We start from the raw sequence: 54,708 nt of genomic DNA, 5'->3' as shown, positions 1-54,708 counted from the left end.
GTACCTTGCCGGGCACGACGACGGTCTCGTCTTCCTCTGCGTATCGCTCGATGCGACCGAGGTTGACCTCCGCGTACGTGCTGCGAGGCTTTTCGAGGCGGTCCGCGACAGTACTCCAAACGTCGGCGTCCGAACTGCGGGACTCCGACTTCAAGTCAGCGATGAGACTGTTGAGCCTCGGATTCGTCTTGCTCATAGTACTTCCTCCTGATGAGAATTGAAATTGCAGTGCAGGGAGCAGGATTTGAACCTGCGGACTCCTACGAGACAGCGCCCTGAACGCTGCGCCGTTGGCCAAACTTGGCTATCCCTGCACGTAGAACACACGTGCGTCCAGTCGTGGGCACTTCGCCCCGTCTGGGCAACTGTGTGTTGTGGGTGGCACTTGAAACCACTTTCGGTCTGCCATGCCTCCGTCTGTCGAATTCCCGCGGAGTCTGGCGACTCTTCGGGGGAGGCGAGCGCCGTGAAGTGGTTCGAAGTGCCCTGCATGGTTCTATAGCTGTACTGCTTCTTCGAGTTCGAAGGCGCGGTCACCGAGCGAATCGACCGCTTCCGTGACCAGTTCGTCTACCGACAGCGAGCCGTCGGTTTCGACGTGGAACACGAACGCGTTCGAAACGTCGTGGACTTCCAGTTCCTTGTCGGGGAAGCGGTTGGTGAGGTCGTGGTCGAACTCCTCCGTGGGGACGAGTTCGCCGTCGTCCTCGATGACGCCGCGGAGGATTTCGGTCTCCTCCTCGTCGTACTCGTCGCGGTCCCCGACGACCTCCACCTGCTGGAGGTGTCGGTAACTGACGGCCACGCCGCCCTGGTGTTTGGCGTGGTCTTTGCCGTTCGAGAGAACGGCGTCAGCTTCCAACTCGATGCGCTGGTCGTCCTTCAAGTCGATGATGGGGACGTTGTCGTCGGCCGGCTGGACCATCTCGTCGGAACTGACGAGGTCGCCCGAGTAGGCCGTTCCCGGTCCCTCCACGTCGAGGCTGAGCGTCACCGTGTCGCCCTCCTCGAACTCGTCGAGTGGGGTCGTCAACGGCACCAGGCCGAGTCGCAGGCCGATCTGCTCGTCGAACATGACCGACGAATTCTCGACGACACGAATGGTGTCGACCGAGAGCGTCGGTACGTCGGCGATGATGGCTCGGCGGATGCCGTTGGCGAACGCCGGGGTTACGCCCTGCACGAGGAACCGAGACTCTCGGTCCCCGCGTTCGATGAACTCGACGTCGAACTGTTCGGTCATGGTGATGTGTTAGAATCCGCTCTTGCCCTTGGGCGCGCGAGTGCCGTCGTGCGGGATGGGGGTCACGTCTTCGATGCGGCCGATTTCGAGTCCGGCGCGAGCGAGTGCGCGAATCGTCGCCTGCGCACCCGGACCGGGGTTCTGCTGGAGATTGCCGCCGGGACCTCGCACGCGAACGTGGACGCCCTCGACGCCAGCGGCCTTGACCTCTTCCGCGACCGTCTCGGCCATCTGCATGGCCGCGTACGGCGAGGACTCGTCGCGGTTCTGCTTGACGACGGTCCCACCGCTAGACTTCGCGATGGTCTCGGCACCGGTCTGGTCGGTGACCGTGATGATGGTGTTGTTGAACGATGCGTGAACGTGGGCGATGCCCCAGATTTCTTCGTTGTTGTCGCTCATTCGTTACCCTCCGCGCGTTCCGGATGTAGTTCGTCCGCGAGTGGACTGTTCTCGGCGAACTGGACGGTGTCCTGCTCGGCGACGTCGATTTTGGCAGACGGTGCCTGCACGCGGCGACCATCGACCGTGACGTGTCCGTGCGTGACGAACTGTCGAGCCTGCTGTGGCGTGTTGCCGATGCCGTTGCGGTACGCGACCGTCTGGAGACGACGCTCCAGCACGTCGGTCACGTCGAGCAGCAGCACGTCGTCGAGACTGTCGCCGTCGTTGAGGACGCCGATGCGCTTCAGACGGGAAACGAACTCCTCGCCCTCTGCTTCGGTTTCCTCGGCGTCGCCTTGTGCTCGCTGTGCGAGGATGTTTCGGGCTTCACGACGGTAGTCACGAAGCTCACTCTGGGCGCGCCAGAGTTCCTCTTTGTTCTTCAGACCGTAGCGGTCAAGGAGGCTGGCTTCCTCGGAGATACGCTCGCCCTGGAACGGGTGATTCGGCGTCTCGTATGCCTTCGTGTTTTCACCAAGTGCCATTATTCGTCATCCTCCTCTTCCGCGGCCGCTTCTGCGGCCTGCTCTTCTTTGATTTCCTCGACGTTGACGCCGATGGTGCCCTCGGTACGACCCGTCGAACGGGTACGCTGACCGCGGACCTTCTGACCGCGCTTGTGACGGACTCCCTTGTAGGAGTCGATCATCTTCATCCGGTTGATGTCCTGGCGACGAGACATGTTCAGGTCGTTGCCGGTCTCGTGCGTGGACTCGCCGGAGAAGTAGTCGTTGCGGTGGTTAGTAAGCCATTCTGGGACCTCGTCGGCGAAGGTTTCGACGGCCTCGACAACCGAGTCGATTTCGTCGTCTTCGAGCCGACCGAACGTTGCCGTGCGGTCTACACCGGCCTTCTCGGCGACGATGCGGGCCGCTCGGCGACCGATCCCGTTCATCTCGGAGAGGGACCGTTCGACCGACTTCGTCCCATCGAGGTCAGTTTGCCCGATGCGGACGAAGTATCGAAGGTCTTCGTCGTCCTCCTGTGGTTGTTCCGAACTCATGTTTTGCTACGTGGTTGAAAGCGTCGAGGGAGGGATTCGAACCCTCGAGGCTTGACGCCACAGAGTTAGCAACCCTGCGCCGTGGGCCAGACTAGGCTACCTCGACATGCTTGCATTTACTGTCGCCCTCCCGGACTCGGGACACGGCGTCCCTACAGGTGTGCAACTCAACGTACCCGCGGGTAGTATTTAAACGTCACGAAACGGTAGCCTGCGCGTGATTTAGTGCCACCCAGCGACGAGGGAAAACGCAGATTCAGGCTTCGATGTACTTGTCGTTGATTTCCCACTCGCCGTCGTCGCCGCGAATCATGTACTCGCCGTAGTACGGAACCCGGTTTGCGACCGTCTCGCGGAACGTTTCGCGAATCTCGTCTTTCGTCATTTCGCCCATCGAGCGGAGGTCGTCGTTACGGTTCAGACAGCCCTTGAGGTATCCCTCGTGCGTGACGCGCACGCGATGGCAGTTCGCACAGAAGCTTTCGTTCTCGACCGGATCTACGATTTCGACCATGCCACTCTCCGAGGTGTCATCCGCTCCATGGCCATGCCGTTCCGCTTCGAGGCCCTCACTCGCTTCGCTCGTTTGCGTCTCGCTAATCCAATATCGACGCCGACCGTGCATCTCGCGTCGCTCGATGCGGTCGGCTTGCTCTTCGAGCCAGTCGTGGACGCGCTCGATGTCGATGGCCCACTCGGGCTTGCCGGTTAGTTCGGGCATGTACTCGATGAGTTGGAGTTGAAGCCCGTCGTTTTCCGCGACGTGGTCGACCATCTGTGGGACGTAGCCCGCCGTCTTCTCGAAGACGACCATGTTCAGCTTCACGGGGTCGAGTCCAGCGTCCAAAGCGGCTTCGACGCCCTCTATCACCTTGTCGTACGCGCCCGTCTTCGTCACCTCGGCGAACGCCTTCGGGTCGAGTGCGTCTTGGGAGACGTTCACCCGTGATAGGCCCGCCTCGACCAACTCCTCGGCTCTTCCCGGCAAGAACGTCCCATTCGTCGTCAACGAGACCTCCATCTCGTCGGGCGTCCGGCGAATAATCTCCTCCAAGTCGCCCCGAAGCATCGGCTCACCTCCGGTGAATTTCACCTTCTCGACGCCGAACTCGCGGGCGACTTCCAAGAAGCGGACGACTTCGTCGGCAGTCATCTCATCGTCCTGCGGGTCCATCGGTCCCCGCGTGTCCCCCAACCCCTCGTTGTGGCAGTAGACGCAGTCGAAGTTACACCGGTCGGTGAGCGAGACCCGAACGCCGGTGACTTCGCGCCCGAAATCGTCCTCCAGCATGGACCAAACTTTCACCTACGACTTCTTAAACTCGTGGGAGCATAGCACGCTCACGTAACCAAATACGGTTACGTCTGCCTAGGTAGCCGACAAGTTCCGGCTACGCACCGGCCACTCCACCCTTCACAAGTCTTATCGACACGTCCGACCCTACTCGCCAACATGAACGAATCAGAGGTACGCGACCTACTCCGAGAGGTCGAGGACCCCGACCTCGGCGAGGACATCGTCTCGCTGAACCTCGTCAACAGCATCGCTGTCGAGGACGAAACCGCTTCTATCTCGCTGGCACTCGGCGCACCGTACTCGCCGCACGAAACGCAGATTGCCAACCAAGTGCGCGAAGTTCTCTCCGAACACGGCCTCGAAGCCGACCTCTCCGCTCGCGTCCCGAGCGACCGCTCGGACGACGAAGAGGTACTCCCGAACGTCAAGAACATCATCGCCGTTGCGTCCGGAAAGGGCGGCGTCGGCAAATCGACCGTCGCGGTCAACATCGCCGCGGGACTCTCGCAACTCGGTGCCCGCGTCGGTCTCTTCGACGCCGACGTGTACGGCCCGAACGTCCCGCGGATGGTAGACGCCGACGAAGTACCGAAGGCGACGAAGGACGAGACGATGATTCCGCCCGAGAAGTTCGGCGTGAAACTGATGAGCATGGCCTTCCTCGTCGGCGAAGACGACCCCGTCATCTGGCGCGGCCCGATGGTCCACAAAGTCCTGACCCAACTCTGGGAAGACGTGGAGTGGGGAAGCCTCGACTACATGGTCGTAGACCTCCCACCGGGAACTGGCGACGCGCAACTCACGCTCCTCCAGAGCGTCCCCGTCACGGGCGCAGTCGTCGTCACGACTCCCCAAGAGGTCGCCATCGACGACGCCCGCAAGGGACTGCGGATGTTCGGCCGCCACGACACCAACGTCCTCGGCATCGCCGAAAACATGGCGACGTTCAAATGCCCCGACTGTGGCTCCGAACACGACATCTTCGGCCGCGGCGGGGGCGCACAGTTCGCCGAGGAGAACGGCATGCCGTTCCTCGGTTCGATTCCTATCGACCCCAGCGTCCGCACCGGCGGCGACGAGGGCAAACCCATCGTCCTGGACGAGGACAGCGACACAGGGAACGCCTTCCGTGTACTGACAGAGAACGTCGCGAACAACACAGGCGTGGTCAAGCGCCGCGAGCAACAGTAGCCATGTCGGATGACGGAAATGCGGACGCGTTCGAACCAGACGTAGACCGCGTGCAGACACTCAGAGAAATCGGCGACGACATCCGCGGCGAGAGTTCCGAGAGCAAGATGGTCGCCGCGATTCTGTATCGTATCAGTGATTTGTACGACCCAAAAGAAGAAACGTCGCCGCGCGACATCTATCTGAATATGCGCGAGATTATCCGGACGAGAGAGTCGTAGCTTAGCGGAGTTTCAGAACGACGAGTGCGGCCCCGACGAAGGCGACAGCAAGATAGGCTATCGGGATGTTCTGAATCTCGTACCCGCCACTCACCTTTTCCCCGAAGCTTTGCCTGACGCTATCGTTTTCGTATTGGTAGTGGTCGTCCATCCAGGTCGGCCGAACCGGGTCGTACGACCGGTCCCACGTGGAAGTGTCCTTTCCTGCCTGCCCTACGAATTCGACTTGGTCGAGTGCGCCGTCCTTGGAAGTGAGGTTGCCAGTGAAGAGCCGTGCCTCGCCTGCTACCTTCGTGCCAGGCTTTTCGTTGAGCTTGACCGTGATTGTTCGCGTGTCTCCCGGGCGAACCGAAGCGGCTCTGTGTCTACCGTCCGTTTCCGTCGTGTGGACGAACAGCTTCGTGCTGTAGATTTGGTCGGATGGATTGACGAGTGTGATGTCTGCGACCGTCGCTGGCTCACCGCGGGTCGTTCCGTTTCGAAGGGTGACATTTTCTATGTGAGTGACGGGGACGTTACCGGTGTTACTCGTGTTGATGTCTCGAGTGAAGTTGAGGTACGTGGTGTTCCCGTAGGTCGAGAATCTAATTGTGTGCTTGTCTTGATTGACGTTGATACCGGACGTGATGTTGATTGTCTTTTTCCCCGTTTCACCCTGGTCTAATCTGAGTCTTGGCTGATAGATTGTTTCACCATCTACTTCGATAGAGTAGCCTGTCGCCACATTTTCGTATTGACTGTTGCTTTGATATTGAATCACAATATTTGACCTATTTTCGTAGTGCTTCACGTGATAGACGATATTATCGCTACTAGTCACTTTGACTGAATTCGCCATATTTCCTCCCGATGTGCCAAAATCTGCAGTTGCTCCTATAGTCATAGACGTAAGCAGTAGTATTGCAATAGTCCCTGTCGTCGATATACTCGAATTCATGATATAGTAGATATTTATTTACCTTGTTTATTTCCTTTGATTCTACTTCCTACAACGAAGATTTTGTGGACACTGACTTTCCTCATCCTCCTGCGTGAGTTTGCTGCGAATCTCGCCTCTTCTCACAGCATCTCCTGATGAGTACCGTTCGGTATTTGATTCGACACGACGCACTGTCGTATCCTGCTTTGCACTGTAGTAGCGCTTGACGAAATCACCGCGAATCGTCGCAGAGGTTTCCACCACATCGCTCGCGTTTTCGTAGTACGATGCTTTGTACCGCCTTGTTCCATTACTCTTGACCAGAATCCATTTTGTCGAAGTAACGGTCTCACCCATCCGCCACTCGTCGGAAAGACTGGCCTGCTTTCTCGCCATCATTTTCCGCCCGGCCTGCTGTCTTGCTTGCCACTCGTACTGCGCTGGTTGGACTAATACGTCACGTCCAACCTGATGACGAGTGACGGTTTCAGTGTAACTGGTCTTCCACTCAACTTCGTATCTCGATTCGTATTCTGCGTTCTCGGTCTTGACACGCCGCGACTGCCCAGTGTAGTCGTGACTCGAATCGAACTTCGAGAGCGCCCAGTACGTGTTTGTCTTAGTAACGTAGTACGTGTACGATTCAGTCGTCGTGTACGTGTACGATTCTACCGTGTAGTAGGTGTACTCTTCTGTCGTGGTGTAACACCCGAATCTGAGACTACAGTGTTCTATCGTGCGAGTGCCCGTGTGTTTGACTCTGTAACTCCGGGTGTGAGTTACGGTTCTCGTTCCCGTCTTTTCGACTCGGTAATCGTACTCGTACTTTCGTTCAGTCTGGTACTCTGCCGGGTCAACGACTACGCGTTTCGTTTGACCAGTGGCTTCACCGTTCCAGACGCTTCCGTCGCGCCACGCAGATTTCATCTGTTGCTCTGGACCGAACCAGTCTGAACTCGTTCGTGTCCGCGTTTTCTGTACTTGGGCAGTTCCTTTATCGTACCAATCCGAGGCCGATTCGAGGAATGCGTTCTTCATCCTCTCGTTCCGGAAGTTCTTCGTCTCGGGTCGATATTCTGCGTCGCTAACCTTCACACGCTTTTCGAGGACGTATTCTGTCTCCTCTCGTTCTTCTTTGACTTGATACCCTTGTCGAAGGTATTGTATCCGCGTCTGTGGAGATTTCGCCACGACCTCGTCCAGTTGTGGCTCTTCTATGGTGTAGGTCAGATTCTCGACTGTGACGTTCGTCCAGTACTCGCCATCCTCCACCAGAACGTCGGGTTCTGGGAAGTCGATTGTCGTTTTCTTCCGCTCGTTTTTCTTGTTGGTGACTGTAATCGACGGTAGTTTACTGCCCGGAGATAGTTCCGATGCCGGAATTTCGATGATACCCACGTATCTACGCGGACTTTCGGTAGCGCCGGAGTGTCCTCGACTCGTCGTGTCTACTTTTCCCCAAGAGACGACTTCCGCTTGAGGATTCGAAACAGAGATTCCCAGTTTGAAGTCCTTCTCATACGTCTTCTTCGAGAAATCAAATGGAATCGTCCGTACTCGAACCTTGACAGTCTCGTTCGGGTAGTGAGGACCCTCCGAAATCACAGACTTCGACACGATGCGGGGTGGTAGATAGGCGAGGAAATCTAGATGATCCGTCGCAGAGCGGTTGTGACCGTCTTCGACGACTAGACTTGCATTCTCGTATGCAGAGAACTTCGCCGTCGAGTTGTCCGAGCGAAGTGGAGTTACTTCGTCGGTCCAGATGAATTTCAGATCAGTTCCATCCGGGTCGAATGAGTCGCTGACGTTGACGACCATCCCGTGTTCGCGGGTGATTATGTTATTGGTCCCATCGTTGACTATCTCCATTCTAATTTCTGGCTTGCTAGGTGTGACTTTAAGAATATCCCAAGCCGAAGACGATACTCGTTTATTTTCGAATTCATAGGATATGGCAGACTCAACATCGTATTCTCCAGGGAATTTCCCGGCCCAATAGCTATCGATTGTGAGCGTATCACTAACTTTGTTATATTCCTTCCCGCTGTAATGGGGTGCGGAGTTTATCTTTTTACTATCTGGATGTTGAGATTTCACTCTAGCCACCACTTTCTCCCTATCCACACCATTCAACTCGATCTTCAACACGTGATGTGCAGCATACCGCTCAGCATCGATGCGTGGGTGATACGAGTCCATTGGTCCGTTTACGAACTCAGACTTGACGATTTCCGGTTTCTTGACGGGTACAATCTTCCGACTCGTTCGAGTCGTTTGACCACGGCTGTCGGTAGCAACTACCGTGACACGGTACTCTTCGCCCGGCAGGAAATCGACCATCGAGAACTCGACGTTCTGTCGTCGGTCCATGTCCAATCGGTGTCGGCCGCGAAGACCACCGAACGAGGTTTCGACGACTCGGCCATCGACCAGCACGCGAACTTCTCGCAAATTCTCGTACTCGTCGAGAGCGGAAACGGCACCCGAAATGGCTCCGTATCGGTCCAGCGAGGTGAACGAGACGTTCGGACGCGGGTCTGCGACGACGGAGGTTTCGCCGTCTGGGAACGTTGCGATGTTCTGTGAGCCGTCGGTGTAGGTAACCACGGCGTAAAGTTCGTGGTCACCGGGCGACCAGGCGCGTGTCAGTTGCGTACCTCCGCCAACGGTTCCAGCGGCGTTCCGCCAGTCGATTGTTCTAATACGCCCCGAACCTGTATCGGTATCGAGCGAGTACGTCCCTCGGAGTGGCCTACTACCTGTAATTGTTCTCTCACCGCTCACGGTGGGTGAGTTTCGACTTGCGATGGTCCGTGGACTCGGACTTGGGGTCGGGTCGGGACTCGGCACCGGCTGCGAGGATTGCACAGACACCTGCACCGAATCGGTTTTGAATTGGCCGTCTACGTCGTACACCGTCGCAGTGACGGTACGCTCCCCCGGTGTCGGAAACAGTTTGTCTACTGTGTCTGTCGGCTGAGTCGCAGCGAGCGAGTGGTTTGCAACTTCGACCCCGCCTATCGTCCAAACGATGTAGTCGAGCGATGCTGACCCGGCATCGAGGTCCACAGTGTACGTCTCAGTGTCGCCCGCAGTCGATTGTGTGGGGCCAGAAAGTTCGATACTTGGTCGTTCTCCCGGTGAAACCTCGACGAAGAGGTGGTCCGAACGACGGTTTCCGTCGTCGTCGGTGACGGTCAGCGTCACTCGATAGGTGCCGACTTCGCTCGGTTCGAACGACGTCCTCGCACAGTCGGCGCAGTCTGGCGAGATGGTCACGTCGTTTGGCGTTCGAATCGTCCAGCGATACGCTTCGATAGCTCCGTCCGGGTCGAGTGACCCAGTCCCGTCGAGTAGTACCGTCGCCCCCTTCGAGACGCTTTGGTCGAGACCTGCGTCCGCGAGGGGACGCTCTCCTGTTGGAGCGGTGAGTCCGCTGACCGCAGTCGTTACGACGAGAAGGGTGAGAACCGCAACTGGAATCCGTGTCCACATCTCTGGCCTGAATTTGTCACGCTTTCCCTTATAAAATTACATAAATTATAGACGGAATGATACGGGATTTTGCGTGCAAAATTCGTCCGTGAGAGACGGGATATGTAGGAGTCGATTTTTCGGATTACTCGCCGAAACCCGTCGTTATCGGCCATCTATCACGAAAGTTGCTTGCTAATCTATAGCAAAGGCTTTACTGCGTGCCTGCCGAACTCACGAACACTAGGCCTAACGGCCGTGAAACTCACATATGACGGATGACGAACTCATCTGGCGAATCGCAGGCGGTTCCGGTGACGGAATCGACTCGACGAGTCAGAACTTCGCAAAGGCCCTCATGCGGTCAGGGCTGAACGTCTTCACGCATCGCCACTATCCGTCGCGTATCCGCGGCGGCCACACGTACGTAGAAATCCGTGCCAGCGACCACGAGGTCAAGTCGCGAGGGGACGGCTACAACTTCCTGCTGGCGCTCGGTGACAGCTTCGCTCGCAACCCCCAAGAGGAAGCCTACTACGGAAACGAAGAGATCAAACCGCTCACGGAGAACTTAGACGAACTCCGCGAGGGCGGGGTCATCGTCTACGACTCCGGACTGCTCGACACCGAGGAAGTCGAGAACTTCGACGAGCGCGTCGAGGAGAACAACTGGAACGTCTACGACCTCGACTTGCGCGGCCTCGCCAAAGAGCACGGTCGCGAAATCATGCGCAACACCGCTGGCGTCGGCGCTACCGCTGCGCTCCTCGGAATGGAACTCGACAAAATCGAGGAACTCATGCAGAACGCCATGAGTGGCGACATCCTCGAAGCGAACCTCGACGTCCTCGAAGACGCCTACGAGTCCGTGCAGTCGGACTACGAGTTCACTCACGACTTGCAGATTCCGACGGGCGAACACGAGGAAGACCAAGTCCTCATCTCTGGGTCGCACGGCATCGCCTACGGTGCCATAGACGAAGGCTGTCGGTTCATCAGCGGCTACCCGATGACGCCGTGGACCGACGTGTTCACAATCATGACTCAGAACCTGCCGGACATGGGCGGCATCTCCGAGCAGGTCGAGGACGAAATCGCCGCCGCGTCGCTCGCCATCGGTGCGAGTCACGCGGGCGCGAAGGCGATGTCCGGTTCGTCTGGTGGTGGCTTCGCGTTGATGTCCGAACCGCTCGGACTCGCCGAGATTACGGAGACACCGTTGGTTTTGGTCGAGTCCATGCGTGCCGGTCCTTCGACCGGGATGCCGACCAAGCCCGAGCAGGGTGACTTGGAGCACGTCCTATACACGAGTCAGGGCGACTCCAACCGCGTCGTGTTCGCACCGGGCGACGCCGCGGAGTGTTACGAACAGACCCGAAAGGCGTTCGAAATCGCCTACAACTACCAGATTCCGGCAATCGTCCTCTACGACCAGAAGCTCTCCGGCGGACACCAGTCCACCGACGAGAGCGTCTTCGACGAGGAGCCGAACCCGGACCTCGGTAGCATCGTGACTGAGGACGACCTTGAAGAAGCTGCCAAGGAAGCCGGTCGGTTCAAGCGCTACATGTACGACTCCGACGACGGCGTCAGCAAGCGCTCGATTCCCGGTCAGAAGGGTGGCAACTTCCTCGCGTCCGGTAACGAACACAACGAAGTCGGTCACATCAGCGAGGACCCCGACAACCGCGTCATCCAGATGGACCGACGGATGGCGAAGCTCGACTCCATCCGCGAGGAGTTGAACGAGAATACGGACCACCAGCCCGTCTACGGGCCGGAGGACGCCCAGTACGGCATTCTCAGCTTCGGTTCCACGAAGGGCGTCGTCGAGGAGACCGTGGACCGTCTCAACGACGACGGCCACTCGGTCAAGGCGATGAACGTCAGCGACCTCATGCCGTTCCCGAAGGGCGAGGTTACTGACTTCCTCGAAGACGTGGACGAAGCACTGGTCGTCGAGATGACGGCGACGGCGCAGTTCCGCCGCCACATCCAGGGCCAACTCGGTCGCTTCGGCGAGAAGTTGTACAGTCTGCTCAAATACGACGGCAACCCGTTCGAACCTGAGGAGGTCGTCTCCGGGTTCGAGTCCCGTATCGAAGGGAGTGCCGACTTGGGCGAGTACAACGTCCGAATCGAATCTGCAACGGGAGACTAATCATGAGTGCATTCAACGCAATCGGCGAAGAACGCGAGATAGACCGCGACGAGTTCACGCCCGAAATCGAACCGCAGGCGACGTGGTGTCCGGGCTGTGGTGACTTCGGTGTCCTGAAGGCACTGAAACAGGCCATGCCCGAAGTTGGGCGCAACCCAGAGGAGACCCTGCTCGTCACGGGTATCGGCTGTTCGGGGAAGCTGTCGAGCTACTTCCGTAGCTACGGCTTCCACTCCATTCACGGCCGTTCGCTGCCCGTGGCTCGCGCCGCGAAGCTCGCCAACCCCGGCCTCGAAGTCGTCGCGGCCGGTGGCGACGGCGACGGCTACGGCATCGGCGGGAACCACTTCATGCACACCGCCCGTGAGAACCACGACATGACCTACATCGTCTTCGACAACGAGATCTTCGGGCTGACGAAGGGACAGACCTCCCCGACCAGTCCGAAGGGACACAAGTCGAAGACTCAGCCTCACGGCAGTGCGAAGAGTCCGATTCGACCGCTGTCGCTCGGACTGACCTCGGGTGCGACCTACGTGGCCCGCACGGCCGCAGTCAACCCGAATCAGGCGAAGGAAATCCTCACGGAGGCGATGGAGCACGACGGGTTCGCGCACATTGACTTCCTGACCCAGTGTCCGACGTGGAACAAGGACGCCAAGCAGTACGTGCCCTACATCGACGTGCAGGACAGCGACGACTACGACTTCGACATCCACAACCGCGGCGAAGCCGCAGAGATGATGCGCGAAGCCGAGGACGCCCTCTACGAGGGTGAAGTTCTGACGGGTCGGTTCTACGTGGACGACGAGCGGCCGTCCTACCAGCAGGAGAAACAGCAGACGGGCGACATGCCCGAGGAACCGCTCGCCGAGCGGTACTTCGACGACGACTACGAGTGGGAACGCTCGTACGACTTGCTCGACCGTCACAAGTAACCCGACCGCATTCGGGCCGATTTTCCGATTTTCTCGTTCGACGAGTGGCTACGTTACTCGCCTTCTTCGTCGCCTCCGTTTTCCCCGTCTTCTCCCTCCTCGCCACCCATCTCACCTTCACCCTCTCCGCCTTCTCCTCCTCCACTTTCCCCACCCTCTTCTCCTCCACTTTCCCCGCCTTCTTCTCCATCGTCACCGCCCTCTTCACCTGCACCTTCGCCACCGGGTAGCCCGCATCCTGCGAGCGTGACCGTTCCGACCGTCCCCATCGCTTGCATCATTCTGCGGCGCGAGTGCTGGTTCGACATACCGAAGGCTACGTCGAGAACGCAGGAAAAGCCACGGGCCACACTGCCCAGGACTGCATACTGCCACCAAAACGCAGGATTCACTGGTGTTCAGTCGGAACTGAAACCATTTTCTCATTCGCAAGGTATTTTTTACTGTACCGTAAATAATCCAGTAATGAGTACGCAATCGACCGAGGACCGGATTCTGTCGGTTCTCGAGGACGACGCGCAGGCTTCGTACGCCGAAATCGCCGAGCGGGCGAACGTCTCGAAGCCCACGGTGCGGAAGTACATCGACAGACTCGAAAGCGAGGGCGTCATCGTCGGGTACTCTGCCGAAATCGATCCGAAGAAACTCTCTAGCAAGAGCATCGCACTCGTGGGCATCGACGTCGCCAGCGAGGAGTACGTCGAGGCGACCCGCGAACTGAAAGAACTGGACGAAATCGAGACGCTGTACACCTCTAGCGGTGACCACATGCTGATGGCGGAAGTTCGGGCGGCCGACGGCGACGCCGTCGGTGAGGTCATCAGCGAGCGTATCATGGACATAGAGGGCGTCACCGCTGCCCATCCATCCTTCCTGCAGGAGCGATTGAAGTAGCAGTAGCCGTTCGTCCAGTCTGTGACCGAGGCGTTTATCGACCCGAAGGGAATATGCGGTAGTATTGCTCGAACTGACGCAGTCAGAATGGCTCCTCGGTGGGTTGGTCTTCTTCCTCGGTACCGCCATCTACGTCATTCTGGCAGTGAATCCGGCTGGAATGTTCGCCGGGAGCGGACTCGGAACGCCGGGGCAGTGGGCCGAAATATTTCTCCTCCAACTCGTCGGGTTCGGTGCCTTCGTCTTCGTGCGGCGACTCCGCGGAAGGGAACGCTAGTTCAGTCCGCCAGTGGGGTCTCTATCGTACTGAGCGCCTGTTGGATGCGCTCGGACGCCGTTTCCAGCCGTTCGGCGCTGTTGGCGTACGAGACGCGGAGACAGTCCTCGGCGTTGGTCCCGAAGTCCGGTCCGGGGGTCATCGCGACACCTGCTTCTTCGAGGAAGAAGTCCGCCGCATCGAAAGCATCCCCCGGTAGGTTGCTCACGTCGATGAGCAGGTAGTACGCGCCGCCCGGCGTGTAGTCCATGCTCAGTCCCCACTCTTCGACGGCGTCCACGAGGTAATCTCGTCGCTCTCGGTACGTGTCGCGCACGTCGTCCAGTCCGTTCGCCGCGGATTCGAGCGCGGCGACCCCTGCCGACTGGACGAAGTTCGGCGCGCAGATGAGGACGTTCTGGGCGATTCGGTTGACGTGTTCGACGTACTCCGGTGGCGCGACCATCCAGCCGAGTCGCCAGCCGGTCATGGCGAATCGCTTGGAGAACCCGTCCAAGACGAACGCGTCGTCGGTGTACTCCAGTATCGTGTGGTCTTCGCCCTCGTAGGTCAGTCCGTGGTACACCTCGTCGGAGATGACCGTCGCGTCCGCGGCGTCGGCGAGCGAGACCAATTCTTCGAGCGTCGAGCCGTCTAGCACCGCGCCCGTCGGGTTGGCGGGCGAGTTCAGAAGCAGGGCTTCTGTCTCGGTCGAAACCGTCCGGGCGAACTCGTTCACGTCCGGGCGGAACCCGTCCGCGGCCGAGAGCGAGACAGTCGAGATTCGACCGCCCGCCTGTCGGACGAAGTTCGGATAGCAGGCGTAGTAGGGGTCCGTGAGGACCACTTCGTCGCCGGGGTCAACCAGCGTGTTGAACGCCAACAGTAGCGCGGGCGACGACCCGGAGGTCACGATGATTCGACTGGGGTCTACGTCCACGCCGTACTGGCGGTCGTAGTACGCCGAAATCGCGCGCCGGAGTTCTGGCTTCCCTTTCGAAGACGTATAGCCCGTCTCGCCTGCTTGGAGCGCTGCGATTGCCGCATCGGTGACTGCTGCCGGTGTGTCGAAGTCCGGTTCGCCTACTTCGAGGTGTACAACGTCGTCCATGCGGTTGGCCCGTTCGAGCACTTCCATCGCGGTGAACGGGGTCGTTCGCTTCGCGCGCTCCGATACCATGTGCATTCAGTACGCGGTTCCGGGCATATAAACGCTCGATGTGACAGGCAATAGTTGCCGTCGCGTGTCGCCCCGACGACGACTGGCCGCTGGCGAGCAGTCGGACTGCCACTGCCACCGGAGTTTTGTCGTCGCTGTCACTACAGTTACGTATGCCCACCTACCAGCGCCACGTCTGGGTAGACGCCCCACTAGACGAGGTGTGGGAGTTTCACTCCCGCGTCGAAGGGTTGGAGGCACTCACGCCCAGTTGGATGAACCTCCGGGTCGAGACGGTGTACGGTCCAGACGGCGAGCGGGACCCCGAACTTCTCGAAGAAGGTGCGGAGGCACACATGTCGCTCCAACCGTTCGGCGTCGGTCCGCGCCAGTCGTGGGTGTCACACGTCACGAAGCGCGAACGCGAGGACGACCACGCCGTCTTCGAAGACGAGATGGCGGACGGCCCGTTCCCGTCGTGGACCCATACCCACCGCTTCTACGCTGAAGACGGTGGAACGGTCGTCTGGGACACCGTCGAGTACGAACTCCCCTTGGTAGGGGGAAAACTCGGCTCGCTCGGATGGGTCGGCTTCGAACCCATGTTTCGGGAGCGGCACAAGCGCACCAAGCGGATTCTGGAGAGCGAGAGCGAAAGTGGCCCGTCGCACTCCGACTCACACGCCGAGGAGCAACGGCCCGAGTAACACCCCCATCAGGTGGACGCGACGCGCGCCGAACTGGGCGGGGACGAGACCGACGAGCGTCGCCACGACGAGAACGACGACGCCGAGCAGTCCCGCGAAGAGCCAACTCAGCGTGCCGAGCAGGAGGAGAATAGCGACCGACAGTTTCGTGTAGTCTATCGACCCGACCACCCGCAGGTATCGGTCGCCGACCAGCAAGACGAGCGCGAAGCCAGCTATTCCGGCGAGTAACGCGCTGGCGAGCAGAAGTGGCAGGTTGACCGGCGCGCCGGTGTCTTCGAGCGCGACCATGACTCCGGTTCGTGGCGTTCCGAGCGCGGCGAGAGCGAACAGCGCGAAAATCGTGTTTGCCGTGTTCACCCCGCTCGTCGCCACGACGAATCCGCGCGCTTCGGTCGAACCGGGGACGAGCGCCAGCGCGACGACCGCCGCGATGGCACCCGAGACGCCCGGAAGGTAGCCGACGATGGCACCGGCGAACGCGCCCGCGAACGCCGTGATAACGACTGTCTTCGGCGTCGAGGCGACGACAGCGTCGTCCTGTCGTGGCACGCCAGCGCCGGAGATGGCTTCAAGCAATATCGGCGCGCCGAACAGTCCGGCAAAGAGGGGTGTGAGCATGCTCCCTGCGTCGAGCGGCGCGGTCGGCACGATGTCGAGAGTGGCGTATCCGAGCGCGGCGCTTCCGGCGAAACCGGCCGCGCCGCCGACTCCCGCCCGGAGCGACCCTTCGGTGAGGAGGAGGAACGCAGTTACCCCACCCAAGACGAGCGAGAGGTGGGCTTTGACGACGGGATACGCAGTCGTCATCACCATCGTGACCGGAACTGCGAGTGGTACCGCGAAACAGACCGCGAGTCCGCTCCCCATCGCGGAGAGTCTGACTGCTTCTCTCCCCCGGCCAGCGATGACGAGTCGATGCGCGGGCAGTGCCGTCGCGGCCATCGCGGCGTCGGGGACGCCGAGCGCGAGCGCCGGGACCACGTCCAGAAACGAGTGGACGACGCCCGCCGCGAGCATCGCCGCGCCGACGAGTCCCGGCGGACCGGGAATCGCAGGTGCCGCGGCGACGAGGAGCAACGCGAGGTTGTTGACGTGCAGTCCCGGTACGAGTCCGCTCAGCGTTCCGAGACAGATGCCACCGACGACGAACGCGACCGCCATCGCCGACGCGTCGAGGGAGAAGGCCAGTTGCGTGCCGAACGCCTGCATCGCCGGGAGTTGGTCCCGGGTTCGGATTTAAACGTTCGTGTCAGTTCAGCGCGCGTAGCGAGACGTCGCCGTTCGTCGTCTCGACTGTCACGTCGTGGATACCGTCGCCGAGCGTCCCACGGATTCGATTCTCTCCCGCTTCGACCGATTCGAGCGGAAGACCGTTGTTCGTCACGTCGCCGTTGGTCGTCCGTGCGAGGACAGTCGCGTCTACGTCCGTAGCGAGTGCGGCCGAAACGTCACCGTTCTTCGAGCGAATCGAAACGTCGCTCCGGACGTTGGCAACTGCGACGTCCACGTCGCCGTTCTCGGTCTCCGCGGACTCGACACCAGTCACTCCGTAGGCACGCACGTCGCCGTTCATCGAGCGAACCGAGACGTAGCCCTCGACGTTTTGGACGATTGCGTCGCCGTTCTTCGATTCGGCAGTATCGACTTCGACGTCCTCCGGAACGTCGATTTCGAGCGAGATGGAGACGCTCCCGAACAGCACGTTCTTCGTCTTCCCGGCGATACGGAGATGTCCATCGTTGCGACTCACGTCGAGTGCCGCCGCGCTGAGTTTGGCCAACCCCGTTGCGGTCTTGACCGCGCGCACCTGCACCGCGTCGCCATCTGTACGATTGACAGTCACGTCGCCGTTGTCGGTTTCAGCACTCAACGTGTCGCCGTCGAACTCGACTTCGCGCGTGACTTGGTCGCGTTTACGACCGGACGTCCCGAGGCCGAGAACGCCCGCGAACACGGCCGACACTCCAACTACGCCCGCACCGAGTAGACTGCGACGAGTGAGTTTGTTCGTCATATCTAACACGTCGGTCGGAAGTAGGTTATACCTCCCGAGCGGTCACCGACCCGGAAAACGAGGAGTAAGTTTTTATACTAGTTGCGCGCGAGCGCCGCCGCTGACCGACTTGCGCGCGAAAGAAATCGAGTTTCGAGTTGCGGAGTTACCCGAAGAGTTCGCCGAGACCTTCGCCGTCTGCCTCGTCGTCGCCGTCGTCCTCTTCTTCCTCTGCTTCGGCCTCTTCCTCTTCGGCTTCGTCGTCGCCGCCTTCGTCGGCACTGCCCTCGACTGCGCCGCCTGCTGCGGCACCGCCAGCGGGAACTGCCGCGGCCTGCTCGACTGCCTCGTCGATATCGACGTCCTCCAGCGCGGCGACGAGCGCCTTGACGCGGGATTCCTCGACATCGACGCCAGCAGCGTCGAGCACGTTGGTGAGGTTCTCTTCGTTGATCTCTTCGCCCGATTCGTTCAGGATGAGCGCAGCGTAAACGTATTCCATTGTTAGTAGTGTGTAAGGTTGTTATCCGAACATCGCACCGAGACCTTCGCCACCGTCGGACCCGTCGTCGTCTTCGTCCTCGTCGGTGTCGTCTTCCTCGGCTTCGGATTCAGTTTCTTCGTCGGTCGATTCGTCTTCCGTTGAACCACTGCCAGCGGCGGGAGCGTCGATGTCACGAAGCTCCTCGGGCAGTGCTTCTTCGTCGTCAATCTGAGCAGCAAGTGCGCGCACTTGGCCGTCGGCCTTGCTCACGAGGTCGTCCGCGAGGTCCGGGCTCTCGACGGACGCCGACAGACCGAGGCTCTTGGCCTCGCCTTCTGCCTTCTGGATGAGCGTCGGCGTGGTCTGGGCGGTCGGGTAGACCGCGTTGACCGAGAGGTTCCGAGCGCGGGCCGCGGCAGCCTCGACGTCTGCGCGGTACTCCTCGACGTCGATGGCCAGTTCGTCGGCCTCGAAGAGGACGCCGTCGGAGTAGACGCCGCTGAGGTCGAGTCCGACCTCTTTGGGTTCCATGCCGAGTTCCGCGAGGACGTTCGCGACGTCCGCGGAGACCTCTTCGCCTTCTTCGACGACGAGGCTGTCCTCGGTGACTTGGATGGAACCGTCCATGATGCGTGCCGCCGCACCGATGCTCTGGAGTTCGCCCACGAACGGACCCGGATCGACACCAGTGTCGCCTTCCGGAATCATGATGTCGTTCGGCGCGACTTCGCCAGCACCGATGGGTGCCGGACTCTTCGACTCTTCGAGCTGTTTGTACAGTCCGAAGGGGTTGTCGTTCGTGCCGATGAGACCCACCTCGCCAGCGACGTACTCGTTCAGCTCTTCGACGCCCGCATCGACTTCGTCGAGCGCGCGCGAGAGGAGCGTGTTCCGGCTGATGCGAAGCTCTGCACTCCCGTGCAGGTTGCGGCGCATCGTCTGAAGCTGGCGAGACGGGATGCCAGCGACGTTGACGATGCCGACGCTGCTGTAGCCGTCGATGAGGTCCACGAGGTCGTCGACCTCTTCGCGCTTCCACTCGGGAATGGTCTCGGTCTTGCGTTCGGCTTCGGCCGACATGTTAGGCTACCTCCTTGGCGGGCCCCATCGTCGTCTTCACGAAGACGCTGTCGATGTTGAGTGGACCCTTCTCCAGGTCGGAGTGAAGTCGGCGAAGGATGACGTCGATGTTGTCGGCGATTTCCTCCGCGTCCATGTCCTCCGCGCCAACGCGGGTGTGGAAGGTGCGCCGGTCGCCACTCCGAAGCTGCACCGTATTCTTCATACGGTTGACAGTCTCGACGACGTCGTCGTCGGGTTGGAGTGGTTCGGGCATCTTCCCTCGGGGGCCGAGAATGGTACCGAGGTAGCGACCGATGTCTTGCATCAGTGCCGCCTCGGCGATGAAGAAGTCGGTTTCGTCGGCGAGGTCCTTCGCGCGGTCGTCGTCGCCTCCGAGGTCTTCGAGTTCGTCGCTGTCGAAGACTTCGTCTGCAACGTCTTCCGCACGAAGTGCCGTCTCGCCTTCCGCGAACACGACGATCTTCGTCTCTTGTCCAGTCCCGGCAGGGAGGACGATACTCTCGTCTACACGGTTCGACGGTTCGTTAAGGTCTAGGTCACGCAAGTTGATAGCGAGGTCCACCGTCTCGCGGAAGTTCCGCTCAGGTCGGTCCTCGAGTGCGCTTGCAACTGCTTGCTCTATTTCCTGATCTGCCATTGTTCACCTCCGTAGTACGCAGGATGCTCCTACGGGTCAGTGAAACAGGCTAAGCCTGTCTCACTCGGAACGGAAGGCCATCCGAAACTTAAACCCGTCGAAGCAGTGGCAGTCTGGCGACCGTTCACGTGGGCGAGCGGGCCGAAAGAACTGGTTTCGGCACGAGAGTCGTTGGCGAGGGTCTCGCCTGCGTGCGCGCGAAGATGTTATCACGAGCTATCACGGGCGTCGTGACTCTTGACTCGGAGAATCGAAGAAAATCGGCGTCGTCAATTACGCTTCGACCAGCACGTCGTCGTACTCGCCGGCGTCGACCTTCTCTTTGAACTCTCGTGCGTCGTCGCCCTCGATGGTGACGCCGAGCGAGGCGCAGGTGCCGACGACTTCCTTCGCGGCGTTCTTCGTGTCGTAGGCGAGCAGGTCCGGGGACTTCTGCTCGGCAATGGTCTTGACTTGTTCGATGGAGATGTCCGCGACGAAGTCCTTCTGGGGCTCGCCGCTACCGGTGTCGAATCCGGCCTCGTCCTTGATGAGCGCGGCCGTCGGCGGGACACCGACTTCGATCTCGTAGCTCCCGTCGTCTTCGACGGTGATGGTCACGGGGACCTCGGTGCCGTCGAAGGCTTCGGTCTGTTCGTTGATGTCGTTGACGACGTCCTGCACGTTGACCGCGGTCGGGCCGAGTTCCGGGCCGAGCGGCGGGCCGGGGTCGGCCTGACCACCGGGTACGAGTACTTCGATTGTATCAGCCATGTCTGTACGAACCCGCGCGGCGGTTTTAAGAGTTATCTTTCCGTCTGCGGCTTGGGAAGTTCTCTCCCCCGAGCAGACCACCAATCCGGTCCTCAAGGCAGACTGACGCCGTGACGGGAGAGGAACTCGGTCGCTTCCTCGATTTCGACCGGACTGCCGATGATGCGAGCCCAATCCTCCGCTGGCTTGAAGATGCTAACTGTAAACTGCGCTTGCAACTCCGCTTCGAGCCCCTCCAACTCGTCGGCGGGGAGAACTATCTGTGTGCTGTCCCGAAACGTGGAGGGGCCGGGCATCGTTTGGGCGTGATTGCTAGGTATTGATTAACGTACCGAAGTCCTGTGTCGCGGAGAGTCGCCCCGCCGAACGAAAGGGTTTTTCGGCGAGCGTAGCCCACTCTCTGGTAATGGGACTGGAGGAGGAAATCGAAGACCTCCGCGAAGAGATAGCGGAGACGCCGTACAACAAGTCTACCGAGGCGCACATCGGTCGGCTGAAGTCGAAACTCGCGGAGAAGAAAGAGAAGCTACGAAACCAGTCCTCCGCGGGCGGCGGGGAAGGCTACGCCGTCGAGAAGACTGGCGACGCCACCGTCGCGTTCGTCGGATTCCCCAGCGTCGGGAAGTCCACACTGCTGAACTCGCTCACCGCCGCCGAGAGCGAGACCGGCGAGTACGAGTTCACCACGCTGAACGTGAATCCGGGGATGCTCCAGTACAACGGCGCAAACATCCAACTGTTAGACGTGCCGGGCCTCATCGAAGGCGCGGCCCACGGACGCGGCGGCGGCCAAGAAGTCCTCTCGGTCGTGCGGGCCGCAGACCTCGTGGTGTTCGTCCTCTCGGTGTTCGAAATCGAGCAGTACGACAAGCTCAAACAGGAGTTGTACGCGAACAAGATTCGACTCGACCAAGGGCCACCGAGCGTCAAGATCGCGAAGAAAGGGAAGGGTGGCATCCGGGTCACCTCCAGCGTGGACTTGGAAATGTCCGAGAACGTCGTGAAGGAAGTCTTGCGCGAGCAGGGCTACGTCAACGCCGACGTGACCATCCGCGAGCAGTTGGACATCGACCGCCTCGTGGACGGCGTGATGGACAACCGGGAGTACCTGCCCTCCATCGTCTCGGTGAACAAGGTGGACCTCATCGAACCGGACTACATCGAGACGGTCAAAGACGACCTGCGCGACCACGACATCGACCCCGAAGAAGCCATCTTCATCTCCGCGGAGGAGGAGAAGGGTCTCGAATCGCTCAAAGAACACATCTGGGAGGCGCTCGGCCTGATGCGAATCTACATGGACAAACCGGGCCGCGGCGTGGACTACGACGAACCGCTCGTGTTGCCCCGCGGTTCGACAATCGAAGACGCCTGCCACCACCTCGGCGGCGACCTAGAACAGCGGTTCCGCTTCGCACGCGTCTCCGGTCCGAGCGCAAAACACGACGAACAGCAGGTCGGCATGGGCCACGAACTCGCCGACGAAGACGTGCTTCGTCTCGTCGTGCGCAAGTGACGATGGGCGACGACGGCGACAGCGTTAGACTGGTGGCTCTTCTTGCGCTCACCGTCGTTCCGTGGACGATTCTCGGCGACGGCAGTCTCGTCTTCCCGTGGGGGTTGGCAATCGTCGATTCCTTGCACGTGACCACCGTCTGGGACTACGTGTTCGTCTACACCGCTGGGCTTCCGCGCCGACTGCTCGCATGGCCGATAGGGTCGCTGCTGTACCTGTTGGCGGTTCTGAGTGCTGGTGTCGGGGTGTTGGTGGGAGAGGGGTACGAGGACAGGCGACTGACCGGTGGCCTCCTCGCGCTCGCGGGCGCGAATCATCTATTATTCGCAGTCGGAATGGCGAACCGCTCACGGTTGACCGTGATTCCGCTCGGAGTAGTGTTGCTGTGGGGCGCGGCGTGGTGGTTCCACTGGCCGGATATTCGACGGATCGTGTAACGTTCGATGGCCGAACTCGCGGTACCGACCATGACATCCCCGTGTCGAGACACTGCATATACCTTCCGTGCCGGGGTGTACGAATCGCGCGAGTATCGAGAGACTCGGATGGAACTTCACAAATCGTACACCCGAGTTTGAAGCCGTGACACCCTAGAATACCGCAACTCCGCCAATACAGCTTTAAGCGAAACGACGTACACTCCGGAATTCAGCCGAAAGAAGGCCTAACATTACGGTGTGTACAAAAACGATAGCGGGTTGCTGTAACTGCTCTGGTCGAGCGGACGGCGGTCGTCTCGTAGACCAGCGTTCCAAGCCTTCTATCGCCGATTTCTGTCTGGGGGCTCGCCGAAACGTACTGACGGTGAATTAGTGATATTGAAAGATAGAGGTGGGTGTACGGTCGAAATTCCATCTGTCTCGTAATAGTTCGATGGTGTTCGTAAGATGGACGCTTCTGACTCGGCAATCGAAATCCGCGGGAAGCGGCCCGGAAAGCCTCCAGCTAAGCGGTATTAGTGATTTCAAGGAAGTGTGCCTGGGTGAGCGCGTACTCCGCGATTTGAAATAGCTCACCCGGGGTGTACGCGGTTTTACGCTAATCGAGGGGTTGTTTGGCAGCGACAGTTTTGGAGCACCGCTTACGGAAGCAAATCTAGGATTTGGATACAACGCCGTTGAGGCGCTGCACGGAGCAATACATCCAGTTTTCGCACGTAGTGATGGCGGCGGCCAACACACCTACAACTTCAAGTCCGTATCAAGCGTGTACACCGGGTGAAACACAGTATCTCCCGGAGTATTGGTCGAGTGTACGTCCGGTCGGTACTACGTTGTGTCGCTGAATTCCACTGGTCTTCTTTCCGCGAACAGTAGCTTTTCCTCTCGTGAAACCCACGCTTCGAATGCATGAACGCTACGCTCGACCACGTGATGATTCGCGTCGAAGACCTCGACGCGACGCTCGACTGGTATCAGGGCCACCTCGGCTACGAGGAGAAGGGACGCTGGGAGGCAGACACTTTCACCAACGTCTATCTCGGCCCGGAGGACGTACACGAGGAGGGCGCGCTCCTCGAAATCACCTACAATCACGACGACCGGAGCTACGAGATGGGCGACGGCTGGGGCCACATCGCCGTGCGCGTAGACGACGTGTACGACGCCTACGAGCAACTGATGGACGAAGGCGTCGAAGACTACCGCGACCCCGACTCCTGTGGCGGCAGCTACGCGTTCGTCACAGACCCCGACGGACACGAGGTCGAAATCGTCGAACGGGACTACGGCGCGCCGTGGAGCCTCGACCACACGATGATTCGCGTCGAGGACGCAGACGAGGCCCTCGGCTGGTACACCCGCAAGCTGGAATACGAACACACCGGCCGCTGGGAGTCCGACACCTTCGCGAACTACTTCATGAAGCCCGAAGGCGCGGCCGACGAAGCGATGGCAGTGGAGTTGACCTACAACTACGACGGGCGCACGTACGACCTCGGTGACGCGTGGGGCCACCTCTGCATCCGCGCCGACGACTTGTCCGAGGCGTGGAAGACGCTGCTGGAACGCGACGCTGAGGACTACCGCGACCCCGAGTCCTGCGACAACCGCTACGCGTTCACGAAGGATATGGACGGCCACGAAATCGAAGTGCTGGAACCGAGCGAGTAGACTCGTACCGTCTCACTCGCACCGTGTGAATGCCTCTCTCCCGCGCGCGAGACGCGCGCTCCGGCGAACCGCCGAATCGAGCCGAAACGACAGTCATCCAATTTTTCGTGTCAACGAACAGTTCTGGTGTCGCTGGCGAACGAACAACTATCTGAAAACTCGCGCGTAGCGTCGCCGAGCGTGGAAATCTTCGATTACGACGATATATCTCGCTGACCAATACGTTTGACGTATCGCTTGATTTGCAACGATTTGTTGATAAGGGTTATTCGCACCTTACCCGACCAGGCGAAAACCGCGAAACCGATTCTACCGGCCGTATTCGGGAGTGAGAATGTTTACCGAGCCTCATAGTGGACCACAAAGCACTTATAATCGGGGACTAACCAATGTGATGTACCCCTACCCATGGTGGCAGCTCTGAGTACACGTGGTCCGCACCCGGAAACGCCGGGTTACGTTAAAAGGACCCCACGAAAGGCTCTGTCGCCGACCGAATAACCAACCAATCCAACCATGACAAATGACAAACTACGCAGTGTGTTCATGACTGCGATGCTGGTTATGTCCGTCTTCGCGGGCACTGCCGCATTCGCAGGAACGGCCGCTGCAAACCACGATGGCGCTGGTGAGGACATCAGCTCAGAGTCAGTCCTCTTCCAGGGTCAGACCGCTGCCTGGGATACTGGCGGCAACAGCGACACCACAGTAACGCTCTACGACCAAGACGGTAACTACGTGGACCAGTACTCTGCTGACGAGTCTGGTCACGTCACGTTCAACACCGCAAACCTGAACGGCAAGTACAACGCCACCGTCGACCAGGATACGTACCAGACGTTCCAGGTCGTCGAGCAGAGTCTCTCCGTTAGCCCGGACAGCGCGAGTGTTGTTCAGGCCGGTAACCTGTCGATTAGCATCGACGACACGAACCGCGCTAACGAGTTCGACATCAACGTTACGTCGAGCGCGGTCATGAACGACATCGACAACGCGTCGAAGGCCTCCGAGTTTGCAGACGACCTGAACGACGGCGCGCCCGGCTATGTCGTCTCTGTCGAGGAGGGTGACGAACTCAACATCCCGATTAAGTCCAACGCAGAGACGGGCAACGACACCGTCAACATCGATGTCGCGGACACCACCGCATCGGAGTCCATCGACGTTACGGTGAACCAGCCTGACGACGTTGACGCAACGTTCACCGAGGGCGTCTTCCGCAACCAGCGCGGTGACAACGTCGAAGTGACTGTCAACCTCACCGCGACGGACTCGGCGTACGTCTACGTCGGTTCCTCGGACGTCAACTACCTCCAGCGCATCGAAGTCACGGACGGTAACAACGACGGCCAAGTTGCCTTCAACTTCAACAGCTACCAGGACGGTGGCTCGGTCAGTCCCGTTGACAGCGAAGACAGCGCAAGCATCGTCAGCTGGGACGGTTCGATCGGTGACAATGTCGGCGCTCTCGCAGACGGCAACTACGCGCTGAACGTCACTACCCCGAGCGAGCCGAGCTCGGCGACCGAGCTTGACGTCTCCACGCTCTCGCTCGCACAGCGCTCCACCGACGCAGCCCAGAGCTGGGTTGCTCCGGAAAGCGCTTCGGTGGCGCCCGACGCTGCCCCGAGCGACGTTACTGACATCGTCAGCCAGAGCGACACCGTCGCAAGCGGCGACTGGGCTGTCGTTCAGGTCGAAGCATCCGGTATCTACGGTGCTCTCGGCGACAACGCGAATGTCGACGAGAACGACCAGGGCCTCATGTTCCAGGTTCGACAAGAGAACCCCGGTGTGAACGCCCAGCCGCAGTACTTCGACAGCAGCAGTTCGAACGTCCAGACGGTCACGGACGCAGAGAACAACACGCTCTACGTCCTGATCAACACGGACGAAGTTACGCCGACCAACGCTGACAGTGCTGGTCTGGCCACCGGCGAGTGGAACGCAACGTTCACCGTCGTTGGTAGTAACGGTGCAACCTCCGGCTCGGACTCCGCCTACAAGCTCGCGGGCAAGAGCAACGAGTCCGTCTCGACCACCTTCACGGTCGAGAATCCTGAGGTCACCATCAACGATGGCGAGGACCTCACCGTCCCGCAGGGCGAGTACAACGTCAGCGGTTCGACCAACCTCGCACCCGGCACGACGCTCACCGTCGAGTCGCGTGCAGGCGGTACGTTCCTGAAGACGGCATCCGTCGAAGTCGGCCCCGAGGGCAACTTCGAGGCAGCCTACGACTTCAGCGACGTTGACAACGGCACGGAGTTCACCGTCGAAGCTCGCGGCTACTCCGACTCCGGTGTCAGCGCAGTCGTCGACGAGGACTTCCAGCCGGACGACGGCTCGGACAACACGACGACTCCGGACGAGACCACGACGACTCCGGACGAGACCACGACGACTCCGGACGAGACCACGACGACGCCTGGCGACACGACGACGACGCCTGGCGACACGACCGAAGCCCCCGGTGAAACGACCACGACCACCAGCAGTGACGGTGGCAGTGGTACCATCCCCGGCTTCGGCATCAGCGTCGCACTCGTCGCACTCGTCGCAGCCGCGCTGCTGGCCTTCCGCCGCAGCAACTAGATAGCTAACTAACTACCGGAGTACTCCGGTTTTCGCGGTTTCCATTTTTCAGTACGCTACCCGGCGAGCGACAGCCACGTCGTTCGCGTAGTTCATACCCGAGAAACGCCGCATTTCCGCAGTAGTAAGCGACGGATAACGGAGACGACCGCAGTCGTCAACTCTTTGTACGGTGGGCGCTTGATACCCGCTAACTGTGAGTCTACTGACCGACCCGCTCGCGTGGCTGGCCGCCCAATCGGACACCCTCGCGTGGCTCTCCATCGCCCTCTTCGCGGGCAGCGTCCTCCTGGACTGGTACGACCGCGACCTCGCGCGCTATGTCGCGGCGATTGCATGGGGCGTCTTCGGCGTCTTCTGGCTGGTGTTGTTCCCTCACTTCGCGTTCGAACAGCGGAGCGCGATCGAAGGCCTGCTCAGCCTCGCCGCACTTCCGGCCAGTCTGTACGCCGCCTACCTCCTCCTGCAAGGCCGCGAGACGCTGTTCTTGCTGACGCGTGCAGTCGCAATCATGGGCGTCGTCTACCTCCCGTTCACGATGTACGCGCCGGGCAAGGAGTTGCTCATCGAGACGGTGGCCGCACAAGGCCACTTCGTGCTGGACCTGCTGGGCCAAGACCAAATTCGACTCATCGAGCGTGACAACGGTTTCATGGGGCAGTACTACTACATGCACCCGGAGAAAGGGCCGTTCCGGACGAGCGTCCTGCTGGCGTGTACCGGTCTCGGAAGCATGGCGATATTCAGCGGTCTCATCGGTGCGGTGCGCGCGCCGCTCCGTCGCAAACTGAAGGCACTAGCTATCGCCATCCCGGTTATCTGGACGCTCAACCTCGCGCGGGTCGTGTTCATCACGATGGCGTTCAGCTACCAGTGGTTGCAGGTCGGCGTCGGGCCTATCAGTTCGCTGGTCGGCTACGAGAACCCCAACATGGTGTCGTACTTCATCTCCGACCGAATCATCGCCCAGAGCCTCTCGGTGGTCGCACTCGTCGGTATCGCGTGGGCAGTCGCCCGCGTACTGCCCGAGTTGCTCACCGTCGCCGAGGACGTGATGTACATCGTCACGGGCGATGAGTACGACCTCCACGACGCAGTCGGAGCCGAAAAAACAGTTCGCGCAGACGGCGACGGTCGTTGAATCTCTTCTACAGATAAGCAAGGCGAGTGCCTCGGTGCTTGTCCCCGAGGTACTTCACTCCACGTTGAGCAGTTCGTCGGGCGCGCCAGCCAGCGTCGAGAGCGCGTCTGCTTCTATGTGGTGGAGGTCGCCCGGAATCACCAGTAGATGAAGCGGGTCGCCGAACGCTCGCTCGGCGAGTTCCGAGAGCGCGTCGGCGGCGACCAGCGGGTTTGGACTGCCCGCGCGTGCAACGACGACCGCCAGTACGTCACCGTACTCCTCGGCGAGCAGGTCGGCGGCGTGGCTTGCGGTCATGTACTCGTCGTTGCGGACCTTGATGTCGAGGTAGACGAGCGTGTGCAGGCCGCGCTCGCGGTTCTCGTCGATGGCGTTCGTAACGCTCGCGGGCACGCCGTCAGCGCCGTGGGCGTAGTCGAAGGGGAGCGTCGTCGCCTTGCCGAACCGATAGTTCTGGAGTCCGGTGAGGCCGCTCGCCGCCGACTCTGCTGTCGGTGCGTGGACGACGCGCGTGTCGATGCCGCGCTCCTCGGCGCGGAGGCGGAGGTCCACGTGGGTGGTCGAAATCATCGTGTCGCCTGCGGTGGCGAACACGGCTTCGCCCTCCTCGGCAGCTTGGAGAATGTCTTCTGGGTCCTGTTCGACGCCAGCGCGGTCACGAACCTCGATTTCGGTGTCGTGGGCGGCTTCGATGTCTTCGACGGTCGCACCGAGTAGCTTGCTGGTGTAGAACTCCGCGAAGACGCGGTCGGCCGTTCGAAGGGCGTGCTGGCCTTCGACCGTCACCGACCGCTCGTCGTAGAGACCGAGTCCAACGAAGGTGAGCATACCACCAGTAGGTGGTCGAACGCGTTATAGCGTTTCGAGTTCGGCCGCTGGCTCCGTCGCTCCCGCTCACGAACTGTGACAAATATTATCGTCCACGAAAAAGGACTCGCTCGGCAGCTCAGTACTGTTGTTGGCCCATTTGGCCGCCGAACTGCTGGGGCTGCTGGCTGAACTGTTGGGGCTGTTGGCCAACCTGCTGGCCAGAGTGCTGACCGACTTGCTGGGACGGCTGCTGGCCGATCTGCTGGCCCTGCTGGGTCTGCTGACCGATCTGCTGGGCCTTCTGCAGGCCTTGGTCGATGGTCTGGAGTGACTGGCGAGTGTTCTCGATGACTTCCTGCACTTCCGGCTCGCTCGCGTACTGCTGGAGTTCCTGCAGTCCCTGCTGGATGGTCTGTTTCGTCGCCTGCCCGAGCGGCTGGGCGAACGGAGACCCTCGGATGATGAGCTTCTGCTGGAGGTGTGCGATGTCCTGCAGGTCGTCACAGACTCGCACGACGCGAGGCATCCCGCGCTCGGCCGCCTTCGTCTTCGTCCACTCTGCGACGGACTCGACGCGTTCGAGTTGCTGGAGCGTCTGCTGGACTTCCTGCGGAACCTCTTGATCGAATCGTTGGCCCGCGCGCTGGGCCATCTGGCCCGCTATCGGGTATTGCTGGCCGAACTGCTGTTGGCCTTGCTGACTCGGTTGCTGTGTACCCTGTTGGCTCGGCTGCTGTTGGCCCTGCTGGCTGGTCTGCTGGCCGAATCGAGACTGCTGCTGTCCTTGCGGTGGCTGGTATAGCTGTGACATTGTTTTCACCTCGGCTCCGCCCGGCGCGGAACCGATTGCTCGTAAGGCGAAATCCGTAATATACGGCCCCCCTCGTTCAGGATCGTTTTGGACTTTCTTCCGACGCTTTCTCGGGAAATCGCTCGAAGAGGACATACATCCCTGTATTTGGCAATCTATCGTTGAGAACCGTTCAGTAGAAACAGCACGCGATTTCGCGGGAGTGCCGTACACAAGTAGCACACCACGCCGTTAGGTCAACCACCGATTGCACGAACGTAACTCCCGCTGGTTCGACCTGTCTCGGAGTGAGGACGACAGCGGACGGACTTCGGTACAGCGAACCACCATCGCTCTCTGGGACCGGCGAAGCGTCACCGTTAACGCTGCCCCCGGGAAAGGTCTCGGCATGGAAGTGGCGTGCGTTCGCGTCGAGCGCGAACAGGGCGAGGAGACCCGTCGCCGACTGGCCGAGCGGGACCTCGTCGCCGACGAGTTGCAGATAACGGTCGAAGACGGGTGGCTCTACGTTCCCGTCACCGACGCCGGGGCGGTTCCAGACGACTTGACCGTCGTGGAACACGACATCGCCAAGCGGAACACCCAAGACATGCCCGCCGACTTGTTGGGCTTCGAACCGACGTACGAGCGCCTGGGCGACATCGTCATCCTCGACGAAGACGACCCCGACCGTGCCCAACGAATCGCCGACGCCATCATGGAGTCGGACCTGCCCGTCGAAACGGTCCTCAATCGCGCTTCGAAGGTCAAGGGCGAACTGCGCGTGCGGGACTGGGACGTACTGGCTGGGAATGAAACTGAGGCGAGCGGAGCGAGCCGGGGGTCGGAAGACGCGTCGTCCGGGACGGAGACGGTTCACCGCGAGTACGGCTGTGAGTTCCTGCTGGACGTGGCCGAGGTGTACTTCTCGCCCCGACTGGCGACCGAACGTCATCGTGTTGCCGAACAGGTCGAGAGTGAGGAGCGCGTCTTCGACATGTTCGCGGGTGTCGGGCCGTTCGTCGTCCCCTGCGCCAAGCGCGGTGCGGACGTCGTCGGCGTAGACCTGAACGAGCGCGCAGTCGAGTACCTTCGGGAGAACGCTCGGCGGAACGGCGTCGAGGACCGAGTCACCGCGATTCAGGGGGACGTAGGGGAAGTCGCACCGGAGTACGAAGACTGGGCCGACCGCGTCATCATGAACCTACCCCACAGCGCCGACGAGTTCGTAGACGCTGCCGTCACCATCGCGGGCGACGACTGCGTGCTGCACTACTACGACATCCAGCACGAGGACGACCCGTTCGGACCCGGCGAGGCCGTGATTCGGGCGGCCGCGGAACCGGAGTACGAGGTCGAAGTCGAGACGCGCCACGTCGTCCGGTCGTACGCACCACACGAGTTGAACGTCTGTCTGGACGTGCGACTCACTCGCTGACTAGCTTCAGTCCTGCTGCTCGACGTAGACGCCCTCGGGGTCGAGTTCTTCTCGGATGAGTCGAATCTCTTCCGGGTCGGGCGCAGGCGTCTCCGAGAGATCGTCGGAAAATCGAAGCTCCCAACCGGTCGCGGTCTGCACGGCGTCCTTCGTCAATCCGGGATGAATCGACTCGACGTACAACTCACCTGCTTCGTCGAACCGCATGACTGCCTTGTCCGTGATGACTGCTTCCGGCCCACCACGGAGATTCTTCTCGGCTCGACCCTCTCGGCCGCCGACGTAGCCCGGACTCGTCACGAAGTCCACCTCGGCGGGGAACCGCCGCTTGGTCTGGGGCACGACGACGAGCGTCCGATGGCTGTTGCTCGCTATCTCGCAGGCACCGCCGCTTCCCGGAAGCCGGACGGTCGGGTCGTCGTAGTCGCCGATGACGGTCGAGTTGATGTTTCCCCGGCGGTCTATCTGCGCACCGCTCAGGAACCCCACGTCGATGCGTCCCGCTTGGAGGTACGAACTGAAGCCTTCGTACATCGGGACGATGCTCCGGGCACCCGACGCGAGTACCGGGTCACCGATTGAGAGTGGGAGCGAATCGGGCTCGGAGTCGATAGTGCCGGACTCGTACACCATCTCCAAGTCGGGGGCGTGGGTCCGCTTTGCGAGGTTACACGCCAAGTTCGGGACGCCCACGCCGACCAGCACGGTGTCGTCGTTGCGAAGTTCGCTCGCCGCTCGCGTTATCATGAGTTCGGTCCGGGTGAAATTTGTGTTCACGAGTAGTCCCCCATGTCGATTGGTTCTGCGTAGTCTGGCTGTGGCTGTAGGTCGAGTAGTCTCTCAGCGTCGAGTTTTTCGAGATACTCCCGATGGTCGGTGACTTCGTACACCCACTCGTCGAGCCAATCGAGCGTCGATTCGTGCGTCTCGGACACCTCGTCCCACTCGACGTAGCTGGGGTTGTCCCTGTCGTAGTAGCCCTGCACGTACGACGGATGAGAACCGTACGGAATTTCGACCACGTAATCGACGGCCGTTCCCGGAATCATCGTACGGTTCGGGTCGCTCCGAATCACCGATTCGTCTACGACTTGCTCCACGCTCAGGACGACCGTCTCCGCGGCGAGTGCCGCGTCAACCGTCTCGCCGACGATGCCCCACAACTGGGCGTTCCCGTCGGCGTCGGCACGCTGTGCGCGCACGACTGCGGTGTCCGGTTCGAGCGGTGGCACGACGTGAACGTCCTCGCCCTCGTTCTCACCATCGTCACTGAAGGGGTCGGCCACAGTGCGAATCTTGTCGTTGTACTCCGGTAGGTCCGACCCGGCGAACGTGCGCAGCGGAACGAATGGAAGCTTCTGTGCGCCAGCTTTCAGGCGCGCGACCATCCCGAAGTGCGTGTACTCCTCGATTTCGAGTGGGTTGGGGACGCCTTCCTCGACCGCTCGGCGAAACGCCCGTAGACAGCCGACACCAGGGTTACCGGCCCACGAAAACGTCGCTTTCGAGGCACAGCCTGCGGCTATCATCCGGTCGTAAATCAAGTCCGGCGTGGCCCTGACGAGTTCGAGGTCGGTGTACCCCTGCCGGATGATTTCGTGGCCCGACGCGAACGGGATGAGGTGGGAGAAGCCAGCGAGATAGAGTGACTGGCCGTCCTCGACAGCAGCGTCAATAGCCGATTCGAGAGTCGTCTGCTCCGTCATGTTTAGGCTATCTCCTGCGTGCCGAACGAGAGACCCCAGTTCGAGCGGTCTGACAACTCCATACCGTTTATCGTCCACGTATCGATGGGGTCGTTGGTCATCGGTCGCGCGAGCAGTGTTCGCTGGGTCTCGACGTGCGCGAGCGGAAACGAGTAGTCGGGGAAGAAGCCGAACTGCCGAAGCAACGCCGACGGCATGGTCGAACCGGCCGCCATGACGAGGTCCGAATCGGTTGCGTCGGCGACGACGGCACGAAGCAGATTCGCCAGTGCTGGGGTTCGGTCGGCGTTCGCACCGAGCGGGAGTACGTCCGAGACGTGGGTCGCCGTTGTCGGCCCGCGCGTCCGCGTTCCCGCGACGACGCTGGCGACAAGCGACCCGTTTCGGTGCGCAGTGTACGTGGTGTAGTCGAAGTCGGGATAGGTGAACCGCCATTCGTAGAACTGCTCGTCGCGCCGCGCGTGGACCCACGGCGGTTTGTTTCGGGAAGCCAGTGTAGCCAACTGCTTGGCGGGGACCTGTTGGTGCCGCCGAACCGTCACACCGTCCGCGTCCGAGACGCGCGCGTCTCGGAACCTGCGATACCCGCGGTAGACGGGACCGCCAAAGCGGGCGGCGTGGTGGACGACTGGCGTTTCCGTCTTCCGCCGAGCCATCGTCTCCGGTCGCTGAATCCGAACGTAGCGCGGATACTGTGAGACGACGCTGTGTTCGATGCTGAGTTTCGAACGCAGTTCCGGCGAACTCAGTATCGCGTCTTCGGAGTAGGCGGTCGGGAACCCGATAGACATCACCGGCGCTCGCTCGGCGTAGTAGTCGTACATCTCGGCGACCAGCCACGAGAACAAGCCCTGTCGCTGGTGGTCTTCGTGAATCATCGACGCGACGGTCAGGATTCCCGTTTCGGGGTCGCCACCCACGTCGAAGCGGAGCGGGAGCGCGGCCCGCATCCCGACGACTCGGCCGTCGTGTTCGACGACGAACACCGGAACCTCTTCGACGTAGGGGTTGTCGAAGAATTTCCACTGGAACCAGTCTTCGGGGTCGGCGTGGACGACGAGCAGGGAGCGATACAGTTCGAACACCTCCTCGCAGTCTCCGGGTCTGTACTTCCGAATTCGATACTCGCCGCCGGGTTGGTTCTTGCGAGTTGTTGTCTTCGCCATAGTTTCTTCGAGGGCAGAAGTCTCGGCGTAAGACCCCGGCAAGACATAGTATAAATGGGGTGTTCCGTTGATAATCGCACGGTGCCGATAGCTGTACTTTCGGGAGTGACTATTAATTCGATCAATAATATACGGTGATAAATCGCTGGCTGACAGAGTGTCAGGCTCGCCCTCACGGAGTAAGCCAGCACTGTCGGCCTGACCGACACTTGGCGGGTGCGCGAGTAGTATTGCCAAAAACGACGGACAAGCGGCGCTTAACGACACAGTCGTCGAAAGGTGAATCCTGACTACACGAACAGTTCTCCGGCTTTATTCCCGGGGTCGAAGTGTTGATGTGCATGCACGTCAGTTCATTCCCCGCCTCGGTCCGGTCGGGAAACGTCGCGCGTCTCTACGCAGAAACCGCGAGAACGCATCCCGACCGACTCGCCGTGGAGATGGGTGGCCGTTCGTTGACCCACGCCGAATACGACGCGCACGCAAGTCGTTTCGCTGGAGGACTTCGCGAACTCGGACTCGACCCCGGCGACCGACTCGCACTGTACGCACCGAACAGTTCGGAGTACCTGATTGGAGCACTCGGTGCGCTGAAAGCTGGAACGCCGTTCACGCCGATGGACCCGAAGTACCAACCACGCGAGATACGGTACCAGCTTCGTGACAGCGACGCCCGAGCAGTCGTGACTCACGCGGACCTCCGAGAGCGACTGGGCGACGCGTTGGAGACGATGAATACGGAGTTGCAGGTCGTTACTATTGGAGCAGACCGGGAGACAGATTCGGACGCAGTGACTGGGGACGTCTCGTTCGCGGAAGTGGACAGCAGACCTCTCGTCGCCACCCGGTGCGACGAGGACGTTGCGATGCAACCGTACACCTCCGGGACGACGGGCGACCCGAAGGGCGTCCTGCTGACGCACGAGAACCTCCGCGCACAGTCGCTGATGGGCTTCGAGAAGACCAATCTCCCGGCCGAGAGAGAGCGGTTCCTGTCGGTGCTTCCACTGTCGCACATCTCGGGGTTCGTCAACCGGACGTGGCAACCGCTCGTGCGCGGCGGGTCGGTCTACCTCCGGGACCCCGCCGAGTGGGACCCCGAATCGGCGATGGCCGACATCGAGGAACACGACATCACCAAGTTCGGTGCCGTGACCGCGATGTACGTCGATATCGTCAATCACGAGTCGTTCGGCGACTACGACCTGTCGAGTCTCGAAGAGGCGATGGAAGGTGGCACCAAGATGCCGACTGCAGTCCAAGAGCAGTTCGAAGACGCGACCGGTGTCGGGATGTACGAAGCCTACGGGCTGACCGAAGCGGCCGGGGCGACCCACTTCGGGTTCGACGCGATGGCTGGCCCGAAGTTGGGGACCATCGGCCAACCCCACCGCGCGACGAGTTGCAAAGTCGTAGACGACGACGGGAACGAACTCCCGCCGGGCCAGACGGGAGAACTGCTGATTCGCGGCCCCAACGTGATGCAAGGCTACCACGACAAGCCCGACGCGACTGACGAAGCGTTCACCGAGACCGGCTATCTCCGAACGGGTGACGTAGTGCGTTGCGACGAGGACAACTACTACGAGATACTCGACCGCAAGTCGAGCGTCATCGTGACCGGCGGCTACAACGTCTACCCGGCGGAGGTCGAGAACGTCCTCTACGACCATCCTGCGGTGGTGGACGCCGCGGTAGTCGGGGTGCCAGATGAGCGACGTAACGAGACGGTGAAGGCGTTCGTCGTTCCGGAGTCCGAGATTGCGACCACGGAAGAGGAACTTCGAGCGCACTGTCTGGACCAACTCGCAGCGTACAAGCATCCCAGAGAAATCGAGTTGGTGAAGACGCTCCCCCGGACGACGAGCGGGAAGGTCAAGAAGTTCGAACTGAACTCGGATTGAACGACTGGAGTTCCGTGTCGCACTCGGTTCCGGGTGCGACTCGTTCGCTAACGGCGGCGGCTTTCGCAACCCTTAAGCAAGTAGTGGTGGCTATAATTGAATGCGTAGGACGGTACGACGATACAGTCGCCACGCGACGTGTGCGACGTGAATGTGACAGGAGTGTCACTGACGCAGTGCCGGTGTAGCTCAGACTGGCTAGAGCGATTCCTTCGTAAGGAATAGGCCGAGGGTTCAAATCCCTCCACCGGCTCTTTCTGATGCGAACAACATGGCGAGCAACGCTTAGCGTTTGCTCGCCAACTCGTGAGCGTCTGTCGAGTTTCGTGGAGGATTTGAACGACGGAAGAGGCAGTCTCGCCGCAGGCGAAGCGAGGCACGAAGTGTCTCGAAACGCGAGCGGTGAAACCGCGAGCAGGGAGCGTCTTCAGGTAGTTCACAATCCCCTCCACCGGCTTACTTTTCCGCGAACTCACCCCGAACAGCCTTGCCGATGAGCGGACCGCTTGCCTCTCTCCGAGCCGAAGTAAACGCGTGCTAACGCGAGATACGCATTGTCTACACAGTCCGAAGCCTAAGTAGTTAGACGGTGTAGTCACGGTATGGATGTCCGAGACGTATTTTTCGCCCTCCTCCTCGGCGCGTTGTTCGTCCTCGCGGTGCTCGTCGTGCGCCCGTTTCTCGCGTACATCCTCGCGGCTGGATTGTTGGCGTTCGTCCTCCACCCCGCACAGCGGCGACTCTCGCCGAGAATCGGGACGCGCCCAGCGGCGTTGGCGCTCGTCGTTCTAGCGGTGTTGATGACGACAGTGCCGATAGTCCTGCTGTCGGTGAGCGTCCTGCCAGAGGCGGCCAAGACTGCCGAAGAGGTCGCCCATCGCCCGGTTCTCGACAGGGCAGAGCGAGTGTTGCAGTCGGTCGGCGTCCCGGTCGAGTTCGGTGACGCCGACGCTGTCTCGCGCCAACTCGTAGACCTGCTGGTCGGCAACGTCTCGGAGCTACTGACGACCACCGTGAAACTCGTACTCGGACTCTCACTGTTGGTGTTCGTCCTCTACTACCTGCTCGTGGACGGCCAGTCGCTGATTCGCTGGGTGCGTGACGTGACGCCGCTCGACGCCGAGATACAGGAGGAGTTGTACACCGAGACGAACCAGGTGACGTGGGCGGTGCTGAAGGGTCACGTCTTCGTCGGCGTCGTGCAGGGCGTCTTGGGCGGCGTCGGGTTCTTCCTCGTCGGACTTCCCAACGTGCTGTTCTGGACGATGGTGATGGTGCTGTTCGCGTTCGTCCCCGTCGTCGGCGTCGGTGCGGTCTGGGTGCCCGGCGGTCTCTACCTCGTCGCGACCGGACAGGTGGTCCCCGGCGTCGCGCTACTGGTCTACGGCGCGACGGTCGTAAGTTGGGTGGACAATTACCTCCGGGCGTACGCCGTCGATTTTCAGGCAGGACTCCACCCCGCAGTCGTCCTCGTCGGCGTCGTCGGTGGCATCTACTTCATGGGCGCGCTGGGGCTCTTTCTCGGGCCCGTCCTACTGGCCGTGTTCAAGGCGACCGTAACCGTGGTAGACGACTACTACGACCTCTGAGTGGTCACGGACGTTTTGTCGGCGCTCGTCGTGGGGCCGGTATGGCTTCGAGAGTTCGACGGACTACCGAGTCGGCGAGTCAGGTGAACGAGCGCGACAGCACTCCGCGAGGCGGACGATGAGTGCGGCTCCGTTTCCGCTCGGTGGACCGCGGCCACGCGACTCGCGAGCGTACGGATTCGACGTCGCCTACGCCGGAACGCCTGGCTGGGACATCGGCCGCCCGCAACGAGAGTTCGTCGGCCTCGAAACGCGGGGCGAACTCGGCCAGCGCGTTCTGGACGTGGGCTGTGGCACGGGCGAAAATGCCCTCTATCTCGCCAGACGAGGCCACGACGTACTCGGCGTCGATTTCGCGCCGCGGGCCGTTCGTACGGCGCGCACGAAGGCCTACTGGCGAGACGTCGAGGCGTACTTCCTCGTCTGGGACGCCCTGCGACTGGACGAACTCGGAATGAACTTCGACAGCGCGATAGACTCGGCACTGATGCACTGTCTCGACGGCGACGAACGTCGCCAGTACGCCGACGCACTGCACGCCACACTGAAACCCGGCGGAACTTTCTTCGCACTCTGTGCGCAGGCACCCGATCGGGCCGTGGGCGAACCCGGCTGGGTGTCCCGCCCCGAACTGTACGCGCTGTTCGACGACGACTGGCAGGTGAACTACGTCAGGGACGCCGTCTTCGAGACGCGTGGCCAGCCACGGTATCGCCCGGCGTATCTGGCGTCGGTCACCCGGCGGTAGCTAGTTGATATCTTGCTCGCAGTTGGTACACCGCACCTGCGTCTTGCCGGTCGGGGTTCGGTCGGCGACGAGCGCGCCGCCCTTGTTGCAGTACGGGCAGACGCCGTTGCCGGTTTCGGCCGCCTGCTGGCGGGCCATCCACGTGACGTTTCGCTCCAGTTGCGCGAGTTGCATCGTCAGTTCGTCGATGGTCGCTTCGAGTTCGGCGATTCTGTCGGCCGCGTCTCCGTCTGGAGTAGCGTTCAACTCCGAGTCCGCTGGTGTTTGGGAGTCGGTACGTTCTGAAACCGCGTCCACGTCGGGAGTGTCGGAGTCGTTTCCTGTCATATCTGTCGGCCTTTCGCGCCACCTGCTATCACACTACACGCTCCGCGGGCAAAAAGCTACTCGCACGTTTCGTGTCCGAGCGCGGCACGTTCGCCGACGCTAACAATTAACACTCTGGTTCCCGTAATCGTAGTACCCCGCGGAGCCGCGTTTGGCCGGACTCTCACAGGAGACACCCTCGATGGTAACAGACCGACAGCTACGACGGAGTAAGACGATTCAGCAGCGGACGGGTAGAACCTTTCACTTCGCAACGCGGCTTCTTCCCGAGCGGGTCCGTCATCCGACGTACGTCCTGTACGCGTTCTTTCGAGTCGCCGACGAGGTGGTCGATGGAGCGACCGACCTCGGACCGACCGAACAGCGCGAGCGCCTCGAGCAGTTGCGCGCCGAGGCACTTGGGCAGGACGACACGGACGACGAAGTACTGGCAGCATTTCAGGAGGTACAAGCAACGTACGACATCCCCGAAGACGAGATAGCACAGTTCATCGACGCGATGCTCGCGGACGTGGAAAAAGACCGCTACGACACCTACGAGGAGTTACGAGCGTACATGCGCGGGTCGGCCGCGGCGGTCGGCGTCATGATGCAGTCCATCATGGACGTAGACCGGCCGGAGAAGGCCACTCCCCACGCAATCGCGCTGGGCGAAGCGTTCCAACTGACCAACTTCCTGCGCGACGTGCGCGAGGACATCCGCGACCACGACCGAATCTACCTGCCGAAGACGACTCGTGAGCGCCACGGCGTCACCGAGGCAGACATCGAGTCGTGCGAACCGACGGACGGGTTTCGGGCCGCCGTGGCCGACGAACTTCGCCGGGCCGACGACCTCTACCGAGAGGGCGTCGCTGGCATCCAGTACCTGCCGGCGGACTGCCAGTTCGCGGTGCTGTACGCCGCGGTACTGTACGCGGAGTACCACCGACTCATCCGCAACCGCGAGTACGACACGCTCTCCGCGACACCGGAACTGAGCGCGCCACGGGCGGTGTGGCTCTACGCGAAGACGCGCTGGTACTGGCAGTGGAGCAAAGACCCGGTGACGGTGTTCCGAAAGGTCAGTGCGGTTCCGGACAACGACACCGACCGCGTCGAGCGAGACCATCCGGGCCGGACGCCCCACGCCGAGTAAACGGCGTCGGGGTCGCTCCGACCTCGGACTTCGAGATAGTTTTATTGAACAGCGAAGCGTACGCAGTCTTCGGTTCGAGGACCCCCTCGGACACCGGAGGAAGCAATGGGGAAACTGATAGCAACGACGTTCGTGACGCTCGACGACCGGATGGTCGGGCCGAACGAAGAGATGGATTGGGTGACCGATAACTTCGACGACGAGATGGGCGAAGACATCGACGACGTACACGACGTAAGCACGTTCGTCTTCGGACGCACGACCTACGGGATTCTGGCGGGCTACTGGCCGACTGCGAGCGAGGAGGAGGAAGGCGTCATGGCCCAGCGACTGAACACGCGCCCGAAAGTCGTCTTCTCGGAGACGCTGGAGGAAGCCGACTGGAACAACACGCGAATCGTAAGCGACGACCTCGAAACGGAAGTGGAGAACCTGAAACAGCAAGACGGCGATTCGTTGATTATCGGAAGCGCCAGCATCGTCCAGACTTGCACGAATCTCGGATTACTCGACGAGTACTGGCTCTGGGTCCACCCGGTCATCCTAGGCGAGGGGAAACTACTGTTCGAAGACATCGAACATCGCGTCGAGTTGGACCTGACGCGGACGAAGACGTACGACAACGACGTGACGTTACTGCAGTATTCGGCGTGAGAAGTGGGGTTCGTTCCGGGTGATTACCCTTGCTCGGGGTGTTTCCGACCGACGCTCACGAAGTCGAAGCGGTCGGCCCGAACCAACCCTCCTAACAGAGCGACAGCGAGCGCGACCGGAACCCAGTTTTGGAAGTAGACGTTCATCGCACCCCACAGCAGGACGAAGCTCACGAAGTCGTCCAGCATGAACGGACAGCGGTCGAGTCGGCGGGTCAGCCGCGAACTGTCGAACCCGAATTCGATGAGGAGTACAGCCACGAGACCACTCAACACCCAGCCCGCGTAGTTCGTCCACGGGACACCGTAGTAGCCTCCACCGCCGTCGTACACCCAGAAACCGAGGCCGACCGCGGCCGGGTCTAACACGAGGTCCACGACCAGCACGAGCGCGAGCGAGGCGAGGACGCGCACGGCGCGACTCCGAAGCGAGGTCCCTGACGCTTGCGGTCCAAACAACAGCAACGTGAGCAGGTAGCTGTTCAGTACCAAGGGGACAAAGAAGACGGGCAAGCCGACCGGTACGCCCGCAAGCATCGGTCCCAACTCGATTTGATAGCTGAAGTCGCCGTACGGCACGCCGTAGTGGACGCCGACGAACTCGACGGCGTAGGCGTAACCGAATACAGCGAACAGTGCCCCGGCCGCCCGCTTGTTCACCAGCGGAGCGAACCCGGCGACGAGCGGCAGGCGCATCACGAGGGTTCCGAAAAGCACCAGTAGGGGATTCATCAGCAACCACGGAGGAATCCAGTTCCACCGCTGGTGGCTGGCGACGAACAGTGCGGCCCCCACGAGCGGGAACACGACGGCAATCGTGAACCGGTTCTCGCGGACGAGGCGGTCCAGCGCGGCTTCGAAGTCGGCCCTGCTTTTCGGCACCTCTCGCTCAACCACGCAAGACACCCCACAGGCCGCCGAGCGTCAGCACCATCCCGACGACGGTGTTGATGGCCGGGAACCACCAGTAGGCTCGTGCCACCTCTACTTCTGTCTCTGCAACCCCCGCGGCGAACAGTGGGTACAGGCCGAGGAGCAGACCAGCGCGCCAGTCCAACAGTGCGAAGACGCCCGCCGCGAGGAGCCAGCAGACTCCACAGTACGCCAGCGTCGGCCGTTCGCCCAGCACCGTCGCAGTCGTTCGAATTCCGGCGCGCCTATCCGGTTCGATGTCCGGAATCGCTGAGAACGTGTGCATCGCCATCGCCCAGAGCCACCCCGCCAGAACCGCCAAAATCGGCGGCTGTCTCCCCGCGACCGCCGCGAACGCGGCCGCACCCGGCAGGACGTAGAGTCCGTTCGACAGCGAGTCGAGCGGTGGTTTCGTCTTCAGGCGGAACGGCGGGGCGCTGTAGGCGTAGCCCAGAAAGAGGAATCCGGCCAGCCACGGGGCGGCGACTGGCGGCGAGAGCAGTGCGAGCGCCGCTCCTGCGACTCCGCAGAGGGCGACGAGGAAGACGACCGTCTTGCCGCCTCGATAGCGCGCCTCTCGCTGTCCCTGCTTCTTCGGATTCTCGGCGTCAACGTTTCTGTCGAACACGTCGTTGACGCCGTAGAGAAAGACGTTCGCTGGCACGAGGAAGTACGCGAAGAGGACGACGGCGAGTGGGGAGAAGAGGTCGCTAATCTCGGTCGCTCCGTAGGCAACTCCGACCAGCACCGGCCCCGCGAGATACAACCAGAAGCGCGGTCGAGAGAGGGTCAACAGATAGCGGAGCATGCTACTGGCCGTAGTCCTCTATCACTGCGTTCGCGGTGTGTTCGCCGCCGATGAGACACATCGGCACGCCGATGCCGGGCGTCGTATACGACCCCGTGAAGTAGAGACCGTCCACCTTCGGCGACCGATGTGGCGGGCGGAGCGGCCCGGTCTGGCGGAGCGTGTGGGCCAGTCCGAGCGCGCTTCCCCGCATGCTGTTGTAGCGGTCGGCGAACTCCGAGACACAGAACGTCTCTTCGAAGACGATTCGGTCGCGCAAATCGACGCCAGTATTTTCGGCGATGTCCGAAAGCACGAGGTCGCGGTACCACTCACGGGTTTCTGCGTCGTCCTCTAGGCCGGGTGCGATTGGCACCAGCGCGAAGAGGTTGCTGTGGCCCTCGGGGGCGACCGAATCGTCCGTCTTGCTCGGCACGCAGAGGTAGTACGCCGGGTCCTCGGGCCACGTCGGGTCCTCGAAAATCTCGTCGAAGTGCTGGTTCCAATCGGGCGGCAGGACGAGCGTGTGATGGGCGAGGGGTTCTACGTCGCCCTCGACGCCGAGGTAGAGCAGGAACGCCGAGGGTGCGTAGGTGCGGGATTCCCAATAGTCGGCGTCGTACTTTCGACTTTCTGGGGGTAGGAGTTCCTGCTCGGTGTGTGCGTAGTCGGCGTCACTCACAACCAAATCGGCGTCGAGTCGCTCGTCGCCGACGTGGACGAAGAAGTCCTCCGCGCTCCCGGTGATAGCAGTGACCTCCATGTCTGTTCGGTACTCGACGCCGAGTTCGCGGCCCAGTTCGACGAGGCCGTCCACGACCGCGCCCATCCCGCCTTCCGGATAGAAGACGCCCAAGTTGAAATCGACGTGACTCATCAGGTTGTAGAGTGCGGGCGTATTTTTCGGAGAGCCACCCAAGAACACCAGCGTGTACTGCATTATCTGCTGGAGTGTCGGGTGGTCGAAGTACTCTTCCACGTGGTCCTGCATCGACCCGAGGAACGTCAGGCCGCGAGCGTGGCGCGCCACGTCCAAGTCCACGTAGTCCCGGAATCGTGGCCGGTCTTCGTAGACGAAGTGTTCCATGCCGATTTCGTAGGTCTCCTCGGACTCAGCGAGGTAGTCGTCCAAGGCTTCACCAGCGCCCTCTTCGTACTGCTCGAAGGTGGCTTTCGTCTCCTCGCGGTCGGCGGTGATGGTGATCTCATCGCCCGGTCCACGGCTTCGCCGCTCCGCTTCGAGGCCCTCACTGGCTCCACGGCTACGCCGTTCCGCTTCGAGGCCCTCACTCGCTTCGCTCGTTCGCGCCTCGCCCTTCGTAAAGATGCGATAGTGCGGGTCCAGATGCTCCAGTTCGTAGTAGTCGCTCGGCGTCCGGTCGAAGTGGCCGAAGAATCGCTCGAACACGTCCGGCATCAGATACCACGACGGCCCCATGTCGAAGCGGAACCCGTCGGCTTCGAGGACGCTCGCCCGGCCGCCTAACTGCTCGTTCTTCTCGACGACGAGTACGTCGGCACCCGTGTCTGCCAAGTAGCAGGCGCTCGATAACCCCCCGAATCCGCTCCCGACGACCACCACGGTTCCGTCCCCGAGTTGCATGTGCCGTTCTGAGGGCGCGACTGACATAAAACGACTGACCGGTTCGCAGCGAGTCTTGCCGGGTGCCTGTGACGCTTGCCGCAGTCCGCTCTCGGTCGTGGTGGCAACGACGCCGACGCTCGGTCACCTGGTCGTTCGCGTTCACCTCCGAGAATCGTCACGTCGCGGTGCCACTAACGCGGCCCGCCTCAGAGACCCGACCAACGACGGTCGAAACCGTCGTCTTCCCTGTTTCCGCGAACGACCCAACCGCACCGATACATTTATAATAAATTATACGACTGGTCGTAAACGAGATTGGATGAACGTCGTCAAGTTTTCCCTCATTCTCGGAGTCGGCCTGCTTTCTTTCCTCTTCGTCCTCTCGCTGTACGTCGTCTGGACGCGAATCGTCGGTCTCGACCCGACGCTCGCCCAGCGATGCGCCGATTTCTCCCGCCCCGTTCAAGGCGTACTCGCGGTCGTGTTCGGCGTCGCGCTCGGAACTGCGACGCAGGCCGCGCCCTCCGTCGAGTCCGGCGTCGCCGGTATCGTGTTGCTCGCGGCGAGTACCTTCGCAGCGCTGATGCTGTTCGAACTCGTCCAACAACGACAGCACACGACTATCTGAGTTCCAGATAACCGTCTGGACACCTCCCCGACCTACACTTCTCGTTGGACTACTTCGGTGACCGCCGATAGCAACTCGTCGGGACCGACGACGACGCCGCGCTCGCAAAGGTCGGCGTAGACGGCCGCGGCCTCGCTCCCGGCGTAGTTTCGCGCTTCGAACGGTCGCTCTTCGACGACGACTGGTCTCTCTGCCTGCCGGACTGCTCGCAGATTCGCTAGATTCCCGTCGCCGACTTCCACGTCCGCGAACACCGTCGCGTCGGCCTCGCTAATTCGCGCCTCGACCTCCTTTCGAGCGGACTCGCCGACCGGCGCGAACGGTTCTTCGGTCACGGTGTCGAGACCGAGCGACCGGGCCGTGTCGAGGTCCGAGTCGCCTTCGTTCAGCACGCCCACGGATACCTCGTAGCCTGCCGCCGACAGTAAGTAGAGCAGTCGAGAGACGGTCCCGCCGCCGCCGACGACGTGGACGCGCCCCTCGCGCGAGGCCGGTCGCTCCGGGAGTGCGGTGACGTACGTCGAACCAGTCACTGGATGACTTGTCACGACCGCACGCGTGTCGAAGGCCGATTCGAGCGTCTCTTCGGCGAGGACTTGCTCGGGGTCGCCGCTCGCTCGGAGTTCGCCCCCCGCCAGTAAGCGGAGTTCGTCGCAGTAGTGGGCCGCCAGATTCAGGTCGTGGATGGCCGCGACGACGGTCTTGCCCTCGTCTGCGAGTTCCCGGACGAGTTCCAGCGTCTGGACTTGGTGGTTGATGTCGAGACTGGCGGTCGGTTCGTCCAGCAGGAGAATCGATGTGTCCTGTGCGAGCGCGCGAGCGAGCAGGACGCGCTGGCGCTCGCCGCCGCTGACCGCGGTAATCGAGCGGTCGGCGAACTCCTCCGTTTCGGTGCGGGCGAGTGCGGCCTCGACGTGTTCGGAGTCGCTGGTAGAACTGGTGGGGTCAGCGTCGTCGCTCTCGGACCCGCCGACGTTCGCACCCCCGAACCTCGACTTGTACGGGTGACGACCCATCGCCACCACCTCTCGCACGTCGAAGTCGAACGAGAGCGTGGTATCTTGGGGGACGACCGCGACTCGCCTGCTGGTAGCCTTCGAGGAGAGCGAGGTGACTGAGTCACCGGTGAGTTCGACGGTGCCACTGGCGGGCGTGAGGACGCCGCTCATCGCTCGCAAGAGGGTGGTCTTGCCCGCGCCGTTCGGGCCGACGAGTCCGACGAACTGGCCGTCGTTGATTTGAGTAGTTATCTGGTCAAGGATGCGCTGGCCACCGAGTTCGACGACTAACTCTTCGACCTGTATCATTGCTTGATGGCCTCCGTGGTTGTGTTGGTGGTGCTGTACTCGTCACCGTGACCACTACAAACGAGACTGGGGCTACTTCGAAAGCCCCGGCCCGCTCGCTTTGCGTTGTCCGTTCTGCGGGAATCGCAACGAATTCCCAGAAAGCCCCCGGTCGCTCGCGGTCGCTGGCCGACATATTCGGCACCCTCCGCACGGCCCGTGCCGAATAGCGGTCGCCCAGACGACCAAGCAGTGCGCGAGCGACCGGCCCCTTTCAGCACCGCCCAGAGTCGGTTGCTTAGTCTGGCGAAACGAGGGGAGAGGCAGTCTATTCTCGCTGGTTTCACACTCTCGCTCACAACGAATGCACCTCCCGCGTCCTGAGCAGGTAGAGGAAGAACGGCGCGCCGAGGAAGGCGGTGACGATGCCGACCGGCAGTTCCGCTGGGCCGGACCGGGCCACTGTGTCCGTAGCCACGAGGAACGTCGCGCCTGCGAGCGCAGAGGTCGGGAGCAGAATTCGGTGGTCCGGCCCGACGAGTAGTCGCATGACGTGCGGGACGACCAGTCCGACGAAGCCGATGACGCCCGAGACGGCGACTGCCGCGCCCGTCATGACGCTGGCGACGGCGAGCAGGAGTCGCTTGGTTCGCTCGACTTCGACGCCGAGCGTGTGGGCGTCCTCCTCACCGAGCAGGAGGACGTTCAGGTCTCGCGCGTAAGCGAGCAGAACTCCGAAACCGAGGAGGACCACCGGCAGGGCGAGAGTTACGTCGTCCCACGACGCGAGGTGAAGGTGGCCCATCAGCCAGTACACTGCTCGTTGCAGGCTCTTGCCGCTCTGGAGTAGGAGGTACGAGACGACCGCACCCAAGAACGTCTGGATGGCGACGCCAGCGAGCAGGAGCGTGGCGACGGGAGTTCGGCCGTTCTCGGTGGCGAGCAGGTAGACACCGAAGGCCGCCAGCATCGCGCCGAGGAACGCCGCTACGGGGAGGCTGAACGGAATCGCGAACGGGATCGCAATCGTCGCGACCGCACCGACGGCCGCGCCCGACGAGACGCCGATGATAGAGGGGTCTGCCATCGGATTGCGGAAGAATCCCTGCATCACGACGCCCGCGCTGGCGAGGCCGAATCCGACGACTGCACCGAGCGCGATGCGGGGCAGGCGGAGTTTCGTGACGATGACCGTCGCGGTGTCCGGCACCGCGAAATCGAACAGCGGAGCGAAGGTGAGCGAGGGCACAGGAACCGAGACGGCGGTTCCAGCGAGACGGAGCGTCCAGTCGGCGAAATCGATGCCGACGGGTATCGAGAGCGCGTTCAAGAGCACTTTGGCGACGACCGAATAGTCGAGCGCCACAGGGCCGATAGCTGCACTCACGACCACGACGACCAACAGTGCCGCCGCTAATCCCGCCGACCAACCTGCAACGCGTGCCCTCACTCGCACATTTACAAGCCAGCTTGCTTTAGGTAAATACTTATTGGATACGCCCGGAGAAGCAGACGCATGAATCAGAGGTTCGCCGCGCTCTTCGCGGCACTGTTGTTGGTCGGAAGTGTCGTCGGTCCCGTCGGGTCAGCGACGGCCACGATGGGTCCAACGGACGCGACAGACGCGACCGGAGGAGTATCGCAGGCAGATTGTTCGTTCCCGTTCACGGCCTCCGACGCCACGGGAACAGAGGTGACGGTCGAAGAGAAACCAGAACGAGTCGTCACGCTCTCTCCGAGCGCGGCCCAGACGATGTGGGAAATCGGCGGCAAATCGCAGGTCGTCGGCGTCTCGAAGTTCTCGGCGTACCTCGACGGTGCGGACTCGCGTGCGAACGTCTCGGGCGCGGGCAGGACCGCAGTCGTGGTCGAGAAAGTCGTCGCCGAGGACCCGGACCTCGTCCTCGCGCCGAACGTCATCACGAACGAGACGGTCACGAAACTCCGCGAAGCGGGCCTGACAGTCTACCGATTCGGCCCGGCAACGTCGGTCGAAGACATCTACGCGAAGACCGAACTGACCGGCGAACTCACCGGCAACTGCGAGGGTGCCGCCGAGACGGTCTCGTGGATGAAAGACCGCGTCGAGACGGTTCGGCAGGCCGTCGAAGGTGAAGACTCCCCGAGCGTCCTCGTCTCGCAGGGCGGCGGGTGGACCGCTGGCGAAGGCACCTTCATCAACAACCTCGTCGAACTGGCGGGTGGAGAGAACGTCGCCGTCACGGCGAACGTCTCCGGCTACGCGAAACTCAGCGACGAGGTCGTGGTCGAGCAGAATCCCCAGTACATCGTCCAACTCGGCCAGTTCGGCGCGTACCCGAAGACGGCCGCCTACAACAACACGGCCGCGGTGAAGAACGGCAACGTCTTCACCGTGAACGGGAACTTCGTCAGTCAACCCGCACCGCAGGTTGTCTATCCGCTGACGAAGATGGCCAAGACGTTCCACCCGGAGGCCTACGCCGAGGCGAACGCGTCTGTCGAGACGACGACGCAGGGGACAGAAACGTCTGCGATGGAGACGACGAGCGATAGCGGAACAACTGAAGAGGCGATGGCCGACGATACTGCGACGACCACGACTGGCGAGTCGTCCTCCGGGACCGTGCCCGGTTTCGGTGCGTCTGCGGCGCTCGTCGCGTTCGCTACGGTGGCACTGCTCGCGTCGCGTCGGTAATCTCGCTTCTTTGCGGTTCATCTTTTCGAGGGCTTCACTCCCTGCGGTCGCTCACGTCTCGCTCGCGGTAACACCGCTCGCACCAGCGGCGCGCTCCGCGCGCCTCGCTCACGGCTTCGCCGTTCGCAGTCGAGACTCCTTCGGAGTCTCGCGTTCCGCGGCATTCGCCGCTCCACTTCGAGACCCGTTCTCACTCCGCTCGAACGCGTCTCGTCCTCGCTAACTGAAAAGGTGTTTAACGTATCGGGTACGAGCGTGTCGTATGGTCGAGAAGGTGCTGTGGCCCGCGTACTTCGACGCGGCCAAGACCCGAAGCGAGGGACGCCGGGTGTCCGAAGCATTGGCCGTCGAGGAACCGACGGTAGACGAGATAGCCCAAGCCGTCCAGCAGGTCGGCTACAACGCCGTCATCGAGCGGGACAAAGCCTATTCACGCGAGAACTGGGAAGAGCGTGGCCGGGTGCTGGTGAAGAACGCCGACGATTCGTCGAAGAACGACTTGATTCAGGCAGTCGCGGCGTACGTCGGAGCCCTGCGCGAGTAATGGCCATGCAGAGACTCGGCGAGGTTGTCCGGACCGCCCAAGGACTCGCCATCGTGCGCTGTCCCGGCGAGGACCACCCCCGAATCGGCACCGAAGCCGTAGACGAGCAGTTGAACGACGTGGGGCGCGTCGTTGACGTGTTCGGCCCGGTTTCGCGGCCGTACGTCGCGATCACGCCCGACGACGAGGCTTCCCTAGCGATGCTGTTGGGCCAGAAGTTGTACGCGAGATAGCAACTCGAATCCACAACCGCAAAGACGGGGGCCTGCAACCCTCCGCACATGGAGAATCGAACGCGCGTGTTCGCCGCCGCCGGGTTCACCGTCGCTCTGTTCCTCTTGGTGCAACTCGGCGCGCTGGCGTTGGTCGAACCGTTCAAGGAGGCCGGACTCCAGCAGACCCAAGACCCCTCCGACCCGACAAACAGTCTGGTCTACGTCGCCGCGGTGCTGGTCCTGACCGGCGTGATGCTCGCCATCATCAAATTCGAAGTGCAGTGGTTGCTCCGGGCGATGATTATCTTCACGAGCGGACTGCTCTCGTGGTACGTCTTCTCGGTCGTGATTCCGGCAGTCGTGACGGTGCCGTTCGACGGCGCGCAACTCAACGTCCTCGCAGTCGTCGCGGCCGCTGGCGTCTCGCTCGCGCTCGCGGTCCACCCCGAGTGGTACGTTATCGACGCCTCGGGCGTGGTGATGGGTGCTGGCGCGGCCGGACTGTTCGGCATCAGTTTCGGGCTTCTGCCAGCTATCTTGCTCCTCTCCGTCCTCGCAATCTACGACGCCATTTCTGTCTACGGTACCGAACACATGCTGACGCTGGCCTCCGGCGTGATGGACCTCAAAATTCCGGTCATCCTCGTGATTCCGATGACGCTCGGCTACTCGTTCCTCAACGACGAGGGACTGGCAGGCGATGGAGCGGACGAGGAAGTGGGCGGCGAGGAGAGCGAAGCAGAATCCGACGCGGGTGAACGCCCCGAACTCGGTGAGCGCGACGTGTTCTTCATCGGCCTCGGCGACGCCGTGATGCCGACCGTGATGGTCGCCAGCGCGGCCTTCTTCGCGCCCGCGGACCCGCTCGTCTCCGGATTCGCGATGAACCTGCCCGCACTGACTTCGATGATCGGCACCATGGCGGGCCTGCTCGTCCTCCTCTGGATGGTCATGAAGGGCCGCGCACACGCCGGACTGCCCTTGTTGAACGGCGGCGCGATTGGAGGGTATCTGGTCGGCGCGCTGGCAAGTGGGATTTCGCTGGTGACGGCGTTCGGCCTGTAACTCTCGATTGTTGCTGTTTTAGCTCCGTTTCTCGACTTCTACCGACTCACAGTGACGAGTCTCGCAACTCGATGCGACTACGCAACGCTTAACTACCAAGTAATATCACTAGGTGGTATGCCGTTCGACGGATTCAGCGACGTGGACGAAGCACAGGTCACGAACGCAATCGCGGAGTCGTGGAGCGAGGAGTTCCTCGGCAGCACCGACACCGACGTAATCATCGTCGGCGGCGGCCCCTCGGGGCTGATGGCCGCGAAGGAACTCGCCGAGCGCGGCGTCGAAGTCACTATCGTAGAGAAGAACAATTACCTCGGTGGTGGGTTCTGGCTCGGCGGCTTCCTGATGAACAAGCTGACCGTTCGCGCGCCAGCCCACGAAGTGCTGGACGAACTCGACGTTCCCTACGAGGAGAGCGAGGAGGCAGAGGGCCTCTACGTCGCCGACGGTCCCCACGCCTGCTCGGCGCTCATCAAGGCCGCCTGCGACGCCGGGGCGCGGGTGCAGAACATGACCGAGTTCACTGACGTGGTCGTCCGGGAGAACCACCGCGTCGCGGGCATCGTGATGAACTGGTCGCCCGTCCACGCGCTGCCGCGCGAACTCACCTGCGTGGACCCCATCTGCGTCGAGTCGGACCTCGTCATCGACGCGACGGGTCACGACGCCGTCGTGGTCTCGAAGCTACAGGAGCGCGGGGTCCTCGACGCGCCGGGCATCGAACACGCCAACGAGAACAACACGGGCATGGACAAAACCGGCGACGGCGAGTACGGCGCGCCCGGTCACGACTCGCCCGGCCACGACTCGATGTGGGTCAAAGAGAGCGAGGACGCCGTGGTCGAAGAGACCGGCAAGGTCCACGAGGGCGTGATTGCGGCGGGACTCGCAACCGCGACGACTCACGGCCTGCCCCGCATGGGTCCCACCTTCGGCGCGATGCTCCTCTCTGGAAAGCGCGCCGCCCAGAGCGCGTTGGACGACCTCGGCACGGACGCTCGGGAAGTCCCGCTGACGAACCCGACGGCCTCCGCAGACGACTGAGATGACGCCGACTCTCGGGTCGAGTCGAACCCTTCCGGTCGCCCTCTCTATCGCGGGGTCGGACAGCGGCGGTGGCGCGGGCATACAGGCCGACATCGCGACGATGGCGGCGAGAGACGTTCACGGAACGAGCGCTCTCACGGCAGTCACCGCGCAGAACACGACCGGCGTGACTGCCAGCGAGGTGCTCGACCCCGAGTTCGTCACCGCTCAAATCGATGCAGTCCTCGACGACTTCGACGTCGGCGCGGTCAAGACGGGCATGCTTGGCGACGCCGCCGTCGCGGCGACAGTCGCCGAGCGCGCCGAGCGAATCGACGGTCCTGTCGTCGTGGACCCCGTCACCGTCGCCGAGAGCTGCGACCGACTGCTCTCCAAATCGGGTGTCGAGACGGTGCGGGACGAACTGTTTCCCGCCGCGACCCTCGTCACGCCGAACGTGCCGGAGGCCGAACTGCTGGCCGACACGACTATCGAGAACGCCGCAGACGCCGAGCGAGCAGGACGACGACTCTGCGAGTTCGGTGCCGACGCCGCGCTCGTCACTGGCGGCCACCTCGACGGCGACCCCGTGGACGTGCTGGTCGCCGAATTCGGCACCGTCGAGGAGTACCGAAGCGACAGAGTGCCGAACGCGAACACACACGGCAGTGGCTGTACACTCTCGGCGGCTATCGCGGCGGAACTCGCAAAGGGAGCGTCGCTGCCCGAAGCGGTCGGGTCCGCCGAGACGCACCTCGACCGCGCGATTCGCTGTGGACGCGCCGTCGGTGCAGGAACTGGTCCCGTCGAACAGCTCGCACCGCTCCGAGCGGAAGCTGGCAAAACCGCTGCCCGCGCCGACGTGCGCGAGTTCGTCCGAACATTCGAGCGCGAGAACCTCCGAAAACTGGTCCCAGAGGTCGGGACGAACGTCGCCGTCGCGCCCGACTGTGCGATTTCGCCTGCGGACGTGGTTGCTATCGAGGGACGAATCCACCGCGTTCCCGACGGCGTGGCCGCGACCGGTGGGAGTCGCGCAGGCGCGTCGAGCCACATCGCGCGCTTCCTGCTCGGCGTGCGCGAGGCCGACGACGGTGTGACCGCGGCGTGTAACGTCAGAGCCAGCGAGCAGGTTGCCCAAGCCGTCCGAGACAACTTTGAAGCGGTCGAAATCGACCGAAGGAACGAACCCGAGGACGCTTCGGGCACGATGGACTGGGCGGCGAGCGAAGCGATGGCTGCCAGAAGCGCCGCCCCCGACGCCGTGTACGACGGCGGCGCGGTCGGGAAAGAGCCGATGGTCCGACTGCTGGGGAGCGACAGTTCGGAATTGTTGGAGAACGTTCTGGAACTGCACGCGGCACTCGACTGAGTGTCGCGGTTGCTTCGCTCCGCACGATTGTCGAGGTTCAAATACTTCTCGCAGAGCGTGCGAATTACAGGGGCGATACCGGGCGTGATATGCCATCACAAATGATTTGCGAGCCGCTCACAACGCGTTACCGAGGCGACATACTCAAGTACGAGTAAATATTTAGTTGGAATATGAACTGGGAACACTCCCGTAACATGCCCAACGCACAGCACAAGAAACAAGAGTCACGCTCCGGCACCAACTCGTCGTTCATCGCGGCGATGTTGCTCGCAGCGTAATTACCTTCCAGTCATGGCTTCGCTGGCGGGCGCGAATGATATCGTCTGCCCGAGGTCTTTCTCACTGGCTTTCTCGTACAACATGTGAGCGGCGGCGACGGTCTCGATACCCGTGCCACCGCTGTCGAAGACGGTGATTTCCTCCTCGGACTCGCGGCCCGGTGCTTCGCCAGCCACGACTTCGCCGAGTTCCGCGTGGATGTGGTCCTCCGTAACGAGGCCTTCTTCCAACGCGGAGATGAACGACCCGGCGTCCTGCGTCGCTCGCTCGCGGAGGTCCGGGACGTACTTCGCGCGCTCGATGGTTTCGGCGGGGAGTTCGCGCTTGCTCGGGTGGTACTGGCCCATCGCCGTGACGTGCGCGCCGTCGGCGAGCAAATCGTCGTCGAACACTGGGTCACTGGCCGTCGTCGCCGTGATTACGATGTCCGCTTCCTCGACGGCCGCGCCGCTGGACGCGACGGCCGCGACGGCGGCGTCGAGTTGCTCGTTCATCTCCGCCGCGAACGACTCGCGGTTCTCTTTCGTCGGCGAGTACACCCAGACGCTTTCGAGGTCTCTGACCGTGGCGGCGGCCTTGAGTTGGCCGCGGGCCTGCGAGCCACTGCCGATGAGCGCGAGCGTCTTGGCGTCCTCGCGGGCCAGCGCGTCGATGCCGACCGCTCCCGCCGCACCGGTCTTGAACGGGTTCATCCGCGCGCCGTCGAGGAGTGCGAGCGGTTCGCCGCTCTCGGCGTCGAACAGCGGGGTCACGAACCACGCGTCCTCTTTGCCGAAACCTGCCGAATACATGTAACCACCCATCGCGCCGGTGTCGGGGAGGACCGCAGAGTACCCCGTCAGCATCCCCGGCGGGTCGGCGTTGGTCAGTTTAGTTCTGGGTTCCGCGGGCGCGCCCTCGCCGCGCTGGCGGTAGCCATCTCGTACCGCTTCGACGTACTCGCTTGGTTCGGCTAGTCCCGCGAGTTGGTCGCTGGTCAGGAACAGCGTGTCGGTCATGCGCGTGACAACACAGGCCAGCAACAAAATCGTTGAGGCGGAACGGAATCGGTGAGGCTGAACGGGAACGACGGGACGAACGCAGAGACGGGACTACGAGTGGGCTGTTCGGTGTGAGTTCGGTGAAAATCGGAGAGAACGGAGTAGAAACAGGTAGAAGAAAGAAAGCTTAGTCGGCGGCCTCGAAGCCGGGCGACTCGACGCTCTCGGTGGTCTGAGGCGAGGCGTCGTCCACGGGACCGTTGACGAACAACGCGTGACCGATGAGGAGAACGGGAACGCTCGCAGCGAAGGGTACTGCCGACGTTATCGAGAAGCCCGCGACGCTCAGTACAGCGGTGATACCTATCAGTGAAAGCGGAATCAGTCCAAGGATGAAGTCGTAGTACCCCGTCATAATCTATTACAAAGTATGCGGTGTGGGTATATAATTGTTTCCCATAGTAGAGATGGTCAATACCGATAGGCGAAAAGTAGTATACGAATAGGATTCTCATAACTTATGAGGTGGTTATAAATCTGTTTTCTGGAATAAAGAGTCTGAAACGAGTCCTATCGCGGGTCTCAGCGACCGTCTCGTATTCGCACTAGTAATCGTAGAATCGGGGATGAAATCGGTCTGGTCGCTCGCACTTCGCAGTCCGAGGAGAAATCGCTGGCAGAGAACGTTCGTCGGTCAGAACGAAAGCAGTCGGAAGAAAAGTCGCGCGATTTCCGAAGCTTAGCTCGATTCGGGAGACGGTTCGCGGAGCGCGAGCGCGGCGAGTCCAGCCACCACGGCGAGGCCCCCGCCGAGGGCGAACGCCGTCGTCCAACTCGTCACGGTTACGAGCCAC

56 protein-coding genes and 3 tRNA genes (2 of these 59 cut by a window edge) are annotated in these 54,708 nt (G+C 61.6%); 26 read left to right on the top strand and 33 right to left on the bottom strand.

Annotated features, from left to right (window positions below):
- From F7R90_RS09910 to moaA, 8 genes are all read right to left on the bottom strand, one after another.
- Window positions 1-196, bottom strand: partial view of a 50S ribosomal protein L18e gene (locus tag F7R90_RS09910; protein WP_158057290.1) — the 5' portion only. It extends 158 nt beyond the left edge of the window; only the first 196 of its 354 coding nucleotides appear in the window; its start codon is at window positions 194-196; its stop codon lies off the left edge, out of view.
- A gap of 33 nt (window positions 197-229) precedes the next feature.
- Window positions 230-314, bottom strand: a tRNA-Leu gene (locus tag F7R90_RS09905).
- Between the two features lie 182 nt (window positions 315-496).
- Window positions 497-1,243 carry a DNA-directed RNA polymerase subunit D gene (locus F7R90_RS09900; RefSeq protein WP_158057289.1) on the bottom strand — a complete coding sequence of 249 codons (747 nt, stop codon included), beginning with the start codon at window positions 1,241-1,243 and terminating at the stop codon, window positions 497-499.
- A 9-nt stretch (window positions 1,244-1,252) separates the two neighbouring features.
- The gene (locus F7R90_RS09895; protein ID WP_158057288.1) at window positions 1,253-1,645 is read right to left on the bottom strand and encodes a 30S ribosomal protein S11; all 393 of its coding nucleotides are present in this window, start codon (window positions 1,643-1,645) and stop codon (window positions 1,253-1,255) included.
- Window positions 1,642-2,172, bottom strand: a complete 531-nt coding sequence (locus F7R90_RS09890; protein ID WP_158057287.1) for a 30S ribosomal protein S4 — start codon at window positions 2,170-2,172, stop codon at window positions 1,642-1,644. The genes F7R90_RS09895 and F7R90_RS09890 overlap by 4 nt, the downstream gene beginning before the upstream one ends.
- Entirely contained in the window at window positions 2,172-2,690 is a 519-nt protein-coding gene (locus tag F7R90_RS09885) for a 30S ribosomal protein S13 (protein ID WP_158057286.1), read from the bottom strand. Before F7R90_RS09885 ends, F7R90_RS09890 begins: the two co-directional genes overlap by 1 nt.
- 21 nt (window positions 2,691-2,711) lie before the next feature.
- Window positions 2,712-2,796: transfer RNA gene (locus F7R90_RS09880), tRNA-Ser, on the bottom strand.
- Window positions 2,797-2,946: 150 nt separating this feature from the next.
- Window positions 2,947-3,981 carry a GTP 3',8-cyclase MoaA gene (gene moaA / locus F7R90_RS09875; protein WP_158057285.1) on the bottom strand — a complete coding sequence of 345 codons (1,035 nt, stop codon included), beginning with the start codon at window positions 3,979-3,981 and terminating at the stop codon, window positions 2,947-2,949.
- 162 nt (window positions 3,982-4,143) lie between these two features.
- On the opposite strand from moaA, the gene F7R90_RS09870 reads away from it, so the two are divergent.
- The gene (locus F7R90_RS09870) at window positions 4,144-5,178 is read left to right on the top strand and encodes an Mrp/NBP35 family ATP-binding protein (protein WP_158057284.1); all 1,035 of its coding nucleotides are present in this window, start codon (window positions 4,144-4,146) and stop codon (window positions 5,176-5,178) included.
- Window positions 5,179-5,180: 2 nt separating this feature from the next.
- Complete coding sequence (locus F7R90_RS09865; protein WP_158057283.1) at window positions 5,181-5,399, top strand: hypothetical protein; 219 nt, start codon at window positions 5,181-5,183, stop codon at window positions 5,397-5,399.
- Window position 5,400: 1 nt separating this feature from the next.
- On the opposite strand, the gene F7R90_RS22530 is transcribed toward F7R90_RS09865, so the two are convergent.
- Both F7R90_RS22530 and F7R90_RS09855 read right to left on the bottom strand, forming a co-directional pair.
- Entirely contained in the window at window positions 5,401-6,282 is an 882-nt protein-coding gene (locus F7R90_RS22530; RefSeq protein ID WP_225741139.1) for a hypothetical protein, read from the bottom strand.
- 96 nt (window positions 6,283-6,378) lie between these two features.
- The gene (locus F7R90_RS09855) at window positions 6,379-9,816 is read right to left on the bottom strand and encodes a PKD domain-containing protein (RefSeq protein ID WP_225741138.1); all 3,438 of its coding nucleotides are present in this window, start codon (window positions 9,814-9,816) and stop codon (window positions 6,379-6,381) included.
- 250 nt (window positions 9,817-10,066) lie between these two features.
- Between F7R90_RS09855 and F7R90_RS09850 the strand changes: the two genes are divergently transcribed.
- On the top strand, window positions 10,067-11,956 hold the full coding sequence (locus tag F7R90_RS09850; protein WP_158057281.1) for a 2-oxoacid:acceptor oxidoreductase subunit alpha: 1,890 nt from the start codon (window positions 10,067-10,069) through the stop codon (window positions 11,954-11,956).
- A gap of 2 nt (window positions 11,957-11,958) precedes the next feature.
- Entirely contained in the window at window positions 11,959-12,894 is a 936-nt protein-coding gene (locus F7R90_RS09845; RefSeq protein ID WP_158057280.1) for a thiamine pyrophosphate-dependent enzyme, read from the top strand.
- A gap of 53 nt (window positions 12,895-12,947) precedes the next feature.
- On the opposite strand, the gene F7R90_RS09840 is transcribed toward F7R90_RS09845, so the two are convergent.
- Window positions 12,948-13,202, bottom strand: coding sequence for a hypothetical protein (locus tag F7R90_RS09840; protein ID WP_158057279.1), 255 nt, complete (start codon window positions 13,200-13,202; stop codon window positions 12,948-12,950).
- Window positions 13,203-13,359: 157 nt separating this feature from the next.
- Between F7R90_RS09840 and lrpA1 the strand changes: the two genes are divergently transcribed.
- Together lrpA1 and F7R90_RS09830 are read left to right on the top strand one after the other, a co-directional pair.
- A complete protein-coding gene (lrpA1, locus tag F7R90_RS09835; protein WP_158057278.1) occupies window positions 13,360-13,788 on the top strand; it encodes an HTH-type transcriptional regulator LrpA1 in 429 nt (142 codons plus the stop codon).
- Between the two features lie 64 nt (window positions 13,789-13,852).
- A complete protein-coding gene (locus tag F7R90_RS09830; RefSeq protein ID WP_158057277.1) occupies window positions 13,853-14,065 on the top strand; it encodes a hypothetical protein in 213 nt (70 codons plus the stop codon).
- 1 nt (window position 14,066) lies between these two features.
- Here the strand turns inward: F7R90_RS09830 and F7R90_RS09825 are convergent, their stop codons facing one another.
- On the bottom strand, window positions 14,067-15,224 hold the full coding sequence (locus F7R90_RS09825) for a pyridoxal phosphate-dependent aminotransferase (RefSeq protein ID WP_158057276.1): 1,158 nt from the start codon (window positions 15,222-15,224) through the stop codon (window positions 14,067-14,069).
- Between the two features lie 152 nt (window positions 15,225-15,376).
- Here F7R90_RS09825 and F7R90_RS09820 point away from each other — a divergent pair, with 152 nt between their 5' ends.
- Window positions 15,377-15,910 carry an SRPBCC family protein gene (locus tag F7R90_RS09820; RefSeq protein ID WP_158057275.1) on the top strand — a complete coding sequence of 178 codons (534 nt, stop codon included), beginning with the start codon at window positions 15,377-15,379 and terminating at the stop codon, window positions 15,908-15,910.
- Here the strand turns inward: F7R90_RS09820 and F7R90_RS09815 are convergent.
- From F7R90_RS09815 to F7R90_RS09785, 7 genes are all read right to left on the bottom strand, one after another.
- Window positions 15,881-17,122, bottom strand: a complete 1,242-nt coding sequence (locus F7R90_RS09815; protein WP_158057274.1) for a tripartite tricarboxylate transporter permease — start codon at window positions 17,120-17,122, stop codon at window positions 15,881-15,883. The two genes, F7R90_RS09820 and F7R90_RS09815, sit on opposite strands and share 30 nt — an antisense overlap.
- A 40-nt stretch (window positions 17,123-17,162) precedes the next feature.
- A complete protein-coding gene (locus F7R90_RS09810) occupies window positions 17,163-17,927 on the bottom strand; it encodes a DUF4097 family beta strand repeat-containing protein (protein WP_158057273.1) in 765 nt (254 codons plus the stop codon).
- Between the two features lie 145 nt (window positions 17,928-18,072).
- Entirely contained in the window at window positions 18,073-18,408 is a 336-nt protein-coding gene (rpl12p, locus tag F7R90_RS09805; RefSeq protein ID WP_158057272.1) for a 50S ribosomal protein P1, read from the bottom strand.
- Window positions 18,409-18,429: 21 nt separating this feature from the next.
- A complete protein-coding gene (locus tag F7R90_RS09800) occupies window positions 18,430-19,470 on the bottom strand; it encodes a 50S ribosomal protein L10 (RefSeq protein ID WP_158057271.1) in 1,041 nt (346 codons plus the stop codon).
- Window position 19,471: 1 nt separating this feature from the next.
- Window positions 19,472-20,110, bottom strand: a complete 639-nt coding sequence (locus F7R90_RS09795) for a 50S ribosomal protein L1 (protein WP_158057270.1) — start codon at window positions 20,108-20,110, stop codon at window positions 19,472-19,474.
- A gap of 273 nt (window positions 20,111-20,383) precedes the next feature.
- Entirely contained in the window at window positions 20,384-20,863 is a 480-nt protein-coding gene (locus F7R90_RS09790; RefSeq protein ID WP_158057269.1) for a 50S ribosomal protein L11, read from the bottom strand.
- 92 nt (window positions 20,864-20,955) lie between these two features.
- Window positions 20,956-21,159 (bottom strand): VNG_1110C family protein, encoded by a 204-nt coding sequence (locus F7R90_RS09785; RefSeq protein WP_158057268.1) that lies wholly within the window; start codon window positions 21,157-21,159, stop codon window positions 20,956-20,958.
- A 110-nt stretch (window positions 21,160-21,269) separates the two neighbouring features.
- Here F7R90_RS09785 and F7R90_RS09780 point away from each other — a divergent pair, with 110 nt between their 5' ends.
- From F7R90_RS09780 to artA, 5 genes are all read left to right on the top strand, one after another.
- Entirely contained in the window at window positions 21,270-22,379 is a 1,110-nt protein-coding gene (locus tag F7R90_RS09780) for an OBG GTPase family GTP-binding protein (RefSeq protein ID WP_158057267.1), read from the top strand.
- Between the two features lie 2 nt (window positions 22,380-22,381).
- Complete coding sequence (locus F7R90_RS09775) at window positions 22,382-22,816, top strand: TIGR04206 family protein (RefSeq protein WP_158057266.1); 435 nt, start codon at window positions 22,382-22,384, stop codon at window positions 22,814-22,816.
- Window positions 22,817-23,728: 912 nt separating this feature from the next.
- Window positions 23,729-24,490 carry a VOC family protein gene (locus tag F7R90_RS09770; protein WP_158057265.1) on the top strand — a complete coding sequence of 254 codons (762 nt, stop codon included), beginning with the start codon at window positions 23,729-23,731 and terminating at the stop codon, window positions 24,488-24,490.
- 516 nt (window positions 24,491-25,006) lie between these two features.
- Window positions 25,007-27,085, top strand: coding sequence for a DUF7827 domain-containing protein (locus tag F7R90_RS09765; protein ID WP_158057264.1), 2,079 nt, complete (start codon window positions 25,007-25,009; stop codon window positions 27,083-27,085).
- Window positions 27,086-27,281: 196 nt separating this feature from the next.
- The gene (gene artA / locus F7R90_RS09760; RefSeq protein WP_225741137.1) at window positions 27,282-28,226 is read left to right on the top strand and encodes an archaeosortase A; all 945 of its coding nucleotides are present in this window, start codon (window positions 27,282-27,284) and stop codon (window positions 28,224-28,226) included.
- Window positions 28,227-28,280: 54 nt separating this feature from the next.
- Here artA and dph5 read toward each other — a convergent pair whose 3' ends face one another.
- Window positions 28,281-29,054, bottom strand: coding sequence for a diphthine synthase (dph5, locus tag F7R90_RS09755; RefSeq protein WP_158057263.1), 774 nt, complete (start codon window positions 29,052-29,054; stop codon window positions 28,281-28,283).
- Window positions 29,055-29,172: 118 nt separating this feature from the next.
- Window positions 29,173-29,847 carry a hypothetical protein gene (locus tag F7R90_RS22165; RefSeq protein ID WP_192498273.1) on the bottom strand — a complete coding sequence of 225 codons (675 nt, stop codon included), beginning with the start codon at window positions 29,845-29,847 and terminating at the stop codon, window positions 29,173-29,175.
- A 388-nt stretch (window positions 29,848-30,235) separates the two neighbouring features.
- On the opposite strand from F7R90_RS22165, the gene F7R90_RS09745 reads away from it, so the two are divergent.
- Window positions 30,236-31,264, top strand: a complete 1,029-nt coding sequence (locus F7R90_RS09745) for a class I SAM-dependent methyltransferase (protein ID WP_158057262.1) — start codon at window positions 30,236-30,238, stop codon at window positions 31,262-31,264.
- 6 nt (window positions 31,265-31,270) lie between these two features.
- On the opposite strand, the gene F7R90_RS09740 is transcribed toward F7R90_RS09745, so the two are convergent.
- The 3 genes from F7R90_RS09740 to F7R90_RS09730 are packed head-to-tail and all read right to left on the bottom strand — an operon-like array spanning window position 31,271 to window position 34,136.
- Window positions 31,271-32,011 carry a CoA-transferase subunit beta gene (locus F7R90_RS09740; RefSeq protein ID WP_158057261.1) on the bottom strand — a complete coding sequence of 247 codons (741 nt, stop codon included), beginning with the start codon at window positions 32,009-32,011 and terminating at the stop codon, window positions 31,271-31,273.
- Between the two features lie 26 nt (window positions 32,012-32,037).
- Window positions 32,038-32,970 (bottom strand): CoA transferase subunit A, encoded by a 933-nt coding sequence (locus F7R90_RS09735; RefSeq protein WP_158057260.1) that lies wholly within the window; start codon window positions 32,968-32,970, stop codon window positions 32,038-32,040.
- Window positions 32,971-32,972: 2 nt separating this feature from the next.
- Window positions 32,973-34,136: a GNAT family N-acetyltransferase gene (locus F7R90_RS09730; protein ID WP_158057259.1), complete on the bottom strand. Its 1,164-nt coding sequence runs from the start codon at window positions 34,134-34,136 to the stop codon at window positions 32,973-32,975.
- A 341-nt stretch (window positions 34,137-34,477) separates the two neighbouring features.
- On the opposite strand from F7R90_RS09730, the gene F7R90_RS09725 reads away from it, so the two are divergent.
- From F7R90_RS09725 to F7R90_RS09710, 4 genes are all read left to right on the top strand, one after another.
- A complete protein-coding gene (locus F7R90_RS09725; protein ID WP_158057258.1) occupies window positions 34,478-36,040 on the top strand; it encodes a class I adenylate-forming enzyme family protein in 1,563 nt (520 codons plus the stop codon).
- Between the two features lie 178 nt (window positions 36,041-36,218).
- A tRNA-Thr gene (locus F7R90_RS09720) sits at window positions 36,219-36,293 on the top strand.
- A 349-nt stretch (window positions 36,294-36,642) separates the two neighbouring features.
- The gene (locus tag F7R90_RS09715; protein WP_158057257.1) at window positions 36,643-37,629 is read left to right on the top strand and encodes an AI-2E family transporter; all 987 of its coding nucleotides are present in this window, start codon (window positions 36,643-36,645) and stop codon (window positions 37,627-37,629) included.
- Between the two features lie 118 nt (window positions 37,630-37,747).
- Entirely contained in the window at window positions 37,748-38,377 is a 630-nt protein-coding gene (locus F7R90_RS09710) for a class I SAM-dependent methyltransferase (RefSeq protein ID WP_158057256.1), read from the top strand.
- Here the strand turns inward: F7R90_RS09710 and F7R90_RS09705 are convergent, their stop codons facing one another.
- Window positions 38,378-38,704 carry a hypothetical protein gene (locus F7R90_RS09705; protein ID WP_158057255.1) on the bottom strand — a complete coding sequence of 109 codons (327 nt, stop codon included), beginning with the start codon at window positions 38,702-38,704 and terminating at the stop codon, window positions 38,378-38,380.
- 181 nt (window positions 38,705-38,885) lie between these two features.
- Here F7R90_RS09705 and F7R90_RS09700 point away from each other — a divergent pair, with 181 nt between their 5' ends.
- Window positions 38,886-39,842, top strand: coding sequence for a phytoene/squalene synthase family protein (locus F7R90_RS09700; RefSeq protein ID WP_158057254.1), 957 nt, complete (start codon window positions 38,886-38,888; stop codon window positions 39,840-39,842).
- Between the two features lie 105 nt (window positions 39,843-39,947).
- The gene (locus tag F7R90_RS09695) at window positions 39,948-40,496 is read left to right on the top strand and encodes a dihydrofolate reductase family protein (RefSeq protein WP_158057253.1); all 549 of its coding nucleotides are present in this window, start codon (window positions 39,948-39,950) and stop codon (window positions 40,494-40,496) included.
- A 23-nt stretch (window positions 40,497-40,519) separates the two neighbouring features.
- Here the strand turns inward: F7R90_RS09695 and cruF are convergent, their stop codons facing one another.
- Genes cruF through F7R90_RS09680 form a run of 3 tightly spaced genes read right to left on the bottom strand, consistent with a single transcriptional unit; the run spans window position 40,520 to window position 43,797 of the window.
- Entirely contained in the window at window positions 40,520-41,377 is an 858-nt protein-coding gene (cruF, locus tag F7R90_RS09690) for a bisanhydrobacterioruberin hydratase (protein WP_158057252.1), read from the bottom strand.
- Between the two features lie 7 nt (window positions 41,378-41,384).
- Window positions 41,385-42,215 carry a prenyltransferase gene (locus tag F7R90_RS09685; protein WP_158057251.1) on the bottom strand — a complete coding sequence of 277 codons (831 nt, stop codon included), beginning with the start codon at window positions 42,213-42,215 and terminating at the stop codon, window positions 41,385-41,387.
- A gap of 1 nt (window position 42,216) precedes the next feature.
- Complete coding sequence (locus F7R90_RS09680) at window positions 42,217-43,797, bottom strand: phytoene desaturase family protein (protein ID WP_158057250.1); 1,581 nt, start codon at window positions 43,795-43,797, stop codon at window positions 42,217-42,219.
- 301 nt (window positions 43,798-44,098) lie between these two features.
- On the opposite strand from F7R90_RS09680, the gene F7R90_RS09675 reads away from it, so the two are divergent.
- A complete protein-coding gene (locus tag F7R90_RS09675) occupies window positions 44,099-44,407 on the top strand; it encodes a hypothetical protein (protein ID WP_158057249.1) in 309 nt (102 codons plus the stop codon).
- A 32-nt stretch (window positions 44,408-44,439) separates the two neighbouring features.
- Here the strand turns inward: F7R90_RS09675 and F7R90_RS09670 are convergent, their stop codons facing one another.
- Complete coding sequence (locus tag F7R90_RS09670) at window positions 44,440-45,714, bottom strand: heme ABC transporter ATP-binding protein (protein WP_158057248.1); 1,275 nt, start codon at window positions 45,712-45,714, stop codon at window positions 44,440-44,442.
- Between the two features lie 334 nt (window positions 45,715-46,048).
- Window positions 46,049-47,149 carry a vitamin B12 ABC transporter permease BtuC gene (gene btuC / locus F7R90_RS09665; protein WP_158057247.1) on the bottom strand — a complete coding sequence of 367 codons (1,101 nt, stop codon included), beginning with the start codon at window positions 47,147-47,149 and terminating at the stop codon, window positions 46,049-46,051.
- Window positions 47,150-47,209: 60 nt separating this feature from the next.
- Between btuC and F7R90_RS09660 the strand changes: the two genes are divergently transcribed.
- From F7R90_RS09660 to thiD, 6 genes are all read left to right on the top strand, one after another.
- Window positions 47,210-48,370, top strand: a complete 1,161-nt coding sequence (locus tag F7R90_RS09660) for a PGF-CTERM-anchored ABC transporter substrate-binding protein (protein ID WP_158057246.1) — start codon at window positions 47,210-47,212, stop codon at window positions 48,368-48,370.
- A gap of 262 nt (window positions 48,371-48,632) precedes the next feature.
- Window positions 48,633-48,914: a signal recognition particle subunit SRP19 gene (gene srp19 / locus F7R90_RS09655; protein WP_158057245.1), complete on the top strand. Its 282-nt coding sequence runs from the start codon at window positions 48,633-48,635 to the stop codon at window positions 48,912-48,914.
- A 5-nt stretch (window positions 48,915-48,919) separates the two neighbouring features.
- Window positions 48,920-49,147: an H/ACA ribonucleoprotein complex subunit GAR1 gene (locus F7R90_RS09650; protein WP_158057244.1), complete on the top strand. Its 228-nt coding sequence runs from the start codon at window positions 48,920-48,922 to the stop codon at window positions 49,145-49,147.
- Between the two features lie 48 nt (window positions 49,148-49,195).
- On the top strand, window positions 49,196-50,194 hold the full coding sequence (locus F7R90_RS09645; RefSeq protein WP_158057243.1) for a presenilin family intramembrane aspartyl protease PSH: 999 nt from the start codon (window positions 49,196-49,198) through the stop codon (window positions 50,192-50,194).
- Between the two features lie 117 nt (window positions 50,195-50,311).
- Window positions 50,312-51,238 (top strand): sulfide-dependent adenosine diphosphate thiazole synthase, encoded by a 927-nt coding sequence (locus F7R90_RS09640; protein ID WP_158057242.1) that lies wholly within the window; start codon window positions 50,312-50,314, stop codon window positions 51,236-51,238.
- 1 nt (window position 51,239) lies between these two features.
- On the top strand, window positions 51,240-52,592 hold the full coding sequence (gene thiD / locus F7R90_RS09635; RefSeq protein WP_158057241.1) for a bifunctional hydroxymethylpyrimidine kinase/phosphomethylpyrimidine kinase: 1,353 nt from the start codon (window positions 51,240-51,242) through the stop codon (window positions 52,590-52,592).
- 281 nt (window positions 52,593-52,873) lie between these two features.
- Here the strand turns inward: thiD and F7R90_RS09630 are convergent, their stop codons facing one another.
- The 3 genes from F7R90_RS09630 to F7R90_RS09620 all read right to left on the bottom strand — a co-directional run.
- The gene (locus tag F7R90_RS09630; RefSeq protein WP_158057240.1) at window positions 52,874-53,872 is read right to left on the bottom strand and encodes an ornithine cyclodeaminase family protein; all 999 of its coding nucleotides are present in this window, start codon (window positions 53,870-53,872) and stop codon (window positions 52,874-52,876) included.
- Window positions 53,873-54,041: 169 nt separating this feature from the next.
- On the bottom strand, window positions 54,042-54,269 hold the full coding sequence (locus F7R90_RS09625; protein ID WP_158057239.1) for a hypothetical protein: 228 nt from the start codon (window positions 54,267-54,269) through the stop codon (window positions 54,042-54,044).
- Between the two features lie 324 nt (window positions 54,270-54,593).
- A protein-coding gene (locus F7R90_RS09620; RefSeq protein WP_158057238.1) for an OFA family MFS transporter crosses the window boundary here: on the bottom strand, window positions 54,594-54,708 show its end. The gene runs 1,202 nt beyond the window's last position; 115 of the gene's 1,317 nt are visible here — the last part of the coding sequence; its start codon lies beyond the right edge, outside the window; its stop codon occupies window positions 54,594-54,596.

This window comes from Halorussus halophilus (assembly GCF_008831545.1).
GTDB lineage: Archaea > Halobacteriota > Halobacteria > Halobacteriales > Haladaptataceae > Halorussus > Halorussus halophilus.
The sequence above is the reverse complement of the archived record's forward strand: the minus strand, read 5'-3'. Positions and strand labels throughout refer to the sequence as shown.

Bases quoted from the DNA above. Each gene is read 5' to 3' on its own strand.
- F7R90_RS09900 (WP_158057289.1), bottom strand. From the start codon at position 1,243: ATGACCGAACAGTTCGACGTCGAGTTCATCGAACGCGGGGACCGAGAG.
- F7R90_RS09895 (WP_158057288.1), bottom strand. From the start codon at position 1,645: ATGAGCGACAACAACGAAGAAATCTGGGGCATCGCCCACGTTCACGCA.
- F7R90_RS09890 (WP_158057287.1), bottom strand. From the start codon at position 2,172: ATGGCACTTGGTGAAAACACGAAGGCATACGAGACGCCGAATCACCCG.
- F7R90_RS09885 (WP_158057286.1), bottom strand. From the start codon at position 2,690: ATGAGTTCGGAACAACCACAGGAGGACGACGAAGACCTTCGATACTTC.
- moaA (WP_158057285.1), bottom strand. From the start codon at position 3,981: ATGCTGGAGGACGATTTCGGGCGCGAAGTCACCGGCGTTCGGGTCTCG.
- F7R90_RS09870 (WP_158057284.1), top strand. From the start codon at position 4,144: ATGAACGAATCAGAGGTACGCGACCTACTCCGAGAGGTCGAGGACCCC.
- F7R90_RS09865 (WP_158057283.1), top strand. From the start codon at position 5,181: ATGTCGGATGACGGAAATGCGGACGCGTTCGAACCAGACGTAGACCGC.
- F7R90_RS22530 (WP_225741139.1), bottom strand. From the start codon at position 6,282: ATGACTATAGGAGCAACTGCAGATTTTGGCACATCGGGAGGAAATATG.
- F7R90_RS09855 (WP_225741138.1), bottom strand. From the start codon at position 9,816: ATGTGGACACGGATTCCAGTTGCGGTTCTCACCCTTCTCGTCGTAACG.
- F7R90_RS09850 (WP_158057281.1), top strand. From the start codon at position 10,067: ATGACGGATGACGAACTCATCTGGCGAATCGCAGGCGGTTCCGGTGAC.
- F7R90_RS09845 (WP_158057280.1), top strand. From the start codon at position 11,959: ATGAGTGCATTCAACGCAATCGGCGAAGAACGCGAGATAGACCGCGAC.
- F7R90_RS09840 (WP_158057279.1), bottom strand. From the start codon at position 13,202: ATGTCGAACCAGCACTCGCGCCGCAGAATGATGCAAGCGATGGGGACG.
- lrpA1 (WP_158057278.1), top strand. From the start codon at position 13,360: ATGAGTACGCAATCGACCGAGGACCGGATTCTGTCGGTTCTCGAGGAC.
- F7R90_RS09825 (WP_158057276.1), bottom strand. From the start codon at position 15,224: ATGGTATCGGAGCGCGCGAAGCGAACGACCCCGTTCACCGCGATGGAA.
- F7R90_RS09820 (WP_158057275.1), top strand. From the start codon at position 15,377: ATGCCCACCTACCAGCGCCACGTCTGGGTAGACGCCCCACTAGACGAG.
- F7R90_RS09815 (WP_158057274.1), bottom strand. From the start codon at position 17,122: ATGCAGGCGTTCGGCACGCAACTGGCCTTCTCCCTCGACGCGTCGGCG.
- F7R90_RS09810 (WP_158057273.1), bottom strand. From the start codon at position 17,927: ATGACGAACAAACTCACTCGTCGCAGTCTACTCGGTGCGGGCGTAGTT.
- rpl12p (WP_158057272.1), bottom strand. From the start codon at position 18,408: ATGGAATACGTTTACGCTGCGCTCATCCTGAACGAATCGGGCGAAGAG.
- F7R90_RS09800 (WP_158057271.1), bottom strand. From the start codon at position 19,470: ATGTCGGCCGAAGCCGAACGCAAGACCGAGACCATTCCCGAGTGGAAG.
- F7R90_RS09795 (WP_158057270.1), bottom strand. From the start codon at position 20,110: ATGGCAGATCAGGAAATAGAGCAAGCAGTTGCAAGCGCACTCGAGGAC.
- F7R90_RS09790 (WP_158057269.1), bottom strand. From the start codon at position 20,863: ATGGCTGATACAATCGAAGTACTCGTACCCGGTGGTCAGGCCGACCCC.
- F7R90_RS09785 (WP_158057268.1), bottom strand. From the start codon at position 21,159: ATGCCCGGCCCCTCCACGTTTCGGGACAGCACACAGATAGTTCTCCCC.
- F7R90_RS09780 (WP_158057267.1), top strand. From the start codon at position 21,270: ATGGGACTGGAGGAGGAAATCGAAGACCTCCGCGAAGAGATAGCGGAG.
- F7R90_RS09775 (WP_158057266.1), top strand. From the start codon at position 22,382: ATGGGCGACGACGGCGACAGCGTTAGACTGGTGGCTCTTCTTGCGCTC.
- F7R90_RS09770 (WP_158057265.1), top strand. From the start codon at position 23,729: ATGAACGCTACGCTCGACCACGTGATGATTCGCGTCGAAGACCTCGAC.
- F7R90_RS09765 (WP_158057264.1), top strand. From the start codon at position 25,007: ATGACAAATGACAAACTACGCAGTGTGTTCATGACTGCGATGCTGGTT.
- dph5 (WP_158057263.1), bottom strand. From the start codon at position 29,054: ATGCTCACCTTCGTTGGACTCGGTCTCTACGACGAGCGGTCGGTGACG.
- F7R90_RS22165 (WP_192498273.1), bottom strand. From the start codon at position 29,847: ATGTCACAGCTATACCAGCCACCGCAAGGACAGCAGCAGTCTCGATTC.
- F7R90_RS09745 (WP_158057262.1), top strand. From the start codon at position 30,236: ATGGAAGTGGCGTGCGTTCGCGTCGAGCGCGAACAGGGCGAGGAGACC.
- F7R90_RS09740 (WP_158057261.1), bottom strand. From the start codon at position 32,011: ATGATAACGCGAGCGGCGAGCGAACTTCGCAACGACGACACCGTGCTG.
- F7R90_RS09735 (WP_158057260.1), bottom strand. From the start codon at position 32,970: ATGACGGAGCAGACGACTCTCGAATCGGCTATTGACGCTGCTGTCGAG.
- F7R90_RS09730 (WP_158057259.1), bottom strand. From the start codon at position 34,136: ATGGCGAAGACAACAACTCGCAAGAACCAACCCGGCGGCGAGTATCGA.
- F7R90_RS09725 (WP_158057258.1), top strand. From the start codon at position 34,478: ATGCACGTCAGTTCATTCCCCGCCTCGGTCCGGTCGGGAAACGTCGCG.
- F7R90_RS09715 (WP_158057257.1), top strand. From the start codon at position 36,643: ATGGATGTCCGAGACGTATTTTTCGCCCTCCTCCTCGGCGCGTTGTTC.
- F7R90_RS09710 (WP_158057256.1), top strand. From the start codon at position 37,748: ATGAGTGCGGCTCCGTTTCCGCTCGGTGGACCGCGGCCACGCGACTCG.
- F7R90_RS09705 (WP_158057255.1), bottom strand. From the start codon at position 38,704: ATGACAGGAAACGACTCCGACACTCCCGACGTGGACGCGGTTTCAGAA.
- F7R90_RS09700 (WP_158057254.1), top strand. From the start codon at position 38,886: ATGGTAACAGACCGACAGCTACGACGGAGTAAGACGATTCAGCAGCGG.
- F7R90_RS09695 (WP_158057253.1), top strand. From the start codon at position 39,948: ATGGGGAAACTGATAGCAACGACGTTCGTGACGCTCGACGACCGGATG.
- F7R90_RS09685 (WP_158057251.1), bottom strand. From the start codon at position 42,215: ATGCTCCGCTATCTGTTGACCCTCTCTCGACCGCGCTTCTGGTTGTAT.
- F7R90_RS09680 (WP_158057250.1), bottom strand. From the start codon at position 43,797: ATGCAACTCGGGGACGGAACCGTGGTGGTCGTCGGGAGCGGATTCGGG.
- F7R90_RS09675 (WP_158057249.1), top strand. From the start codon at position 44,099: ATGAACGTCGTCAAGTTTTCCCTCATTCTCGGAGTCGGCCTGCTTTCT.
- F7R90_RS09670 (WP_158057248.1), bottom strand. From the start codon at position 45,714: ATGATACAGGTCGAAGAGTTAGTCGTCGAACTCGGTGGCCAGCGCATC.
- F7R90_RS09660 (WP_158057246.1), top strand. From the start codon at position 47,210: ATGAATCAGAGGTTCGCCGCGCTCTTCGCGGCACTGTTGTTGGTCGGA.
- srp19 (WP_158057245.1), top strand. From the start codon at position 48,633: ATGGTCGAGAAGGTGCTGTGGCCCGCGTACTTCGACGCGGCCAAGACC.
- F7R90_RS09650 (WP_158057244.1), top strand. From the start codon at position 48,920: ATGCAGAGACTCGGCGAGGTTGTCCGGACCGCCCAAGGACTCGCCATC.
- F7R90_RS09645 (WP_158057243.1), top strand. From the start codon at position 49,196: ATGGAGAATCGAACGCGCGTGTTCGCCGCCGCCGGGTTCACCGTCGCT.
- F7R90_RS09640 (WP_158057242.1), top strand. From the start codon at position 50,312: ATGCCGTTCGACGGATTCAGCGACGTGGACGAAGCACAGGTCACGAAC.
- thiD (WP_158057241.1), top strand. From the start codon at position 51,240: ATGACGCCGACTCTCGGGTCGAGTCGAACCCTTCCGGTCGCCCTCTCT.
- F7R90_RS09630 (WP_158057240.1), bottom strand. From the start codon at position 53,872: ATGACCGACACGCTGTTCCTGACCAGCGACCAACTCGCGGGACTAGCC.
- F7R90_RS09625 (WP_158057239.1), bottom strand. From the start codon at position 54,269: ATGACGGGGTACTACGACTTCATCCTTGGACTGATTCCGCTTTCACTG.